This is a genomic window from Parahaliea aestuarii, assembly GCF_008064635.1.
Classification (GTDB): domain Bacteria; phylum Pseudomonadota; class Gammaproteobacteria; order Pseudomonadales; family Halieaceae; genus Parahaliea; species Parahaliea aestuarii.
The window spans coordinates 461,372-505,008 of the sequence record NZ_VRYZ01000004.1; the positions used below are offsets into that span (position 1 = coordinate 461,372).

A 43,637-nucleotide genomic window follows, 5' to 3' on the forward strand; every position below is an offset into this window, starting at 1 on the left:
ATCGCCCGCGTGGTGGATGGATCCGAGTTTGACGAGTTCAAGGCCCTCTACGGCGAGACGCTGGTCTGCGGCTTCGCCCGCATTCACGGCTACCCGGTGGGCATCGTCGCGAACAACGGCATTTTGTTCGGTGAATCCGCGGTCAAGGGCGCGCACTTCGTCGAACTGTGCGCCCAGCGCAAAACCCCGCTGGTGTTCCTGCAGAACATCACCGGCTTCATGGTCGGCAAGCAGTACGAGGCCGGCGGTATCGCCCGCCACGGCGCCAAGATGGTCCACGCCGTGGCCTGCGCCGACGTACCCAAGTTTACGGTAATCATTGGCGGTTCCTTCGGCGCGGGCAACTACGCCATGTGCGGCCGCGCCTACGACCCGCGCTTCCTGTTTATGTGGCCCAACGCGCGTATTTCCGTGATGGGCGGAGAACAGGCGGCCGGTGTGCTGGCCACGGTGAAGCAGGACCAACTGGCGCGGGAGGGTGTGGAGATGAGCGCGGAAGAGATCGCGGCCCTGAAGAAGCCGGTGCTGGAGCAGTACGAGCGCCAGGGGCACCCCTACTACGCGTCGGCGCGGTTGTGGGACGACGGGGTGATCGACCCGGCGGATACGCGCATGGTACTGGGGCTGGCGATCTCCGCATCGCTGAATGCGCCGGTGCCGGAATCGAAGTTTGGCGTGTTCAGGATGTGATGGTTGTGGACTTCAGTTGGGCATGGACTGTGCCGGTCAGGCACCGCGAAGCTGGAGGGCCTTTGTCGGACACGCTACAAGCACGTCCATGTGAGCTCGGCAATGGCCATCCATGGCCATTGACGGTCCGCCAAAGGCCCTCCAGCTCCCCGGCGCCGCTCAGTGCCAACGCGATATTTGGCAGTTCCTTTCAATCAGTCATTGGCAACTGTGATGCCATAGAGTTGTCGCGCAGGCAGTGCAGGGTCCAGAAAGCTGCGAGCGAAGTGCCGAAGCATGATGGCATCCGCTGGCCGGGAGGGTCCGCAGCGACCGTCAGCGGCCATGGACGGCCGCTGTCGAGCGCACATGGATGTGCTCGTAGCGTGTCGCGGAGGACCCTCGCGGACTGCGGATGCCAACTCCGCAGGTCATTCAGAGCTTACCCGGTAGGTTGAAAATGGATAAACAGACAGTCTCTACAACAGCCAACAACGAGGGCGTCGCCACCGTCACCCTCAATCGCCCCGACAAGCACAACGCCTTCGACGACACCATCATCGCCGAACTGCGCGAGGCTTTCGACAACCTCGCCGAACGCGACGACGTGCGCGTTGTGGTGCTCGCCTCCGAGGGCAAGAACTTTTCCGCCGGCGCCGACCTGGCCTGGATGAAGCGCATGGCCGGCTACGACTACGGCCACAACATGAAAGACGCCGAGGCCCTGGCCGGCATGCTCAAGGCCCTGTTCGACCTGCCCCAGCCCACCATTGCCCGGGTACAGGGCGCCGCTTTCGGCGGTGCCGTGGGACTGGTCAGTTGCTGCGATATGGCGGTGGGCAGCGAGCGGGCCAGTTTCTCCCTGTCCGAAGTAAAGATCGGCCTGGTGCCCGCCACCATCAGCCCCTACGTCATCCGCGCCATCGGCGAGCGGGCAGCGCGGCGCTACTTCGTGACCGGCGAGCGCTTCGGCGCCGCAGCGGCGCTGCAGGCAGGGCTGCTCAATGAGGTGGTGCCCGAAGCGGAACTCGACGGCGCCGTTGCGTCACTGGTCGAGAGCATACTCGGCAACGGGCCGCAGGCGGTGCGCGCGGCCAAGGATCTAATCAACAGCGTTGCCGGCAAGGAGATCGACGGCGACCTGATCGAGGATACCTGCGCGCGTATCGCCCATATCCGGGTATCAAAGGAAGGCCAGGAAGGGCTCGGTGCCTTTCTCGACAAACGGCGCCCCGACTGGCTCACAGGTGAGGAAGCATAGAACCATGTTCACAAAGCTACTGATTGCCAACCGCGGCGAAATCGCCTGCCGCGTGATCAAGACCGCCCGCCGCCTGGGTATCGCGACCGTCGCTGTGTACTCCGACGCGGATCGCAATGCCCTCCACGTGGAACTGGCTGACGAGGCGATGCACATCGGCCCGGCGCCGGCGCGGGAGTCCTACCTGCGCGCGGAACAGGTGATTCAGGCGGCCATCGAAACCGGCGCGGACGCCATCCACCCGGGCTACGGCTTCCTGTCGGAGAACGCCGACTTTGCCCGCGCCTGCCAGGCCGCGGGGATTGTTTTTGTCGGCCCGCCAGCAAGCGCCATTGACGCCATGGGCTCCAAGTCTGCCGCCAAGCAGATCATGGAGCAGGCCGGCGTACCGCTGGTGCCCGGCTACCACGGCGATGACCAAAGTCCGGACGTCCTGAAAAAGGCCGCCGACGACATGGAGTACCCCGTCCTGCTGAAAGCCACCGCCGGCGGCGGCGGCAAGGGCATGCGCCAGGTGTGGAGCGCGAAAGAGTTTGACGAGGCGCTGGCCGCGGCACAGCGGGAATCCGCTGCCGCCTTCGGCGATGATCGCATGCTGGTGGAAAAATACCTGACCAGGCCGCGCCACGTGGAGGTGCAGGTGTTCTGCGACAACCACGGCAATGGCGTTTATCTCGCAGAGCGCGACTGCTCGGTGCAGCGCCGCCACCAGAAAGTCATCGAGGAGGCTCCCGCCCCCGGCATGACAACCGGCCTGCGCCAGCAGATGGGTGATACCGCGGTGCAGGCAGCCAGGGCCATCAATTATTCCGGTGCGGGCACAGTGGAATTTTTGCTGGACGAGGACGGCAGCTTCTACTTCATGGAAATGAATACCCGCCTGCAGGTGGAACATCCGGTTACCGAAATGATCACCGGCCAGGATCTGGTGGAGTGGCAGTTGCGAGTCGCCAGCGGTGAACAGCTGCCCCTGGCCCAACAGGACATTCCGCTCAAAGGTCACGCCTTCGAAGCCCGCATCTACGCCGAAGACGCCGCCAACGACTTCCTCCCGGCCACCGGTACCCTGGCCTTCCTGCAACCACCGGAAGAGTCGGCCTTTGTGCGGGTGGACACCGGTGTGCGCCAGGGCGATGAGATCAGCGTCTACTACGACCCCATGATCGCCAAACTCATTGTCTGGGACGAATCCCGGGAGCGAGCCCTGCAACGGCTGGCGGGCGCACTTGCGGAATACCGCATAGGCGGCACCGTGACCAACGTGGATTTCCTCTACAACCTCGCCACCAGCCAGCCCTTCCGCGCGGCGGAACTCGATACCGGCTTCATCGAGCGCCACCGGGAGCTGATCTTCCACGAGCGGGAGCAGGATGTAGAGAGCGAACTGCCGCTGGCGGCCCTGGCCCTGCTGCTGTATCGCCAGCAGCAGGGGCGCCCCCGCTCCTGCCTTGACCCGTGGACGCCCTGGGCTTCCCACAACGCCTGGCGGCTGAATGAGGCCCATACCCAGCACCTCAGCATCGCCTGCCACGGCCGCGAATTCAGCGTCAGTAGCGATTGGCTGGGCGGGGCCTGGCGCATCAGTGCCAACGGCCGGGATACGTTGATAAAAGGCCATTTGGAAGGTGATGCACTCAGCTTCGAGGTGGAAGGCCACCGCCAACGCGCCACCCTCGCGGCCACCGACGACGGGTTTGTGCTGTACCTCGCCAGCGGCGCCATCAGTTTCAACGAAATCCTTCCCGATACCGGAGAAACCGACAGCAGCAGCGCCGGCGGCGGCCTCACCGCGCCGATGAACGGTACCGTAGTCAACCTTCTGGTCAAGGCCGGCAGCCGCGTCGAAGCCGGCCAGGCCCTGCTGGTGATGGAAGCGATGAAGATGGAGCACACTATCCGTGCGCCCGCCGCTGGTACTGTAGAGGGTTTCTACTTCCAGCCCGGGGAGCTGGTGGACGGCGGTGCCGAACTGGTGAATTTTGAGCCGGAGGACAGCCCGTGAATCTGCCAGACAAAGTGACCCTGGTGGAGGTCGGCCCCCGCGACGGCCTGCAGAACGAAGCCGCCACCATCGCCCTGCCGGACAAGCTGCGACTGATTCACGACCTGGCCGGCGCCGGCCACCGGGTGATCGAGGCGGGCAGCTTCGTCAATCCCAAGTGGATTCCGCAGATGGCGGACAGCGAAGCGGTTTTCGCCGGCCTGAGCCGCGCACCCGGCGTGCGCTACACCGCCCTGACCCCGAACCTGCAGGGCTTTGAACGCGCCCTGGCAGCAGGGGCCGATGAAGTCGCCGTCTTCGGTGCCGCCTCGGAAAGCTTCTCGCAGAAGAACATCAACTGCTCAGTGGCGGAGAGCCTCGAGCGCTTCACCCCTGTGATGCAGGCAGCGGCCCGGGAGAACATCCCGGTGCGAGGCTACGTCTCCTGCGTACTGGGCTGCCCCTACGAAGGAGAGATCGCCCCCGACAAGGTGCGCGAGGTCAGCACCGCCCTGCTGGATATGGGCTGCTACGAAGTCTCTCTCGGCGACACCATCGGCAGCGGCAGCGCCGGCAGCACCGCGCGCCTGCTGGAGCACCTGCTCTCCACCCTGCCGGTAAACCGGCTCGCTGTACACTTCCACGACACCTACGGCCAGGCCCTGGCGAATATCCTGGTAGCGCTGCAGCACGGCATCGCCACCATCGACGCCTCCGTCGCCGGCCTCGGCGGCTGCCCCTACGCCAAAGGAGCCAGCGGCAATGTGGCGACAGAGGATGTGGTTTACCTGCTGGATGGGTTGGGGATCGAAAGCGGCATCGACCTTGCCGCACTGGTTGCCGCTGGCGAGCGCATCTCCCGCGTGCTCGGGCGGGAGCCGGTTTCCCGTTGTGCGCGGGCGTTGCTCAGCAAAGGGTCCTAGGCGGTCAGAGATCTATACTTACACCAAAGCTGATACCATCCCGGCCGTCGAACTGACCGAATAGGCCCAGGTCATCACTATAAAATGCGTCCAGTCCGGCGCTGAAAATAATATGGCTGCGCCAGCGGTAATCGACGGACAGACGCAGCAGGCCATCGCTGTCGTTGAGGGACTGGAACCACTGGCCGCCGAGCGTCACCGTCTGGTTGAGATATACACGTTCGACCAGCAGCGACGTTGTAGACTGTGTTGCGCTGACGGTCATGCCCGGGTCGTGATCAAGAATGCGCGAGACGAATACCTGGGCGCTGATGAAGGTGTCACTGAAACCGTTATAGTCCAGCCCCAGCACACTCTCTACGGCGGCTGATGACAGAATGCCCTGATTGTCAGTGGTGGCATTCCGGGTGATGAAGTAGCGTTCGCTGTGGGCGGCCAGCTCCCCGCGCAGGGTCAGGTCACCGTAGACGGTGGATAACGTGCCGCCGAGCAGGTGCGAGCGCTCGTAGGCCGGCGCTATCACAAATACCTCACCGCTGGGAGTCTGGTAAGGGGCCGGCCGGTCCAGGTAGTGGTAGAAGTAGTTCAGGCTCAGGTCCCAGCCCCCGATAAAGCCGTTGATACGCGCGCCGGCATCACTGTCGCCGAAAAACTGGCGGGGCTTGTCCGCCGGGGATACGCGGACCGGACCAGGTGCGGCGGGATAGGGAACGAACAGCGGCGACGTCGGCGCAAAGCGGGCCTTGTCCTGCAGAGATGGCACCTGGTCGTAGGTAGTGTCGGGAATCCACAGGAACTGCGCCATCCACTGGCCGACCGGGACTTCCAGGTTGAGCATCCATGTGGGGATGCGGCGGTCTTCACTGTCCTCCAGAATAAATTCGCGCAGGTTCATCGGATTGACGACGTCCAGCACGCGGAAGCCGTCGGCCTGCCCCCAGACCACCTGTTGCTTGCCGGCCCTGACGAACACATCGTTGAGATAGCCGTCGACAAAGAGCTCACGCAGTTCGAACTCCGAGTAGTCATTAAAGAACAGGCGGCGCGACAGTTTGCTGCGAACGGCACTGTCATCGGGCTCGCCGGGTTCAATCAGGTCACGGGTTTCCGACGACACCGCTGCCCGGGCAAACCATTTCCACCCGGCTCCCGCCTCGGCGGCGAACTCACCATCCAGGCGGTTGGAAAACTTCACCAGATGGCTACCGCCATCGGCGGCACTTTCCTGCGCCAGATTTGCTTCGCCGGTGTAGGTAAAACGCGCTTCCATACCCTGGGGCGCGCTGCAAAGCAGTGCCGTGCCCAGCCCCAGCAGACGGATGACGAGCCGCGCACCGGGACGGTTCCACTTCACCGCAAACCCCTGCGCAGATAGGGCTGGGTGAAGACCTGGTCGTCAATTTCCACGCTGTAGTCGATATTGTCCTGCTGCAGACGGGTCCGATGCTGTGTTTTGTGATTGACCACCTGCAAATCGACACTGGTCCAGACGCCGTCAATCTCCTGTACCTCGTCAATGCTGATGGTTTTCAGGTGATTGCCTGCGATATCCCAGAATTCGACATGCCGCGCCATCCAGATGGCGGGGTCGATACAGTAGTGCACTTTGCTATAGCCCAGTTCCTCGGCAATCCGGTCGCTGACCGGTATCGCCTCCACCAGCAATCCGGGCCGCTCAAGGCAGGTCGTTTCTTCCAGCAAGGTGAAGCGGTAATCGGAAATCTCCACCTTGTTTTCCTTCTTGATTTCCTCGTAGCTCAGGTCGGTGCCGAGGAAACTGTCACCGCGGTTCGAAGACGAGATGCGCCTGATTTTTCGCAGTGCTGGCAGGTATAGCCATTGGTCATCATCTGCCGTGGGTGCGCTGTAGTCGAAGGTGAGAAAGCCGGTTCCACGGACATTGGTCGGCTCGGTGTAGAACATCACCGTGCGCTTGTCGGCGCCGAAGTACTTGCGGTAGGCGATGGTTTTCTCAACCCGCGTTACCCCGCGCCGGTCAGTGGTGGATATCGTGAAATCGCGGCGGACCTGCTCGCCGTCGGGGCGGGCGTTGACCTTTTGCATGATGTCATGGCCCGCGTCGTCCGCCGCGCTGGCGGCTATCGGAAGTAGAGCCAGGAACAGTAAGTACACAGGTTTCATTCGACACCTCCTGAGAGAAAGCGGGGTTTGATAAGCAATGCGAGGGCCGGCAACAGCAGTAGTGCGGAGAAAAACGCGCTGGCCACCGCCACGGCTACCAGGCTGCCGAACTTGATCAGCGGCGGCACATCCGAGGTGATGAGTACGCTAAAGCCCAGGGAAATAGCGAGGAAGTTGAACAACTGGGCGCGGCCGGTTGTGGGAAACAGTGGCCGCAGCCGCTCCTCCCAGCTGCCGCTGCGTTCCGCCAGCAGGGTACGAATGCTGTGAGTAGTGTGCACAGCGAAGTCGACCCCGAGGCCGATGGCGATCGAGGCAAACATGGAGGTGCCCACTCCCAGCCATACCCCGGCAAAGCCCATCACGGCATAAACCAGCAGGATGGAGAGCGCCACCGGCACCACCACGATGGCACCGGCAATACCCGAGCGGAACAGCAGGGCACTCATCACGATTACCGCGGCAATGCAGACCAGCACGCTCATCAGGTTGGTATTCACGATGGGGTTGATCCAGTGGTAGCTGACGTTGATATCGCCAGTCACCGTTGCCTTCAGGTCAGTGCCGGCATAGCTTTCGTCGAGCCATTGCTGAACCAGCGGAACAAGCACCTTGTTGTTACTGTACTTGTTCTCGTCGACACTGGCGCGTATCAGCGCAAAGCGGCGTTCACTGTCGATTTCATCCTCGAACTCGGTCGGGTCACCAGATGCCGAGTACAGCAGGAAGAGTTGGGCAACCAGTTGCGGGTCATCGGGAATGGTGTAGTAGGCCGCCTGATCCTCATTGACCGCTTTGTGCATCTGCTTGATGTAATCGACGATCGACACCGTGCCGCCGACATGGGGCAGGCCCTCCAGATAGCGCTGGGTCTGCTCAATCTTCCGTAGCGCCTGCGGCTGGTACAGGCCTTCCGGGTCGGGGGACTCAACCATAATGTCCAGGTGATAGGTGCCGTCGGTCAGGGCATTGATGGTCTTGTCAGCGTGATAGATGGGCTCTGAGGATTTGAAGTTGGCAATGCGCTCCTCGTTGGCCTCGACCAGAAAGGCGCCCCACCCCGCAACGCCGGCCAGCACAAGCCCGAGTGCGGCTACCGTGTAGGGCCGACGCAATACCCAGTCGCCCAACCTTGCCAGCAAACGACTACTGACGCTCAACGATGCTGCTTTACCGCTCTGGTGACTGAAGGCGCGGCTGGCTTTGGGTTTCAGCAGGCTCAGTAATGCCGGCAAGGTCGTCATCGAGTAGAGCCAGGCCAGGAACACGGCCAGTGCGCCAAACAGACCGAAGTAAAAGACCGGCGGCATGGTCGTGGTAGCTGACAGCGCGCTGAAGCCGGCGATGGTGGTAAAGGTCGTCAGCGTGACCGGCTGCCACATTTTGACCATCGCGCGGAGGGTAACCACCTGGGCCGGGGCCCCCGGATCTAGGGCGATTTCCTCGTAGTACTGACTGAAAATATGCACGGAATCAGCGACCGCAATGCCAATCATGCAAACGATCAGGCCGTTGGTGATGGTGTAGAAATTCACGCCGAAGGCCGCCATTGCGCCAATCGTGCTCCCCGCGGTGAGGATGACAATCAGGTTGGGAATCAACATGCCGCGCAGGGTGCGCAAGGCCACAAACAGCACCACGGTGATGATCACCGCCGCCAGTGGATTCAGGCGTTTGGCATCGTTATCGATGTAGGACTGTAAATAGCCAGCCACCGCGCCTTCACCGGCAACATGCAGTGAATCGCCGGCACCGAGGGGGGCGTCCTGCAGTGCGTCAACCACGGCTTCGTAGGTATCGGCCGCCCTGTCCTCGTCCAGCAGTTCCGCTACAACCAGCGTTGTTTTGCCTTCACGGCCGACGAGGTTGCCCTGGTACAGCGGGAAGTTATCAATGGCGTTTCGCATCCACTCGCTGCGTGCCGCTGTGGAGGGCGCTGTTGCAAAGAAGTCCTCCACCTCCATGCCGTACTCGGTACCGACAATGTTCGCTTCCGTGGCAAGAGAGGTGACCTGATCCGGGTCGATGTTGTCCACCTGCTGCAGGCGGCGGGTAATCCAGTCCACCAGCGCCAGCGATTGCGGATTGAAGATGCCGCCGGGCGCTTCGTTAACCACCGCCACGACGATCGGGTCATTGATATTGAACAGGGCCTCCACCCGGTCGCGATCCAGCAACGCGGGATCCTGCGGGTCAATGAAGGCGTCTGAGCGGGTATTTTTGCTCAGCTTGGGCGCCTGGCTGGCGATGGCCAGAAAACAGAGCAGGGACAGGATCAGAATGGGCCACCGCCACCGGATGACGGCGCCGAAGAATTGGCTCGCTGACATAGTATTCTCCCGACAAGTGTATATACACATTAATGATCAAAAAAAAAGCGGCTAGCCAAAAGCCGCTTCCAGAAACCAGTCTTTGAACTGCTGCCAGCGCGTGGCATCAACGCGGGCCTCAAAGCGCTGCTGCGCAGCTTTCCAGATGGGCAGCGCGCGCTCCAGCAGGGCCACGCCCTCCGCCGTAAGCTGCATGCTGCGCTCCCGGCGAAAACCCTCTGGCCCAACCGTGATCCAGCCGTTGCGCGCCATCAGGTCCAGCGTCCTCACCAGCGAAGTGCGCTCCATGGCAAGCCGCTCTGCCATCTGGCTGATCGAGTGTGGCTGAAAGCCCTGGATTACCGCCAGAACAGTGAACTGGGTGATTTTCAGGCCGAGCGGCTTGAGTGCCTCGTCGTAGTCCCGGGTCAACCTGCGCGCCAGCGCACGCGCCCGATAGCAGGCGCAGTTGTCGTAAACATCCTGGAGTTTGGTGTTGTCCATGGGTGGCACTCTAGCAATGTGTATATACACATGTAAAGCTCTATTCTCAACATCCTGAACTGGCACCAGAAAACGGAGGCCAACCCCAGCGGCACGAGCGCCACAGGGAACCGGCAAGTATCAAACCGGACCGTACGAAGACTCTCCAGCAATAAAGCCAATATTCGTTAAGTTTATGTCTTTCTCATCTCCAGGGATGAACAACAAAGTATCAAAGTGATCAGACTGGCCGACTACGGACTGGTTGGGATATCACTGTGAAGATAAGTCTGGACAACAAGGCGGCCCTGGTCACCGGGTCAACACGAGGTATAGGCTTTGCGGTAGCAAAGAATCTGGCATCTGCGGGAGCCAGTGTTTATATCAATGGAAGAAGCGGCGAAAGCGTCAGAAAAGCCATTGCGCAACTGGCGGCATCCACCCGGAAAAGCAGCTTCATTCCCTTGCCGGCGGACATTACTACCGATGCGGGATTAGCGAGCATCAAACAAACAGTACCGCACCTGGACATTATTGTTAGCAACGCAGCGGTTTTTGACTGGACAGATTTTTATGACACTACCAATGAACACTGGCTGGAGCATTACAAGGCCAATGTTCTTCCCGCAGTCAATCTCGCCAGGCACTACATGCCGGGGATGTTTGACAAAAACTGGGGGAGAGTTGTTCTTGTCGCATCTGAAGCCGGCTTCAATATACCAGCCGACATGATCCACTACGGCGTGGCCAAAGCAGCCGAAATCGCTTTGGCGAGAGGCCTGGCTGAACTTACCCGGGGAACGGGTGTTACTGTCAACAGCGTACTACCGGGGCCTACCGCTTCCAGCGGTTCAGATGAATTTCTCGCGCAATACGCTATAGACAATGACATCCCCGCTGCTGAAGCAGAAGTTCATCTGCTTCAACGCATCCGGCCAACATCGCTGCTAAACCGGCTAGCCAGCAATGAAGAAGTTGCCAATATGATCACCTATGCCTGTTCCGAGCAGGCCTCAGCGACCAATGGCGCAGCCCTCAGGGTTGAAGGGGGTATTCTCAGACACCCCGGGTGATCCGGCCCGTTCTGAGGCCGGATTATTCATCCGTTTGTATGAACGCCCCCCCTCTCCTCCGCCCTAACATCAGCAGACACGACTAAAGCATAAAAGATAAAGGGTCTGACTACCGTGCTTGAAACTGCAGATTACATCGCTATTCAGAACCTCGTTCATCTCTATCCAAAGCGGCTGGATTCCGGAGACCTTGTTGGTCTGGGACACCTTTTTGCCAATGCAACCGTGTACTTCGAGGGCGGCATGTCACCGGTGATATCTGATCCCGCAGAGATGACGAAGCGCTTCGGAGATTTCCTGCGTCTCTATGATGGCATTCCCAGAACCCGGCACGCTATCGTGAATCTGATCCTGGAGGAGGTTACCCCGGCCAAGGTCGAAGCCAGTAGCACCGTGATTGTATTCCAGCAAACAGATGCCCTCCCGCTACAGCCGATCATCACCGGAGACTACCGGGATATTCTCGAGAAAGTATCTGGTCAATGGCGCTTTGCAGAGCGGCATATCACCAATGACCTTTTTGGCAATCTCGGAGCGCACGGCCGCTACACAATAGGCCAGGGCGATAGCTGAAGCCACCTGCCAGGCCGCCTCTGGATAACAACGTATTCAATCAAGGGAATTCTCAACGTGAGAGAAAGCAAACTCAGACTTGGCATGTTTCTGGCGCCGTTTCACCCACTGGATGAGAGCCCGACACTGGCGATGGAGCGCGACCTGGAACTGGCTGAAGTCGCAGACAGCCTGGGATTTGAGGAATTCTGGTACGGGGAACATCATTCCGGCGGGTACGAAATTTCTCCGTCTCCGGAATTAATGATCGCAGCTGCGGCACAACGTACAAAACGTATTCGTCTCGGCACGGGGGTCGTATCCCTGCCCTACCACAACCCGCTGATGACAGCGAACCGCCTGGCCCAACTCGATCATCTAACCTTCGGACGGCTTATTGTAGGTGCTGGCCCGGGCCTCCTGGCCAGCGACGCCCATATGCAGCGTCAGGATGTCCGCGAAGCCAGGGACAAACTGGACGCCGGCCTTGCGGTAATCAATCGCCTGCTAAATGGGGAATGGGTGACTGAGCAGTACACCGGCTGGTACGACCTCGTAGATGCTCATTGCCAGGTGATGCCACTACAACGAAGCTTAGAGCTTTGTGTTGCCAGTACCTTTTCACCGAACGGTGGAACGCTGGCCGCCAAGTACAACGCGGGGATGTTATGCCTGGCTTCGACCGTTTACGGCGGGTTCGATGCCTTGTCTACCAACTGGAAGATAGCGTGTGAGGCCGCGGCCAGGGAGGGTCGTACTATGAACCCCTCTTCAATCCGCTGTGCGACTGATATCCACATCGCGGAAACGCGCGAAAAGGCCATTGAACAGGTTAGAGAAGGTTACGAGCGATATCGTCTTTACATCAAGAACCAGTCTGATCATCTAAAGGACTCGCCTGCGCACCGGACGATTGAAGACCTGATTGAGTCCAATGAAGTTGTCGTCGGCACCCCGGACGATGCCGTGGCGCAAATCCGCCGCCTGGAGGAAAAGGTTCCGGGCTTTGGCTGTCTTCTTGTCCTCGACAAGAACTGGGCCGAAACTTCCGACAAGACGCGCTCTATGGAAATGCTCGCACGCTACGTGCTTCCTGAGATTAACGGGGACAATGCAAATCGCCTGAAATCCTTTGACTGGGCAGGAAAGCATCGCGAAGGCTTTGTAGAGGTCGTGACTTCCGCTACCGAGCGGGCATTCAAGAAGCACACGGATTCACAGCGGCAAGAGAATCAATGATTCACCCGAGAGGAAAATGAGGGGCAAAAGTATGGCTACCGGTGACGCGAATAGCGATGAGGTTAGAGAAAGGAACAGCGGTAATTTCAGAACGATGCTGAAGTATCTTGGCAACCGCGACTACGACAGCTGCGCGAAGTATCTCGCAGACGATATCTATGCCGACTGGCCTTACCGCCCCATGCCAACCATCCCGGACCAGGTCTCTGGCAGAGAGAACCTGATCGCCTACTTCCGGGGAGAAAGCGATGGTTCACAAACCGAGGGGCTCGACGAATTTACCCCGCTGTCCTACGAAATTGAGAACATTCATCATCTCGTAGATCCGGATGTATTGATCGCAGAGTATTCATCCCACGCCCAGCATATTCCTTCAGGCAAGCCCTACAACAATAAATACGTGGGTATCATGAAGTTCAAGGGCGACAAGATCTTCTACTGGCGAGAGTACGTGAATCCCGCTGTCATCTACGAAATATACGATATGCTTAAAATTCCCGAATAATCATGCCTCAACCCACTTCTGTATAGCGGTTAGAACGCATCACTACTGCGAGGTCTCCTGTGCGCTCAGCAAATTTTATCAAGCCCGGACATATCGAAATGCGGCCCGATGCATCAGCACCTGCGCCAGCTGCAGGTGAAGTTATCGTCGCTGTAGAAAGTTGCGGTATCTGCGGGTCAGATTTGCACCTGTATCGCAACAACGCTCACAAGGACGCGCTTGTACGCGCTACCCCTGAAGGCTATGAGATTCCCGGTCATGAATTTTCCGGCCGGATCTACGCTATTGGTGATGGGGTCAACAACTGGCGTATTGGCGATCGCGTTGTCGGTGTAACTGGTCAAGGCGGAGGAATGGCCGACTATGTCGCGGTGCCGGACAATCCGTTCCAGTTGGTAGCCATGCCAGACGCGGTCAGCTTTCAGGAAGCGGCAACCACTGAGCCGCTCGCAGACGGTCTGCAAATGGTCCGCAAAGCCGGGGCTGCCAATGGGGAAAATGTCCTTGTATTTGGGGTTGGCATTATTGGCCTTGGCGTCATTCAGGCCTACCGCGCAACCGGAGCGGACATTGGTAAGCTCATAGCCGTCGATGTACATGAAGCCCGACTCGCCAAGGCACTTGAAGTGGGTGCAACTGATACCGTAAATGCACGCGATGGCGATATCGTTGAACAAATACAGGCTATTACCGGCGAAGAGGTCACTTGGCGTGGGACCTCGGCCAATATACATGTAGTAATCGACTGCGCCGGCTATATCAAGCACATGCCCGGGCCTCCACCACTGGAGACGGCGCTGAGATTGGTTGCCTGCGAAAACGGCAGAATAGTGTGCTTTGGCGCCTATGAAGACCGCATGCTGATCGACATGATGCCGCTGATCAATAAACAACCGGTCATCATGGGCTCGAACGGCTATGCAGCTGAGGATCTGGTAACCGCGCTCGAGTTGATGCGCAACGGGAAGGTCGATCGCAAGGGTCTGATTTCACACAGCTTCGCGCTAGATGACATCGCTGAAGCCTTTTCCACCCAGGATACTCCGGAAGCGATCAAGGTGATGATTGATGTACGGAAGCAGGTAGCCTGAACGCGACAATGGAATCTCCCAGATCGGTACCCAGATAGGCGTGACCGCCCGCTGAAATGACAACATACTGGCGGCCATCCTCCGCGCCTCGATAGGTCATCGGCGTTGCCTGCCCGCCAGCCGGCAGGCGATGCTTCCAGACCTCATCACCTGTCTCAGTATCAAATGCCCGAATAAAATTGTCGGTCGTCGCACCGATGAAGGTGAGGCCCCCTCCGGTGACCAGTGCACCTCCCTGATTCGGAACGCCCAGTTCCAGCCATAGCGGAAATGGCGCGACATCGCGCGTTGTGCCCAGGGGCCTGTCCCAGACGGTGTCCCCACTGGCGAGGTCGATAGCGCGCAAACCTCCCCATGGCGGCGCCGTACAGGGCGCACCGAGAGGAGACAGAAACAGACGCAGGTCAAAGGCATAGGATGAATCGGGAATCGGGTAAACCGGCCCCTTGCCGCTGGCGATCATTTGATCAGCCCGCCTCCGTGGTATCAGCGTAACAATACTCGCGACTCGCGTGTAATTGGCGAGCAGCAATCCTCGACCGGGGTCGATGGCAACGCTGCCCCAGTTGGACGCTCCGGTATGGGCAGGATAGAGGATCGTTCCCTGTTCACTCGGTGGTGTAAAAAGTCCTTCCGACCGATGACGGCGATACTCATCCAGGCACTTCCCCCGATCCCAGGGTGTAAACCCCCAGATATCATCCTCCGACAAGCTCGCGTTCAGCAGCGGATCAGGCTTGCTGGGCACCGGCTGGGTGTCGGAAAGCACCATTCCTGCAATACTGCTCGACGGGAAGGCTTTCTCCTCGACCGGAAACAGCGGCTCTCCCGTAATACGATTCAGGATGAAGATAAACCCCTGCTTGGTGGCCTGAGCAACCGCAGGAATTGGGCCGTCTTTGCCCGGATAATCAAAAAGGACGGGCTGGGCAGGAACGTCGTAATCCCAGATGTCGTGGTGAACGGTTTGGAAATGCCACCTTACTTCACCCGTTCGCGCATCCAGAGCAACCAGAGAGCTGGCGTGGTAATCAAGCCCATTACGTGCGCCGCTGTAGAAATCCGGTGCAGCATTGCCAGTGGGCACAAATACCAGGTTGTTCTCTGTATCGATTGAAAATACGCTCCAGGCATTGGGCGTACCTCGCTGCCATCGGGATGACCCCGGCTGCTTTTTCCATCCCGGAGGCACCGGATCCCAAGCCCAGCGTAGTTCTCCGGTCGCCACATCAAAGGCCCTGATAACACCCGGCGGAGAGTCAAGCGTCTGGTTGTCTTCAACCAGGGCGCCCACCACTGCGACATTATTGATGATTGCGGGCGGTGACATCACCTTGTAGTGGCCCGGTGTTACCGATCCCAGGCCTTCGCGCAGATCGACCTTGCCGTTTTGGCCGAACTTCTCACAGCGTTCTCCGGTCTTCGCATCCAGTGCAACCAGGTAGGCATCCACGGTCCCCATCAGTATCCGGGACTTGCAAGCCATCCCCTCAGGATCGGTTTGAGACCGGTGATAGCTAACTCCGCGGCAGGTCATCACATAATGTCCAGTCTCTACCGGCTGGTGCCGATAGACCCAACGTTCACGCCCGGTCTCTGCCTCCAGCGCAACGACATGATTACGTGGCGTACAGGCGTAAAGCAGGCCTTCGATCTCAAGGGGGGTAGCTTCAAAGGCCGGCAATTTCATCGATGCCAGTCCCGCACCGTCAACCAGATCACCGGTGTGGTACTCCCAGGCAATTTCCAATTCCGCGACATTTCCAGTAGAAATGTCCGACAATGGCGAGTAGCGTTGCCCGCCTTCATCGCCGCCGTAGTGTGGCCAGCTGCCTTCATCCACACCTGCGCCCAGGGCGTCAAAGGACAGGGACATCGCTGCGATTAACAGCGGCGCCACCGTTACGGCTAAAGTCTGCATCATTCGCTCCATTCTGTGCCCGGCGATGCCGCAAGCCCCGGCAGCCAGATATCGGCCGACAATTCTGAAGCACTTTACTATCTGCCCTTCATTCATGTGGATGAATCAGCTTTCAGTACACCCTGTAGTCTTGTTGGGAATAACAATGAGGATCACCCATGCTGAATCGCTGGCACATTCTTGGTATTGCCACCGTCTCCCAGAACCTGGCCATCGGTTTCACCTTTGGTAGTTACGGCCTGCTGATAGCAGAAATCGCTGAGACCTTCAGTAGTAGTCGTTCGCAGGTGGCGCTGGGTATTGCATTGATCAGTGTTGTCATGGGACTCATGGCCCCGGCATTGGGCTACCTGCTGGATCGCTGGTCCATTCGCAACACCATGATACTCGGCGCACTGGTGACCTCGTGTGGCTTTTGGCTGGCGGCACAGGCCACATCCCTCACCACCCTTCTGATCTGCTTTGGTATCGTCGTTGGCATAGGTATTACCGCGATGGGAGTATTGCCTGCCAGCAAACTGGCGGCAAACTGGTTTCCTGATAGCACCGGCAAGGCACTCGGCATTGTCAGCCTGCCCATCATGGTTGCTCTGGGACCGCCATTCTTTGTAGGCATCATCAACTCCGAAGGCTGGCGAGTGCTGTTCACCGACTTCAGTCTGGTGTATCTGCTGCTTATCCCATTCCTGGCGGTGATTAAAAATCAGCCCAGTCCTGGCCAGGGTGAGGCAGGGTCAATGCCTGGCAGTGCAGTGCCTTCCGCATGGAGTGAGTCAATGCGCGATGCCCGGCTTTGGATACTGGTTGTTGTCGCAGGCATCATTTTCTCCGGCGGCATCATGTTGGTGACGCACATTGTGCAACATGCTATCGATATAGGGATCGATGCTACCAGGGCGTCCTTACTGCTGTCCGTAAATGGCATTGCCGCCATGGCCGGAGCGCTGTTCTTTGGCTGGCTCGCCGATCGCATCGGAGCACACGGTGCTATTCTGGTCAATCTCACACTTCAGGCAATAGCCTGGAGTGCCCTGCTAATGCAGGCCCATTTCCCGGGCCTGGTCATTACCGTAGCGGTGCTTGGTCTTTGTGGCGGTGGTGGTCACCCGGCAATGGCGACTCTGGTAGGTAAGGTGTTTGGTGCGCAACGCTTTGGAACCCTGATGGGCCAGGTCACATTACTGGTAATACCCTTCAACTTCGGGTCAGCTCCACTGGCTGGTCTCTTGTATGACCGCAGCGGAAGTTACAGCCTGGCATTCCTTTGCTATGCAGGTCTGTGTACTTCAGCCATCGTATTGATTCTGGTGACCCGCTCCAAATTCCGAGTGTGACAGGAAAGCACAGCAGCGAAGTAACAGGAGTGATGCTGCTGCAGGTAATCAGTCATTCATGACTTCCCAGGCCCAGTCCCACTCTCCTGCCTTCGGAGCCTCGGTGAGGCCAAGTTGCTGCCGAATTTCAGTGATACTGGCGTCCCAGTAGTCTTCCCAGCGCTCATAGAAAAGCGGACGACGCAAAGCCCGAGCCATACGACGAGAAAGATCAATGCGTACTCCCCCAATGGGGAAACGTCAAACCCGGTGACCATATGTTGAATATCGTGGCTTTGGATGAAGCGCCTTAACCAGTACTGGTGATCATTCGAAAGCAGCTAGTCCAGCAACCAGTCAGGATCGACAAGATACTCAGACAGGGTGTTCAGAAAGCGGATAACATGACCGCCGTCGAGCGCCCGGTGGTCGAACGTCAGGGAAGGCCGGAGGACAGTGCGCACTTCGACCCGATAATTTCCATCATCGCCAATCTCTGCAACAGGCACCTGGCGGGTCGCGGGAAGCCCCAGCAACGCAACTTGCGGAGGATTCAGAATGGCCTCCGCCCGGAGCACCAGACCCAGGGCACCCGGATTGGATAGCGTAAATGTTCCACCTTCCAAATCCGCCTGTGCGAGTTTTCCATCCAGCGCTTTATTTGTAAGGGCTTTTATCTCGGCGTTCAGCTCAACAACGTCTAACTTTTCGGCACCGCGCACCACAGGTACTACCAGACCATCAGGAGTATCAATCGCAACACCCAGATTTACGGCCTGCCACAGAATGCGCTTTTTCTCACCATATGTGGCGTTCAACTCCGGGTGAGCCAACAGCGCTTTGCATACAGCTGCTGCGATACAGCTGAAGACAGAGATGCCTGACTCGCCTTTTTCTACCCTTTCGCGGCTCAGCTCGTTTCGAACAGCAATAACGTGCTCCATGCCGATTTCCATGTCTGCGGTCAGTTGCGGAACCTCGCTGACAACCGCGCTCAGGCGGCGGGCGATAGTCTGCCGCCGGAGGGAATTGGAAATGGCAGTATAGGGAACCGATTCATATCCCGGCGGAACTATTGCTGCAATCTCGCCGCCTTCGACTGCTGGCTTTGAGTCGATATGTGCCAGTATGTCTTCTTTGGTCACACGGCCATTCGGACCACTACCCCGAATGTCCTGCAGGTCAATGCCGTGCTCGGCCGCCAGCTTGCGCACCAACGGGGAGTGCCGGACTCCCGTCTGGACGGGACTCGCATCATCTGCAGCCTCCAAAGTCATATTCTCTGGTGAACCTGACCGCCCAGCTGTGTCGATTGTCTCGACGGATGGGGGTTCGGCCCGCAATTCCACCAGGGCATTTTCCAGCAGTTCCTGGCTGACCGCTTCGTCTGCAAACAGCCCAACAACATCACCAACCTTGAAGTCCTCATCCTCTTCTGCAAGTCGCTTGAGAAGGAAGCCATCAGAGTCGGCCTCGACTTCAGTGAGTGTCTTGTCAGTCTCAACCTCATAGAGGGTGTCACCGGATTTGAAGTACTCGTTCTCCGCGATTCGCCAGGTCACTACCCTCGCGTTCTCCACGGAGCCCATGTGGGGAATTCGAAGTTGCTTTACTTCGTTCATCTGCATATCTCGTTCATTCAGCCAAGGCACAACTGTCGCGCGGCGGCAACAATTTCAGCGGTTGAGGGAATACAAAGGGATTCAAGGTAGCCATGCTGAGGCAAGGGGACATCTTTGCCAGCCACTCTCAGCACCGGGGATTCCAGATCGAAAAAGGCTTGCTCCTGAATATGGGCAGCAATTTCTGCCCCCGGCCCAGCTGTCTTCATCGCTTCGTGAACCACCATCGCGCGATTGGTTCGCCGGACTGACTCCAGTACAAGGGGCCAGTCAATCGGCACCAGGCTACGCAGGTCAATCACTTCAAGATCGATACCCTCCAAGGCCAGTTGTTCTGCCGCCTGCAGCGATGGACTTACCATGGACCCATAGGTCAGTACGGTCGCACTAGTGCCTGCTCTGCGTACGCAGCCTTTCCCAATCGGCACAAAGTAGTCGTCATCTGCGGGAACATCGCCGCGCTGAAAGCTCAACGTGTTGACACTGTGGAAAAGCACCGGATTGGGCTCGCGCAGGGCCGCGCACATCAAGCCCTTGGCATCCGCAGCGGTAGAGGGCACAACCACCTTGAGACCGGGAAAGTGCATGCCGAGCACTTCTGTGCAACTGGAGTGCTCGGGCCCAGCACCGTTCATCGTACCAATAGGAAAGATCACCACCGCCGACATGGGTACGTTCAGCCCATGCATATAGCGCCACTTGGCCAGTTTGTGGAAGATTTCATCCCCGGCAATCAGGGCAAAATCACCAAAGCCCATGTTGATGACGGGCTTCATTCCGGCAATCGCCGCTCCAGCCGCCAGCCCGGCCTCGAATGCCTCGGAAATGTTGCTGTCAATTACTCGGTCTGTGCCGAACTCATCGGCCAGGCCCTTTTCTGCACCGAACCAGCCGCCGGTGGCCACTCCCTGACCAAGGACAAAGATACTGTCGTCCTTGCGCATGGCTGAAACCAGGGCCTGTCCCATCGCCGCGTTATAGGTCACTGAGTTTGTATCAGCCATAGTAAAGATCCTTGAAGATGGTATCGGGCTCTGGATCAGCTTCCGCCAATGCCGCCTCATAGGCAGACTGAACATCGGCAGTCGCCTGCTCGCGAAGATCAGCAGCCTGATCGTCGCCGAGGTGGGTCCCCAGCAAATCGAGCGGATCGCGGTAGGTATCGAGATAGTTACTGGCACGATAGTGCTGGGGGTCACCCGCATAGTGGCCGTGTTTGCGGAAGACCTTTGCCTCAATCAGCGTAGGCCCCTCACCGGCCCTGGCACGGGCGATGGCCTCAGTCGTCACCTGATACACAGCAAGCGCATCCTGGCCGTCGACGATCACGCCGGGGATATGGTATCCCGCGGCATAATCGGCAATGTTCTCTGTCGGGCTAACCTGCTTCAGTGGCGTACCTACCAGCCACTCGTTGTTCTCGCAAAAGTAAATTAGCGGCAACTTCCAGGCGGCGGCATGGACCATGGTTTCGTGAAAGGTACCTCTGGCAGCCGTACCATCGCCAAAGTTCGCCAGCGCCACCTGACCCGTTCCGCGCAACCTGGCGGCCAGTGCCGCCCCCGCTGCCAGCGGATACACGCTCCCCAGGGTGGCCCCCTCCCCCATTACTCCAATGGAGTAGTCCGACCAATGCGGGACACCGCCCCCTTTTCCACCGGTAGCGCCAGAAGGCTTGCCCAGTAAATCCCCCAGTATCGGTGCCGGCGCCATACCCTTGCCAATTGCCCAGGAACAGCCCCGGCCCTGATAGAAGAGATAGTCGTCCTGTTGCATGGCGGCCGTTGCGCCGATCCCGGCGGCCTCCTGACCCTCACCGGGATGCCACCAACCACTGAAGCGGTTATTGCGAACATGCTTTGCCATGCAAATCTCGATGGCGCGGGTAATCGCCATCCGCCGGTACATCAGGGCAACGGCTTCAGCCCCCGGTGTCGACCGGGATACGTCTTTATCGTTCATCTTTATCCATCCCGTGGAGAGTTCGAAGACAGGCTATGCCCGCCCACAGCATGGTGCCTCATTCGATAAAATGAATTCTGCTATCGGCTTAACGGGTCAAAGGTCCGTAACCAAGGCGAACCGGAAATTGGCCCAGAGTTCATCCAATCGAATGATCTGCATTTTCTTGCCCTGATTAAGATGCCCTTGCTAGTCAGACTATTGACCAACATAACGATTAATCAGGAGTCAATTTATGCCGCGTATCCCCTACCCAGCCACCGGCCTTGCTCTCGCCCTTTCTCCCCTTCTCGCCGGGGTGTCAGTCTCGGCTGCCAGTCAGGACAGTCGGGCATCCGCACTTGAAGAGGTGGTGGTGACTGCACGCCGAGTCGAAGAAAGCCTGCAGGACGTACCTGTGGCGGTAACTGCACTGACCAGGAACACACTCGAAGCTCTCCGCATCGACAGCTTCCTGACCGTCGGGCAAACGGTTCCAAACGTCTATATCCAGAAACAAGGGGGCAGTCCGACAGCACCGCAAATGAACATTCGAGGTGTTTCCAATGGTTCTCTCAATATGCAGGTCGATTCGGGCATCGGCCTGTATGTAGATGGCGTCTATATCGGACGATCGGGTGCCGCGGCATTCGACATGGCCGATCTGGAGCGTGTTGAAGTTATGCGCGGCCCTCAGGGCACGCTGTTTGGGCGTAACTCGACCGGCGGGGCCATCAACCTGATCACTTCAAAGCCGACAGGCGATGCTGATTTCGGGCTGGACTTCACCGTCGGGAATTTCAATCACCGTGAGTACCGGGCGCGCATTGATACAGCGGAATGGAACGGCTTCTCTGCGCGGCTGGTTGCAGGTCATGTCGAGTACGATGGTGATGTGGAGAACTTATCTGCAGAGCGCACTTTCCACTTCGATGAACCTTTCGGTAGCTACACCACCAATAGCCGCGGTGGCGATAGCGATACCGACAATGTCTACGTCGCAATTAACTACGCAGGTATAGAGCGCCTTACGGTTGACTATAAGTTCGACTACAGCAACTGGAAAGGCACGATGAACTATCGCCAGATGGGTAGCTTCGGTCCCTGTGTAGACTTCGATGCGACGCCGGGGCAATGTATTATCGGCAATGGTCTGGTAGATCCTGTACAGCCATTCAATCTTAGTTTCGACTATCAGGATGAGTTGGCGGTCCCCCTTGAATCCGGTGCAGAGCAGATCACTCGAGGCCACTCGCTCACCGCAGAGTTCGAGATCAGCGACAGCCTCGCCATCCGCTATATCGGCGGCTATCGCGAATACCAGCTGGACGCAGGTATGAACCAGGTTTGGGGCGCCAGTGAGTACGTCGATACAGCAGGTATTATCGGCGGTGTCCCGGGCGGGCTCTATGCCCCGCTCTTGGCCCTGCGCAAAGAAAATCAGGACCAGTTTTCCAACGAGATACAACTGATTGGCAGTGGCGATAGTCTGGAGTGGATAATCGGGGCTTTCCAGTTTGAAGAGGAAGGTGCGGTAAATACTCCGATTTTTCTCTCACAGACCTTTTCCGATGGTCAGTTTATTCCCATTGATGTTGCGGCATTCCACTATTTTGTTGGCCAGAATATCGAAACAAGCAATGAGTCGATCGCTGCCTACGCGCACCTGACATTGCACCTGGGTGACTTTGACCTCAGCGGTGGCGTCCGCTACACCGAAGACGACCGCGAAGAGTACATTATCGCCGCAGGCCTGTATGGCGCCGTCCTCCCTGGCAACCAGACCTTTGACTATAGCGACGATCATCTCGATTACGATGCATCGCTGACTTATAACTTTGGTGAAAGCTCTAACGTTTACGCCAAGTATGCGACAGGCTACGTCTCCGGCGGGTCGCTGGCCGGTAATGCTTTCGACCAGGATGAAATGGAACTGTACGAACTGGGTATTAAGTCTGATTTCCTTGATCATACCCTGCGCTTCAACGCCGCGGTCTTCCGCCAGGAACGGACCGACGTCCAGATCGAAGGCTTCACCAGCATTGGCTACTTCATGGGTATCGGTGAAGACATCACTGCCGACGGTATCGAACTGGAAGCTACCTGGATTCCTACCACGGGACTTTCACTGAATGCGTCCTGGGGCTATACCGATGTCGACAGTTCTGGCGATTTGCGTACCTTTCAACCCGAAAACACTGCTTACCTGGGCGCACAGTACGATTTCCCCGGCATGGCCAACGGTATAGAGACCTCCTTCAGGGTCGACTGGAGCTGGCGAGATGAAGTCCATCGCCTGGCCTGTATCGCCGGTCAGGATCAGGTGCCAGCTACCGATATCTGTGCGGGAACACCGGACTACGAGCTCGATGATGCGGCCACCATCGGTGCCGTTGACATGGTGAGCGCCAACCTTGTGTTTGCCAACATTCCGCTAGGGGATACAACCCGCCTGAGAGCAACGCTGTGGGGGCGCAATCTGCTGGATGAGAACGAGATCGAGTTCAACTTCACCCTGGGTGGCCCCACCATTACCAATACCTTTATTCGCCCGCGTACCTACGGCGTCGATCTATCCATAGATTTTTGACACCGCACTCGCGGAGGTCCCTCTAAAGGGCGGGCAACCGCCCTCTTTTTCACCCTGTCAGTCAACCGGATGCATAGCTGAACCGCTGGCTTTCACCCTACCTGCAAAAGAGTATACTGATCGGCATACCGGCTCCGGCTGGCGATGAACACTAGCCTCCACCGCACGAGGTGACATAATAATGAGACTGGGAAATTCCCTGAAAAAATACGATGAGTTACTGCAACTCGCGTATGAAGGTTCCAGCGAGCCCGAGCCCTGGAAGGCCTTCGTAGAGAGCTTCCGGGATGTGCTCGAAGCCCGGGATGCTTCAATTGTGATCCAGCAAGTGCCCAACGGGAACGCATTGCCCCGAGAAAACCGCTACCTGCTGGTGACATCAGACACCTCACCCTACCTGACACGTGACTACCTCGATTCCGTTATGGAAGCGAACATAGTCATGGCATTACCTCAGCCCCGGCCAACCGCTGTTCGGGAGATTCTGCCGGAAAAGCAGTTTTTAGATTCCAGGCTGTACCAGGATTTTCTCGAACCGGTAAACATCAAACACCTCATGGGTATGGACATCTATCGTTCAGATTCCCTCTGTATCAAGCTGGCTGTTGAGCGAAGCGGCAACCAGGAAGCGTTTTCCGAGGACGACAAGACCATCTTCAGCATGGTTGCCCCACACTTGCAACGCGCCCTGCGCTTCCGTTCGGAAGTCGATGGCGGCCTGCAATTGCAGACCTTTTACGAGCATATCCTGGATAAGATGGAGGTGGGCGTCATCCTGCTGGACGAGCACGGCAAGGTACTTTCCAGCAATCGCTCTGCTCGCGATGTGTTAAAGCAGGGTGACTGCCTGAAGGTCACCAATGGCCGGCTGGTGACCGTGGAACCCGCCGACTGCGGACGTTTGCGCGATGCATTCAATCTCGCGGTGTCTGCCAGCAAGTCCCAATGCCGTTCACAACCGGGGGTCTGCATCGGCTTGCGTAACAGCCAGGGCAGCTGCGTGACAGAAGCCGTGGTGAAGCCCTACCTGGGTGACGAGTTTGCAACCCGGGGTAACAACCCGGCTGTCGCTGTGTTCATTCATGTCAACCAGCAGAGGGTGTCCCCGGTCAACAGCGAAGTATTGACCGATGTTTACGGATTTACGCGTAAGGAGGCAGCAGTTGCCTCCCTGATCGGAGCCGGTCTCAGCCTCAACCAGGTAGCTGATGATCTTACCGTCAGCGTCAATACGGTCAAAACACACCTGCGCGGCATCTATGAAAAGACCGGGTTTCACCGCCAGTCCCAGATTGTCGCCCTCCTGAGTAACAGCTCGGTCAAGCTGCTTTAGCCAAGCGAATCTATTATCGTGCCTATCTCGTCGATCATGGGAAACAGGTGATCTGCCTGCCCCCATTTGTCGATCTCCACACCAACGACAACCCGATCAATTCCCAGATCCTGGTAGCGCAGCAAATCGTCACGTGAAGGCCGCACCATGCACTGCAGCGTGATCGGCGCATCGTCAAGGGTGCGTCCATACTCACCGAGAAGCTGACGGTAACCGGCAATACTTTCTGCAATATCGGGTAAGGCAATATCCACCGGCAGCCAGCCATCCGCCCATTGGGCGCTGTGGCGTACCCCCATCGCACCCATGGCACCAAAAAGTATCGGTGGCCCGCTCTTCTGGGCCGGCTTCGGGTAGCTCCAGACGGCGTCAAAGTGAATATGCTCGCCCTCAAATTCGGGCTCATCACTGGTCCACAATGTACGCAAGGCAGCAACGGTTTCCCGCATCACCCCGTAGCGCTTATCCCAGGGACAGCGATTGACGTTCTCGAATTCTTCCCGGTTCCAACCGACACCCGTGCCAATGAGTACCCTCCCCTCAGAGAGGGTATCCAATGTCGCAATAGACTTCGCCAAGGAAAATACATCCCGCTCCATCAGGAGTGCGATGCCGGTGGCCAAACGCAGTCTGGACGTCACCGCAGCTGCAGACATCAGTGACACATAGGGGTCACGCATATGTTTGTAGGGCTCGGGCATCTCGCCACCCGCGGGATACGGCGACCGCCGGTTCACCGGAATGTGGCTGTGTTCACCCATCCAGAGCGACTCAAAGCCGCGCTCCTCCAGTGCCGAAGCCAATTCAGCTGGCAGCGGGTCAAACTGGGTGTTCATCGAGCTGAAACCAATTTTCATAAATGCTGTTCCTTTTACTTTCCCGCAGGCGTCGCTTCAACCTGGACTTTGCTGATGACTTCATCAGCAAATCGCTTGATGCTGTCGATAGCAACCTGCAATGGCGGCGTCATTGAGTGTCCGTGTAGCACCCATGGCATGGTTGTTGCCACCGTCACGCCCATATCAGCCATCGCCTTGAAGCCTGCAGGCTCATAGGCATCGGTGCATCCAAACGCCATGATGCGATAGTCCGCCCGATCAGCCGTCCCCGCCTTCGCTCGATGTTCATCGAGGTTCTCGATCAGTCCCTGTAACTCGGACAATGAGTGAAGATCCGCAATCCAGCCATCATTGTGTGCGGCACGACGCAGGGCTGGCGCTGAGAATCCGCCGACATAAATCGGGATCTGGCGCCGTGGCGGTGGTACCTGACGCATGGCGTCGAGGGTGTAGTGCTCGCCCTCATAGCTGACCTGTTCCCCACTCCACAGCAAACGAAGAATGTCGATCATTTCATCAGCACGCTTTCCCCGCGCCGCAAAGGGTTGCCCCGCGGCGGCGAACTCTTCCGGCATCCAGCCCATACCAATGCCGAGCCCCACCCTCTCGTTGGAAAACAGGTCAGCTGTCGCCAGTATCTTGGCTACCTGAACGGGATTGCGTGTGGGTAAAACAAAGACATTGGTGTAGAACTGGATGACCCTGGTTTGCGCGGCCATCGCCGTGATCGCAACCCAGGGATCCGGGAAGGAATCGAACTCGCCAAATCGTGGTACGCCGTCCGGTGTATACGGATAAGGCACCGAGAATGAACCCGGATAGATCAGGTGATCAGCGAGCGAAACCGCAGAAAAGCCGTTTTCCTCAGCAGCTTGAGCCAGGGGCACATAGTTTTCCAGCGGGTGGAAGGCAATCGACAGGCCAAACTCCATGGTATTGATTCTCCGGAACAGTTCAGTAGGCCGACAGTCTCCCACTGCTCTGCCCCTGGTGCCTCATTTGCTCGAATGAAGATTGCCCTCAGTCGCCTCATCCATCGGAATGAAGCTGGACCCGACTGTCACGCCTTACAATTCTCTCAATCCACAATATCAGCAGGAGTCTGCAATGAATCCCCCAACCGGGCTTGAATACCTTTTGGAACTCGAATCGATAAAATCCCTCAAGCACCGCTATATCCGCTGCATGACTTTAAGCCTTTGGGACGAGCTGGAATCACTACTGACCGAGGATGCCTACAGCGCATACTCGGATGGAAAGTATGTTTTTGAAGGTCGAGCGGCATTGATGGACTTCCTGCGCAATCAGCATGGCGGGGAGGTCCCCACCTCGCTCGGCTACTGGCAGGTCGGGATGCCGGAAATCACTCTGGACTCACACTCTTCGGCGCGCGGACTATGGGGCATGTATCACTACTATCTGGACAAACAAAACGATCAACAACTGGAAATGTTCTGCTACTACGAGGATGAGTACCGCAAAGAAGATGGAACCTGGCGTATCAGCCGCACCGGCTATCAACGCGTTATGGAGCAGAGCCTGGAGCGCAATGGATCTTTCACACTGAACGTCGGTTAAACATTATACGGCCCGCGCTTGTGCGCGGGCCGAAAAAACGGGCAGGAAGGTGGCTCAACGCCAACCGGGCTAAGCGCGACCACCAGGAGGATGAAAGTTAAGCGGACCGACATGGGCGCGCAGCGACTGAATTTTTCCAAACGCATCAAACACCATAGTATCCATGGTTTCCACTCGGGTTTGGCCCTCATCAGTGTCGAAGGTAACAATCATCGCGCAGGCCGCTTCATTCCCAACCACTCGCACCGAGCCTTCGGGCTGCATGCGCATTGTGCCACCCGTTGCATCAATGCCCGCCTCATAAAACTGGCGGATAGATGCGTATCCAACCAAAGGCTGCGACCCTACCGGATCTTCAAGGCTGGCCCCATCGGCAAACAGGGCGACAATGCCGTCGACATCCCGGCTGGATAACAACTCTGCATAACGCAGCATGGTATCGCGCATCTGCTCGTGCGCTGGGCTTGCAAGGTCTGGCGAAGCTGGCCGCCTATACAGCTCTTCGGCTCTCTCCTTCAGTGCGATGGCCACATCGTCAAAAGCCCGCTTGACCCATACCCCGGTGAGATTCATAACATGCACAGCCGAATCCCCGAAGAAGGTATCTGTGCTGAAATAACGGCAGCGATTCTCCCCGGCGGCCTCCAGTACCTGGTCACGGCGAGCCTGATAGGGCCACCCTTGGGCTGCCTGCATTTCCCAGGACAGTAGTTTCTCCGGCTCAAAAGCACAGAGATATTCAACCACATGCTCCAGCCGACCGGGGGTGGTATAGCTAACGAGCGTCATCGCCACTGGATCGCCCATTTTCAATGTGGAGTCGATACGGACGCAATGAGGATTCCAGGCGTTATAGTTGTCTGTATCGGTGAGAACATGCCAGACCAGTGACGCCGGGGCATCGATCTCGACAGCTACTGAACGAACCTGATATCCGTTGTCCGCACACGGTGTCGATGAGCTCATAACTTTCCTTTTCTGAACTGACTGGTCTGCATCGCGACCACTACTTCTGTCACAGGTTCAACTGGCCCCCGTCGACTTCAAAGGCCACGCCGGTGATAAAGCGCGCCTCATCTGACGCCAGAAACAGAATCATCGCGGTAATATCGCTGACCTCGGCCTCACCGAAACCCGGCAATGAGCGCATACGGTCGATCAGGTCCATCTCCGCGTTGTCTGGGAAGGTGTAGTTGTCATAGATGGGGGTCTTTACCCCGCCCGGACAAATCGCATTGGAACGCACTCCCCTGCTGGCAAACTCGGCGGCAACGGCCTTTGAAAAGCCAATAACACCCGCTTTCGAAGCACAGTAGCAGGTGCCGTAAGGCTGCCCCTGCTTGCCTGATGCCGACGACATATTCACGACGTTGCCACGACTCTCCACAAGCGCAGGAATAGCAGCCTGAGTGATGTGAAACAGACTGTTCAAGTTGATGTCGATCATCCTGTGCCAGTCTTCTGGCGGCATATCCTCAAGGCGCCATCCGCCGGCGATGCCGGCAATGTTGCACAACACATCTAGTTTGCCAAAATGCTCAACGGCGCTTCTTACCATCCCGATGCAGGAGTCTCGGTCTATCGCATCGAACTCGAGACAGTGTGTGCGATCGCCGCCCAGCTCCTGCGCGACTGACTGAACACCTTCAAGGTTCCGGTCAGCCAACACGACACTGGCGCCCTCGCTATGAAAGCGTTCCGCGGTTGCCCGCCCGATACCTGACGCTGCACCGGTAACAAGTACTACCTGCCCGCCGAAATCGTACATTGAATACTCCTGTAAATCAGATGAGTGCCTTCAGGCATCTGTAATTGAATAGCCGCCGTCCACTACCAGCGTGTGGCCGTTGACAAAACTTGCCTCTGCACTGGCCAGGAACAACACTGCCGACCCAATCTCGGCAGGTTCGCCCCAGCGTCGCTGCGGAGTCCGCTGACATACGGCTTCGTGGATATCCGGATCTTCCGCAAACTGGTGCGTCATTTTGGTTGGGATGGACCCGGGCAGGACAGCGTTGCAGCGCAAGCCGGATGCGCCGTGCTGCGCCGCAAGCGTTTTTGTCAGTTGAACGACACCGGCCTTGGCTGCCCCGTAGCCCGGAAACCAGGGGCTGGCAAAGAGCGACATCTCCGAGGCGATATTCACAATACTTGCACCAGGTGGCAACTGCGAAGCCTGTAGCTGGGGCAACAAGCCCTGACACAACTGCCAAACCGCATTGAGGTTGACCTGAACCGATTCTTCGAAAGAGTAAGGCGTCTCGGTACCGCCGGTGCCACCTGCGTTGTTCACCAGCACATCCAGATCATCAATGGATGAGCAAAATGCTGTTATCTGTTCGCGGTCAGTCAAGACCAGCTGGCGATACTCAAATGGACTCAAATCCTGTTCGGGATAGCGTTCGGCATCCTCTCGTGTCCCGGTAATGGTGACCCTTGCGCCAGATTTGGCGAATAGCGTCGCAGTGGCCAGGCCGATACCGGCTGTGCCGCCCGTTACGAGCACATGTACGCCATTGAAATCGTAGGCGGCTTTTCCTGCCTGGGGAGGAGAGCTACTCATGCGTTGCATCCTGACTAGGTTTTTATCTGTGTAGAGAAGAATATCGCCGTGCACCGGACATAAGGTCATTCGATCGGATGAATCACAACACTCGCGGAGTTTTTCATTCATTCAGGTGATCAGGTATGCCCAGCCGACCCTATATGCTGGCCCACGTGAATGCCCACCCACCGACTCCAATAACGATTTCAGGGATTCTCCTATGAGCTCCGCACTACCCCATCTGATGGCGCCAGGCCGCATCGGTGCCCTCACACTGAGGAACCGCATCATCATGTCGCCCATGGGGTCCAATATGGCGGAACCCGATGGCTTCTGCGGGGAGCGTATTCAGCAGTACTACGAGCGGCGCGCCGCCGGCGGCGCCGCCATGGTGATTATGGGATCGGTCGGGATTTCCTGGCCGCTGGGTTCTCCCAACTGGCGACAAGTCGCTATTTCAGATGACAAATACAACGATGGATTGAAAGCGCTGGTAGCGGGGGTGCATCGTCACGGCGCACTGGCCGCCGTACAGCTTCACCACGGCGGACTGGAGTCCATCAACGACAGTCAGGCAGGCAGGCCATTGCTGTGCCCGAGTGAGCCGGAGCACGCTGAGGAATCCCTGACCCCCTATCTCTCGCCAGATGAGATTGCCACGCTCTCAGAACCGTACACAGCAGAGACCTGTAAGGTTCACTACAAGATCGCCGATACAGATGATATCGCCTGGGTCATTGAACAGTTTGTCGGTGCCGCTGAACGGGCTAAGCGTTGCGGCTTTGACGCTGTCGAAATCCATGCGGGTCACGGCTACCTGATATCCAGCTTTCTCAGCCCCTCAGTCAACAAACGCCACGACAACTATGGCGGCAGTATTGAAAATCGCTCCCGCCTCCTGGTCGAAGTTATCACTGCGATCAAATCCAGGGTGGGCAAGGAATTCCCGGTGTGGTTCCGTATGGATTCACATCAGTTTGCCACTGGCGGCATCACCAATGAAGATGCCTGCGTGACCGCGCGCCTGGCGGTCGCTGCCGGCGCGGACGCAGTACATTGCAGCGCCGATGGCGACCACAGTACCGGAACCTGCTATACCGAGGGCCATTCCACCCACGTACCGGCAGGGTTCTCCCGCTTCGCCGCTGCAGTGAAGTCCTGCGTCGACGTACCCGTCATCATGCCTGGCCGCGTAGAGCCAGAAGTTGGCGACCGTCTGATCAAAGAGCAGAAAATCGACTTTGTGACCATGGCCCGGAAGTTGCTGGCCGACCCGGATCTTCCCAACAAGATTCAACAGAACCGGCTCAAAGACATCCGCCCCTGCATCTACTGCTACACCTGTATCAGCCAGATATTCCTCCGCCGGCACGTTATCTGTGCGGTCAATGCAGAAACAGGCTTCGAGACCGAACGCAGCATTTCGCCCTCCGAAGTATCCCGCAATGTTGCCGTCATTGGCGGTGGCCCAGCGGGTATGGAAGCAGCACGTGTGGCCGCCCTGCGTGGCCACCGCGTCACCCTGCTTGAAAAATCCTCACGTTTGGGTGGCACCGTCTTTTTCTCGGGAGCTTCCTATCCCCCCAACAGCAAGTTGGTAGCCTATCTACGGGAACAGATGAAAACGCTTTCCGTCGACATCAGGCTGAATACAGAAGCGACGCCTGCCTTACTCGATCATCTGGCGCCAGACAAGGTTGTTGTTGCCAACGGTTGTAGCCGCAAGCTGCCGGATGTTCCCGGCATTGATCTTCCTCACGTCCTCGACGGTGACCAGATTCGCTCGCTCGTCACCGGTGAGGGCCTGGACGCCCTGGAATCGAAGGTTGACCGATTCACCCGTGTTCTGCTCTCGGGAGCGGCGCTGAGCCGGGTCACGTCCAATATGGCGCTGGTGCGTCAACTCAGCAAGATATGGATGCCTCTTGGGAAGCGGATCGTATTCATCGGCGGAGGACTGGTTGCTGTCGAACTCGCCGAATTCCTGGCAGCGCGTGGGCGCGAAGTTACTCTGCTCGAGGAAGGCAGTACCTTTGGCAGAGAGCTGATGCTGGTTCGGCGCTGGCGCAACATGGCCGATATCGAAAAGCTCGGCGTGCAGTGTATACCGCGTGCGACCGTCCGGCGTGTAAGCGCCGGTACCGTGACATACGTCAACGATGGCGGCCAGGAACGCACCATTGGCGCGGATCACGTGATCTTGACGACCGGAACCATCGAAAATCCCACGCTGGCCGATGCACTGGAGAATCACGGATTCGACGTGTTGACCGCTGGTGATTGCAATGGGGTGACCTACATAGAAGGCGCGATGCGCGAAGGCTACCTCGCGGGACAATCCGTTTAATAGAATGGAGACAGGCAATATGTTACTGAAAGATAAAGTTGTAATCGTGTCAGGCATCGGACCTGGCCTGGGTCAACACCTGGCGATTCACTGTGCCAATGAAGGCGCCGCCGTAGTGCTCGCGGCGAGAACACCCGACAAGCTGGACGCAGCCGAAGCGGCGATAAACGCATTGGGCCTGAATACTGAAGTATTGAAAGTGCCAACGGATATTTCCGATCCAGATGCCTGCACTGCATTGGTCAATGCCGCAACCGAGCGCTTCGGCGGTGTCGACGTGCTCCTGAATAGCGCCTATACCGGCGGCAAGATGGAGCCGGTAGAAGACGCCGATCTTACCGATTGGCGCAAAACAATGGATACCAATTTCTTCGGTTCGATGCAGCTCTCCCTGGCAGCCGTGCCCAGCATGAAGAAGCGTGGTGGTGGCGCTATTGTCATGGTCAATACCATGGTGGTACGAAAGGCGATGGCCTACAACGCCGGTTATGGGGCCTCAAAGGGCGCATTGAAGACGGCCACAGCCCACCTCGCGCTGGAGCTGGGCCAATACGGCATCCGCGTCAATTCCGCCTTTATGGGCTGGATGTGGGGGCCAAACGTGGAAGGCTATGTACGACAGGCTGCGGCTGAACAAGGGATCAGCGAGCAGCAGATCATTGACGGTATTGCCGAGCACATCGCGCTCAAGCGAATTCCGACCGATGCCAACTGCGGCAAGGCTGTGATTATGCTGGCTTCCGACTACGCCTCGGAAGTCACCGGCGCCTGCCTGGATGTCAACGGCGGTGACTTTATTCCCTGATTGTGCTGTAGCCCTGTAGAGCGCACAAGCGTGACACTTTATTCACCACCGACGGCGCGGGCCCTGTCGATACTGGATTTGCTGATGGCAAACCCCTATCGCCCCTTTGGACTGACGGAAATTACTCGCCGTCTCAACCTCAATAAGGCTACATGCCACGCCATTCTGATTACCATGACACAGTATGGCTTCCTGGTGCAGCACCCCAGGAACAAGTCTTATCGACTCGGCCCATCGATCGTCGCTGCGGCAAATTCGGCGTTGGCCCGCTTCCCCTTACTCGAGTACGCGCGACTGGAGTTCGAAAAGCTCTCGAATGAGCTCGAGTGTGGAATGGCAGTCACAGCCATTTCCAACCGGCAGCAAGTTCTGCTTGCACTCTATGGCAACACCTCCAGTATTTCGGAAGCGTTTCAACTCGGGCTACGTCTGCCCAATACCGCCCCGATCGCCGCCTGCTTTGCGGCATTTGCTCCCGCCCGCGAAATGGAAGCCTGGATCGAGCGGGCACATTCCGGGATTGGCGAATTCAGCGACAAACTGGATAAGGCGCTGCGCGTCTCCTTGATCCACATACGTTCAAGAGGGTTTGAAGTCACCTTGCGAACAGATGCAGAACAGAATCTGATCGAGCGCCTGTCAGTATCCCAGGAGCACTGGGGGCTGAATGAGTTGGACGAACACTGCCAACTGTACCAACAACAGCTCTGCCAGGAGCACTACATCCTCGACGAGTACCGACGGGACAAGCGCTATCTGGTCAATACCCTCTCCGTACCCATTTTCCTCTATGATGAATCGCCAGCGATGTGTCTTGTTGCTGGCTCACTGCGACAATCGCTTTCCGGTGCTGATATAACGCATATGAGTGACCGAATGCGAGTGACTGCCGAGAAGGTGCGGTCAATGGCTCTTGCAAAAGCCGAACGCCACCGCGCTCCTTGAGGGAGCATCCGATTTCGCACAGAGTGCATTAGTGCGAAAATCCGACTGCAGATGTAGTTCGATTAGACACCCTGCCTAACCGACATTTTCCGAATCGAATTCACGCCCCACACACTTCTCGCGCCCCAAACTTTTCCCGTCCATGAGGCGAACCCCAGTCCAGCCGCGGGCCAACGGAAATGATCCCGTGAGGATTCACCGTTGGGTGGCTGCGGAAGTAGTGATGCCGAATATGTGCCATATCCACGGTTTGCGCCACGCCCGGCAGCTGGTACAGGTCCTTGAGGAAGCCCAGCAGGTTCGGGTAGTCAGCAATACGTTTGCGGTCACATTTGAAATGCGTGACATACACCGGGTCAAAGCGAACCAGGGTCGTCCACAGACGGATGTCCGCCTCGGTCAGGGTATTACCCACCAGATAGCGCTGCCGACCCAGTCGTTCTTCCAGTTCGTCCAGTGCCGCAAACAGGCCGCTTACCGCTTCATCGTAGGCCTCCTGGCTGCTGGCAAAGCCGGCCTTGTACACGCCGTTGTTAACGCTGTCGTAGACACGCTCATTCACCGCATCTATCTCTGCGCGCAGGGACTCCGGGTAGTAGTCGCCCGGCGTGGCATCCAGCCCGTCAAATCCGGTATTGAGCATGCGGATGATGTCCGCCGACTCGTTGCTGACAATGGTTTCTCGCTGGGTGTCCCACAGCACCGGAACAGTAACCCTGCCGCTGTAGTGGGAGTCCGCCCTCAGGTAAAGCTCGTAGAGCTTGTCGAAACCGTACAGCGAGTCGCCCGTCGCGGCCTCAAAGTCATCGCGCAGCTCCCAACCGTTTTCCAGCATCAACGGGTGCACCACGGAAACGCCGATATGCGCCTGCAGCCCCTTCAGGGCGCGCATGACAAGCGCCCGGTGGGCCCACGGGCAGGCGTAGGATACGTACAGATGATAGCGCCCGCTGGCAGCGGCAAAGCCACCCTCCCCGCTCGGGCCGGCACTGCCGTCCGCGGTGACCCAGTTGCGGAACTGGCTCTCCGAACGCTTGAAGCGGCCACCGGTGCTACTGGTGTCATACCACTTGTCCTGCCAATTGCCATCTACCAACAGTCCCATCATTGACCTCCTTGCTGTAGTTCCGTTTAGCTCGCCCGCAGTAATGCTTCGGCTTCGCGCATCGCTTTTTCTTTCACTTCACTCATATTCAGGCCCTCGGCGTAGACAAAGTCCAGGCTGGTAATACCGATGAAGGCGAAGAACATCCTGATGTACGGAGTCACGGTGTCGTTCCCGGTGCCGGCATAGAGCCCGCCGCGGGCCGCCAGTACGGTGACGGGCTTGTCTTCGACCAGGCCCTCGGGGCCATTTTCCGTGTAGCGGAAGGTAATACCCGCCCGCGCGACGTGATCGATCCAGCTCTTGAGCTGGCTGGGAATGCCGAAGTTGTACATCGGTAGGCCCAGCACGATCCGATCGGCTGTTTTCAGCTCGTCAATCAGGGCCATGGAGAAGTCGTCAATCTGCTGTTGCCCGGCACTGCGCTCTTCGGCCGCGGTAAAGAAGGCGCCAACCCGTTCGCTGTCCAGGTGGGGGATGGGCTCCGCCGCGAGATCGCGAACCACCACAGTGGCCTCCGGGTACTGAGACTTGAGCTGCTCCAACCGGGTGTTCACCAGGGATGAAGAGTTGCCGTTGTCGCCGAAAACGCTGCTTTTTATAACCAGGATGTTCATATGTCCAACTCCATTGGGTGTGCTTTGGACGGTGTTTCCGTCCGTGTTGACGATGGAGCTATTGTGCTTTCAGTAAATGCGATATAAAACGGGCATAAATTGCGCATTTAAATCAGGTTTTTAGATATGTTGGCCAAAGTCAGTCTGGATCAGTGGCAGGCCCTGATAGCCGTAGTCGACGCCGGCGGCTACGCCAATGCCGCGGAGACATTGAAAAAAAGCCAGTCCGCCATCAGCTACGCGGTGCAGAAAATCGAGACCGAACTCGGGGTGCGGGCCTTCACTATGGCCGGGCGCAAGGCGCAGCTAACTGAAACGGGCCAGATGCTCTATCGCCAGGCAAAAGTGCTGGTGGAGGAAGCGGCGCGCATCGAGAGCACAGCCATCCAGCTCAGCCAGGGCTGGGAACCGCTGGTACGCGTGGCCGCCGATGCCCTGTTCCCCCAGCACCACATGCTGACGGCCCTCGACGCCTTTGCCCGGCACAGCCCCCTGACCCGGGTCGAGTACGCAGAAACCGTGCTTTCCGGTACCGACGAAGCCCTGTTGCGCAAGGAAGCGGATGTGGTGATCAACGGGCGGGTGCCCCCGGGATTTATCGGCGAGCCCTTGATGCGGGTGCGCTTTCTGGCAGTGGTGGCGGCCGCGCATCCGCTGGCCAGCGCGGCCAGCCTGAATCACGAGGACCTGCGCCAACACCGCCAGATTGTGATCAGGGACTCCGGCAGCCGGCGCCTCGATGCCGGCTGGCTCGGCGCAGAACAGCGCTGGACGGTATCCCATAGCTCCACGCGCATCGCCGCCATCCGCCGTGGGCTGGGCTTTGCCTGGCTGCCGGAAGCGGAAATTGGCGACGGGCTGGAAACCGGTGAACTGAAGGTGCTGCCCCTCACGGAAGGTGTGGAGCGCTTTGTAGACCTGAACCTGATTTACACGGACGGGCAGTACGCCGGCCAGGCGGCGCGCTTTCTGGGGGAGCGGATTCGCGATGCGGTGGCCACCTAGCCGCCTTCGGTTCCACCCGCCCCTTTTTTTCCCTGGACTATACTGCGCACATGAAAGCTGGTCTGCGGAATCTTCTCTGCTCGGTGCTGTGTGGGCTCTGTCTGCTACCTGTACAGGCCGGCGCGGAAATCTGGCAGGTTGACGTGGAGGGGGCCATCGGCCCGGCGACCGCCGACCATATGATCCGCGCCCTGGCGTCGGCCGAAGACGCCGGAGCATCACTGGTCGTACTGCGCATTGATACCCCCGGGGGCCTGGACAGCGCAATGCGCGATATGGTCAAGGCCGTACTCGCCTCACCCCTGCCGGTGGCCGGCTACGTGGGGCCGGCAGGCGCGCGCGCCGCCAGTGCCGGAACCTACCTACTGTACGCCACTCATGTTGCCGCCATGACCCCGGGGACCAACCTGGGCGCGGCGACCCCGGTGCAAATGGGGCGCCCTTCTGTCCCCAGTATGCCGGACGGAGATAGTGACGAACCCGGCGGCAACCGGGACAACGAGCCCGCCACCGCTATGGAACGCAAGATGGTGAATGACGCGGTAGCCTATATTCGGGGCCTGGCAGAGCTGCGTGGTCGCAACGCCGACTGGGCCGAAACCGCGGTGCGCGAGGGTGCCAGTCTCAGCGCCAATGCCGCCCTGGAGGCAGGCGTTATTGACTTGCTCGCCCCCTCCCTTGATGCACTGCTTGCATCACTCGACGGCCGCGAGGTGACGGTCGGGGAACGCCAGCTGACCCTGCAAACAAAAGACCAGAGTATCCATCACCAACCGCTGGACTGGCGCAGTGAGTTTCTGGCGGTGATTACCAATCCCAACATTGCCTACCTGCTCATGCTGGCGGGAATCTATGGCCTGCTGATCGAATTCTACAATCCCGGGATAGGGCTCCCAGGCGTGGTCGGCGCAGTCAGTTTGTTGCTGGCGATGTACGCGTTTCAGGTTTTGCCCGTCAGTTACGCCGGGCTGGGCCTGATCCTGCTGGGAATCGCGTTGATGACAGCCGAGGCCTTTGCCCCGAGCTTCGGGGTTCTGGGACTCGGTGGCATCGTCGCTTTCACCGTGGGCTCTATTATGCTGATGGACACTGAGCTACCGGCCTACCAGATTGCCCTGCCGACCATTCTCGCGGTCACTGCTTTCTCCGCTGGACTGCTGATATTCACGCTGGGGATGCTCTTGCGAGGGCGCCGTACAGCGCCGGTATCGGGGGTGGATCACCTGTTGGGACAGTCCGCGGAAGTTGAACGCAGCGAGGCCGATGGAATTTATGTACGCCTGGACGGCGAACTCTGGCGGGCGCGCTGCGACGCTCCGCTCGCCGTGAGCGACCGTACCGTAGTTACCGCTGTTGACGGCCTGACGGTCGATGTCCGCCGGGAAAAAGGAGACTGATACTATGATTTCAATGGAGTATTTCGGTGCAGTGCTGCTGTTTCTGGTGTTCGCACTCCTGCTGTCGACCTTCCGTGTATTGCGGGAGTACGAGCGCGGGGTGATCTTCACGCTCGGCCGGTTTTACAAGGTCAAGGGGCCGGGCCTGATTATCGTGATCCCCATCCTGCAGCAAATGGTGCGTGTTGACCTGCGCACCCTGGTAATGGACGTTCCGACCCAGGATGTGATTTCCCGCGACAACGTCTCGGTGCAAGTGAACGCGGTGCTTTACTTTCGCGTGATCGATCCCGAGCGAGCCATTATCCAGGTAGAGAATTATCTGGAAGCCACCAGCCAGCTATCCCAAACTACCCTGCGCTCGGTGCTCGGCCAGCACGACCTGGACGATATGCTCGCGGAACGGGATCAGCTCAATAACGATATTCAGCACATCCTCGACAAACAGACCGAGGCCTGGGGTATCAAGGTCGCCAATGTCGAGATCAAACATGTGGACCTCAACGAGTCCATGGTACGTGCCATCGCCAAGCAGGCGGAGGCAGAGCGCGAACGGAGGGCCAAGGTGATTCACGCGATGGGAGAGGCGGAAGCCGCGGAGAAGCTCGCCGAAGCGGCCAAGGTGCTCGCCACCGAGGACTCTGCCATCCAGCTGCGCTACCTGCAGACACTGGTGGAGATCGCCGGCGACAAGAGTTCGACCATCGTCTTCCCCCTGCCCATCGACCTGATGGACAAGCTGCGCTCCTGAGGCGGCAGCCACCCGGGCAGCGATCCCGAGAGTGTACGGGCACAGAGTGTCGTGGAGCCGTACCGCGTTTACAGTGGTTGTTGACTCAGTCGTCACCACGAAAGACGGGCGACGACACGAGCCTCATCAGCCTGCAGCGAAAACGACCAGCCATTGCGCTCACACAACCGTTGAACGATACCCAGACCCAGACCATACCCGATGGGCGACGACGCCTCGGCCGGCGTGTACCGCTCATCAGTGCCATTGCACGCCTGATTGGTAACGAATAGCTCGCGCTCATTGATACGAATGGTGATTGGGCCCTGCCCGTCGAGCGTGTGCTCGAATGCGTTTCGCACCAGGTTATTGACCGCGATAGAAAATGCCTGGGGGTGTCCGCAGACTTTGGGGTTAGGTAGATCATCAATTTCAACATCGATTAAATCGATGACAACATCGACGCACTTGCCGTTCAACAGGTAGCGCTGCTGATCTATCGCCCTGCTTACCAGCGGCATCACTAAAAACTGCTCGTCATACAACCCGTCGTCGGTTTCGCGAGCGAGGCACAGGAACATTTCAATCGTGGTTTTCATGTCGAGCGTTGCACGCCGAACTCGATCTACCGCTTTCACATCGGCCGCTGAAAGGTCACTTTGTTCCAGCAGCTCAATCGCTCCCGTTATCACCGTAATCGGCGTGCGCAACTCATGACTGGCTGAACTGGTGAAGTATCGCTCCCTCTCAACAAATGCGCTGATACGTTCAAGCGTCTTTTCAATGGTCCAGGCGAGCGCGCCAACCTCATCATCGCCGTACCGGCTGGACTGTATGGATTTATGATCCTCTGCGGATAGATGTTCTACGTCGATGTCCGCAACCACTTTGGCGAGTTGCGCGACAGGGGCGACAGCTCTACGCATCACAATAACGCCCAGACCGAAACCAAGAACACCGAGCGTACCCACGACACCAGTGATCACGAGGAGCCACCACCAATCCTCTGCCGACGCAGCTTCAATCCCGGCAACGTCGAAAACCACATATGCGTGTCGCTGCTCATCTCCGGCTGGTACTACCGCGACATGTAACTCTTCGGCCTTGAACTCATATATTCCCTCATCGGGGTTTGTCTGCGCCCATTCCCTGAGTGACTCCGGCAAGCTATCAATCTCTTCGTATCCACGAAGGTTCATCATCAGAGAGGGATAGTTTTCCGCGGCGCGCTGCAGCTGGTGCACCAGCACACGATCTTCGCTCAACCTGATCGCAGCGAAGAAAGCGAACCCCCATGCCACGCTGAGCACAGCGACACAGATCGCAAATGCGATGGCGACACGCGTGCGCAAACTGCGCCGGTACACTACGGAGGATCCTCCGTAATCCGATACCCGATGCGATGCACCGTATGAATCAGAGGGCTATCAAATGGCCTGTCGATAGCCTGCCGCAGCTTGTACAAGTGCGAGCGAAGCGCGTCTCCATCGGGAGGCTCGTCAGCCCACAATAACGTTTCGAGGTCCTCGCGAGCCACAACAGACGGCGCCTCCTCCATCAATCGTTGAAGTAGCTTCATACCAGCGGGGCTGAGATCGACGCGTCGCCCGGCACGATGTACTTGCAGCGTTGACCTGTTCAGAGTCAGATCACCAACGATCAGCAGGTTGGCGGCTTTTCGGTGACTACGTTTGTACAGTGCCTGCAGTCGCGCATGCAGCTCTTGCAACGCGAATGGCTTGACCAGGTAGTCATCCGCTCCCGCCTTGAACCCCTCAAGCTTATCATCAAGCGTGTCTCTCGCCGTTAGCATAAGCACAGGTGTTTGTACGTCACTATCAGCTCGCAGCTTGTGGCAGAAGCTCAGGCCATCCATCCCCGGCAGCATCAGGTCCAGAACGATTACGTCGTAGGTATTCGATAACGCCAGCTGCATCGCGTTGATACCGTCATAGGCAAAATCGAGAATATAGCTTTGCTTTTCCAGATAGGCAGCAATGTTCCCGCAGATGTCGCGGTTGTCTTCGACAATCAACGCTCGAATCGGCGCCACATCCAGCGCGTTTGCCATCTTCCGCTCCACCCTACCAGGCGTAATCCAGTCGCAGGCCAATGAGCGGCTCGGCTTCACTTTCGTCCTCCACGTCAACGCCCCGGCGGTAGTCGAACTCGGTGTCATCGCTCGACGACGCTGCCGTTACGTTGATGACATCGAGAAAGGCGGTTACGTCTACAGGTCCAAAGGCACGCCGATAGTCAACGCGAAGGTTCAGAAAACCGTAACCGTCTCTGCGGCCAACATTGCGCTCCGTGATCTCCTTCGAGTAGCGCAGGGGTTGCCCGGCTCCCAGGACGTCGGCGTGAATAATAAAGTCGTCTTCTGGCCTGCCGGAAAGATACTTGTAGCGCCCGGCAACTTTCCAGCGATCGCTGATTTCCCAGGTCAAACCGAGGGTAGCGACATGCTCGCGATTGAAATCGGCAGCCACTTCACCGCGACCATCCTTGCGGTCGATCACCACGTCGTTATAAGAGTAAGTTGCCGTCGTGTAGATACCTTCCCGAATCGTACCGTTGACCACGAAATCAACACCGTAGGATGTACCGTCACCAATGTTTGCAGACGTTCCGCTGACGCGATCAAGGTCAACCACCAGGTTATCGAGGTCTTGATAGTAGGCCTCAGTCAACAACGACCAGTTGTTGTTCAGGAAATATTCAAAACCGACACTGGTATGGGTAATTTCTTCGGTCTCCAGGTTGTTCGATGCATTGGCCGCAAGGTCCAGATACCGTGGCGACTGGTGAAAAAGCCCCGCCGTCGCAAAGTACCTGACCGTATTACCAGGCCGCCAATTGATGCTGAACCTTGGCGACGCGAAACTCTGGTCTGCAAAGCCGTCCCGGTCAAACCGCACGCCGGTGCGAACATCCCAATCGCCGAGCTCAAAAACCTGGTCTATGTAACCTGCGTAGCTCGTTTCTTTCTGATTGAGTGAAGAGTCGGTGCTGTCGGGTGTCAGCACAATATAAAGTTGATCGGGATCTGGTCTGAAGTCATCTTCGTCGTAAACAAACCGGTTCCAATCGCCGTCCAGGATCGTGTTGTAGTCCAGCTCAATTTGCGTTGCCTGGATGCCTGCACTGAATAATCCCAGCTGATTCACCATCTCGAAGTCGCTTCGCCAGCCGAACTCTGTCTCATCTTCACCAACGGTAATAATGTCTTCCCGCACTGGATAACTGGAGGGAGGCGAACCTTCAGGTACGAGATCGGGAAAAGATTCACCTTCTGAGCTGGTCTTGTCGCTGGCGCGGTAGTAAACCCTGTTGATCCAGACTGCTTTTTCTCCTATCAGTGATCGCAGAGTCAGGCCGTACAGGTCGCTGTCCTGTTCGGAATCCAGAAGTGCCACATCTTCGAAATCGGGCGACTCAGCAACGTTCTTTACGCCACGAGTATAGTCTTCGTGGGAGTCAATCAGTAGAACTTCAAAGGTATGTTTCCTGTTTATGGGTATGACCGACTTTACGATGATGTCCCTCAGTACTGGCTCGCCAATGTCCAGTTCATCGATGGTTTCGAAGAACGAGCCGAAATCCAGCCGCCTGGCAGACACCAGTAAAGTAGCGTCTTCAGTTATGCCAATAGGGCCGTCGTAGCCAACTTCATAGCCAGCAAGATCGAAGCGCAGGCTTGCCGAAGGGCTTGGGTTGCCGTCGGCGACTTCCAGTTTCAGAAGTGATGCAGCCCGGCCGCCATAGGCCGGCCCCCACCCGCCGGGCGAGAACTCTGCGCCACTGACAACGTTCGGTGCAAAAATCGAGAAGCGGCCGCCGCCACCGACATCTTCGTCCTCACCCAGTGTCGCATCAAAGTGCACCGCTTTATCAAAGGGGAAGTCATCAACGAACAGCAAATTGTCTCTCGGGCCGCGGCCGCGTACGCTAAAGTTCGCGAATTCATTGGTGGACGCCAGTCCAGGTAGACCATCCAGCGAAAGGAGCGGATCTGCGCCACCGCCTACCGCGCTCCGTAACGCCTCCCTATCGCGATAACTACTGTTGACGGAAGTCAATACATCGGCTTGTTGCCCATAAACCAGCACTTCCTCCACCGCTTGCTCTCTCAGCTGGAATTCAGTCTTGATATCTTTGCGCGTCACCACACGCAGGCTTGGCTCATACAGGGGAGCAAACCCGCTTTTTCCAACTTGTACTGAGTAGAGACCGGGATCGAGCTGTTCAATAACAATGCGGCCCTGTGAGTCGGTTTCAACAGATCGCTGTGACCCGGTTTCCCGCTCCTTGAGCACAATTTGCGCGGCGGGGATTGGTCGATCGGTAATCTGATCCTTGACGACAAAAGTCAATGCACCGGGTTCCTCCGCTGCGTGGGTAGCAAGTGGGAAGCCGATCAGGAGCGCCGACAGCGTCGAACCACACACCTGCATGAATTGCCTGGTCATATTTTTACCCTCCGGAGCACAGCCAAAATTATTCGACAACACGCAAGGAGGCTAACAAAGCCAATGTGACTAAAAAGTCGCCGTAATGAAAAGACTGCATTAGCGCAGGAATACCCGCAGCCGGTTCAAGGCGAAGGCAGTACCGGCACCGGCGTGGAAACGCAGGGACTGTCGGGGCTGGGCTCTTCATCATAAACGGGGGACACCGGCATTCATTAAACTGATTTTGCGAAGATCGTTTAATGGAGAGAACACCGATGTCCCACGCAGGAACCATTATAGGCATACCTGGGCTGGAGGTAGTACG

37 protein-coding genes (1 of these 37 cut by a window edge) are annotated in these 43,637 nt (G+C 57.8%); 19 read left to right on the forward strand and 18 right to left on the reverse strand.

Translation table 11 applies throughout. The features are described 5' to 3' along the window. The 4 genes from FVW59_RS11555 to FVW59_RS11570 form a co-directional block, all read left to right on the forward strand. Positions 1 to 690, forward strand: the 3' portion of a protein-coding gene (locus FVW59_RS11555; protein WP_148064476.1) for a carboxyl transferase domain-containing protein. It extends 918 nt beyond the left edge of the window; only the last 690 of its 1,608 coding nucleotides appear in the window; its start codon lies off the left edge, out of view; it ends in the stop codon at positions 688 to 690. 439 nt (positions 691 to 1,129) lie between these two features. Next, entirely contained in the window at positions 1,130 to 1,930 is an 801-nt protein-coding gene (locus tag FVW59_RS11560; protein ID WP_148064477.1) for an enoyl-CoA hydratase/isomerase family protein, read from the forward strand. Positions 1,931 to 1,934: 4 nt separating this feature from the next. Beyond that, positions 1,935 to 3,932 (forward strand): acetyl-CoA carboxylase biotin carboxylase subunit, encoded by a 1,998-nt coding sequence (locus tag FVW59_RS11565; protein WP_148064478.1) that lies wholly within the window; start codon positions 1,935 to 1,937, stop codon positions 3,930 to 3,932. After that, positions 3,929 to 4,834: a hydroxymethylglutaryl-CoA lyase gene (locus FVW59_RS11570; protein WP_148064479.1), complete on the forward strand. Its 906-nt coding sequence runs from the start codon at positions 3,929 to 3,931 to the stop codon at positions 4,832 to 4,834. The genes FVW59_RS11565 and FVW59_RS11570 overlap by 4 nt, the downstream gene beginning before the upstream one ends. 4 nt (positions 4,835 to 4,838) lie before the next feature. Here FVW59_RS11570 and FVW59_RS11575 read toward each other — a convergent pair whose 3' ends face one another. Genes FVW59_RS11575 through FVW59_RS11585 form a run of 4 tightly spaced genes read right to left on the reverse strand, consistent with a single transcriptional unit; the run spans position 4,839 to position 9,789 of the window. Further along, entirely contained in the window at positions 4,839 to 6,188 is a 1,350-nt protein-coding gene (locus FVW59_RS11575; RefSeq protein ID WP_148064480.1) for a DUF1302 family protein, read from the reverse strand. Next, a complete protein-coding gene (locus FVW59_RS19700; protein WP_222711481.1) occupies positions 6,185 to 6,976 on the reverse strand; it encodes an outer membrane lipoprotein-sorting protein in 792 nt (263 codons plus the stop codon). The genes FVW59_RS11575 and FVW59_RS19700 overlap by 4 nt, the downstream gene beginning before the upstream one ends. Next, on the reverse strand, positions 6,973 to 9,306 hold the full coding sequence (locus FVW59_RS11580; RefSeq protein ID WP_222711482.1) for an efflux RND transporter permease subunit: 2,334 nt from the start codon (positions 9,304 to 9,306) through the stop codon (positions 6,973 to 6,975). The genes FVW59_RS19700 and FVW59_RS11580 overlap by 4 nt, the downstream gene beginning before the upstream one ends. Positions 9,307 to 9,357: 51 nt before the next feature. After that, the gene (locus FVW59_RS11585) at positions 9,358 to 9,789 is read right to left on the reverse strand and encodes a MarR family winged helix-turn-helix transcriptional regulator (protein WP_148064481.1); all 432 of its coding nucleotides are present in this window, start codon (positions 9,787 to 9,789) and stop codon (positions 9,358 to 9,360) included. Positions 9,790 to 10,046: 257 nt separating this feature from the next. Between FVW59_RS11585 and FVW59_RS11590 the strand changes: the two genes are divergently transcribed. From FVW59_RS11590 to FVW59_RS11610, 5 genes are all read left to right on the forward strand, one after another. After that, a complete protein-coding gene (locus tag FVW59_RS11590; protein WP_148064482.1) occupies positions 10,047 to 10,841 on the forward strand; it encodes an SDR family NAD(P)-dependent oxidoreductase in 795 nt (264 codons plus the stop codon). 114 nt (positions 10,842 to 10,955) lie between these two features. Beyond that, positions 10,956 to 11,414 carry a nuclear transport factor 2 family protein gene (locus tag FVW59_RS11595; protein WP_222711483.1) on the forward strand — a complete coding sequence of 153 codons (459 nt, stop codon included), beginning with the start codon at positions 10,956 to 10,958 and terminating at the stop codon, positions 11,412 to 11,414. A gap of 57 nt (positions 11,415 to 11,471) precedes the next feature. Further along, complete coding sequence (locus FVW59_RS11600; protein WP_148064484.1) at positions 11,472 to 12,632, forward strand: LLM class flavin-dependent oxidoreductase; 1,161 nt, start codon at positions 11,472 to 11,474, stop codon at positions 12,630 to 12,632. A 31-nt stretch (positions 12,633 to 12,663) separates the two neighbouring features. After that, complete coding sequence (locus FVW59_RS11605) at positions 12,664 to 13,137, forward strand: nuclear transport factor 2 family protein (RefSeq protein ID WP_187275861.1); 474 nt, start codon at positions 12,664 to 12,666, stop codon at positions 13,135 to 13,137. A gap of 98 nt (positions 13,138 to 13,235) precedes the next feature. Beyond that, positions 13,236 to 14,228 (forward strand): zinc-dependent alcohol dehydrogenase, encoded by a 993-nt coding sequence (locus tag FVW59_RS11610; RefSeq protein WP_222711484.1) that lies wholly within the window; start codon positions 13,236 to 13,238, stop codon positions 14,226 to 14,228. Here FVW59_RS11610 and FVW59_RS11615 read toward each other — a convergent pair. Next, entirely contained in the window at positions 14,191 to 16,152 is a 1,962-nt protein-coding gene (locus FVW59_RS11615; RefSeq protein ID WP_222711485.1) for a pyrroloquinoline quinone-dependent dehydrogenase, read from the reverse strand. The genes FVW59_RS11610 and FVW59_RS11615 overlap by 38 nt on opposite strands. A 155-nt stretch (positions 16,153 to 16,307) precedes the next feature. On the opposite strand from FVW59_RS11615, the gene FVW59_RS11620 reads away from it, so the two are divergent. Beyond that, positions 16,308 to 17,483 carry an MFS transporter gene (locus FVW59_RS11620; protein ID WP_148064487.1) on the forward strand — a complete coding sequence of 392 codons (1,176 nt, stop codon included), beginning with the start codon at positions 16,308 to 16,310 and terminating at the stop codon, positions 17,481 to 17,483. 320 nt (positions 17,484 to 17,803) lie between these two features. Here the strand turns inward: FVW59_RS11620 and FVW59_RS11625 are convergent, their stop codons facing one another. From FVW59_RS11625 to FVW59_RS11635, 3 genes are read right to left on the reverse strand one after another with little or no spacing between them, the layout of a single operon-like run. Beyond that, complete coding sequence (locus FVW59_RS11625) at positions 17,804 to 19,090, reverse strand: dihydrolipoamide acetyltransferase family protein (protein ID WP_148064488.1); 1,287 nt, start codon at positions 19,088 to 19,090, stop codon at positions 17,804 to 17,806. 11 nt (positions 19,091 to 19,101) lie between these two features. Next, a complete protein-coding gene (locus tag FVW59_RS11630) occupies positions 19,102 to 20,088 on the reverse strand; it encodes an alpha-ketoacid dehydrogenase subunit beta (RefSeq protein WP_148064489.1) in 987 nt (328 codons plus the stop codon). Continuing rightward, positions 20,081 to 21,046: a thiamine pyrophosphate-dependent dehydrogenase E1 component subunit alpha gene (locus FVW59_RS11635; RefSeq protein WP_148064490.1), complete on the reverse strand. Its 966-nt coding sequence runs from the start codon at positions 21,044 to 21,046 to the stop codon at positions 20,081 to 20,083. The genes FVW59_RS11630 and FVW59_RS11635 overlap by 8 nt, the downstream gene beginning before the upstream one ends. 235 nt (positions 21,047 to 21,281) lie before the next feature. Between FVW59_RS11635 and FVW59_RS11640 the strand changes: the two genes are divergently transcribed. Together FVW59_RS11640 and FVW59_RS11645 are read left to right on the forward strand one after the other, a co-directional pair. Then, positions 21,282 to 23,615, forward strand: coding sequence for a TonB-dependent receptor (locus FVW59_RS11640; RefSeq protein WP_148064491.1), 2,334 nt, complete (start codon positions 21,282 to 21,284; stop codon positions 23,613 to 23,615). A 181-nt stretch (positions 23,616 to 23,796) separates the two neighbouring features. Further along, positions 23,797 to 24,948, forward strand: a complete 1,152-nt coding sequence (locus FVW59_RS11645; RefSeq protein WP_148064492.1) for a helix-turn-helix transcriptional regulator — start codon at positions 23,797 to 23,799, stop codon at positions 24,946 to 24,948. On the opposite strand, the gene FVW59_RS11650 is transcribed toward FVW59_RS11645, so the two are convergent. After that, entirely contained in the window at positions 24,945 to 25,805 is an 861-nt protein-coding gene (locus FVW59_RS11650; protein ID WP_148064493.1) for an LLM class F420-dependent oxidoreductase, read from the reverse strand. The two genes, FVW59_RS11645 and FVW59_RS11650, sit on opposite strands and share 4 nt — an antisense overlap. A gap of 14 nt (positions 25,806 to 25,819) precedes the next feature. Beyond that, positions 25,820 to 26,719, reverse strand: coding sequence for a TIGR03619 family F420-dependent LLM class oxidoreductase (locus FVW59_RS11655; RefSeq protein ID WP_148064494.1), 900 nt, complete (start codon positions 26,717 to 26,719; stop codon positions 25,820 to 25,822). 175 nt (positions 26,720 to 26,894) lie between these two features. Between FVW59_RS11655 and FVW59_RS11660 the strand changes: the two genes are divergently transcribed. Continuing rightward, positions 26,895 to 27,365 (forward strand): nuclear transport factor 2 family protein, encoded by a 471-nt coding sequence (locus tag FVW59_RS11660; RefSeq protein ID WP_187275862.1) that lies wholly within the window; start codon positions 26,895 to 26,897, stop codon positions 27,363 to 27,365. Between the two features lie 69 nt (positions 27,366 to 27,434). On the opposite strand, the gene FVW59_RS11665 is transcribed toward FVW59_RS11660, so the two are convergent. From FVW59_RS11665 to FVW59_RS11675, 3 genes are read right to left on the reverse strand one after another with little or no spacing between them, the layout of a single operon-like run. Further along, on the reverse strand, positions 27,435 to 28,331 hold the full coding sequence (locus FVW59_RS11665) for a nuclear transport factor 2 family protein (RefSeq protein ID WP_148064496.1): 897 nt from the start codon (positions 28,329 to 28,331) through the stop codon (positions 27,435 to 27,437). Between the two features lie 49 nt (positions 28,332 to 28,380). After that, complete coding sequence (locus tag FVW59_RS11670; protein ID WP_148064497.1) at positions 28,381 to 29,133, reverse strand: SDR family NAD(P)-dependent oxidoreductase; 753 nt, start codon at positions 29,131 to 29,133, stop codon at positions 28,381 to 28,383. 30 nt (positions 29,134 to 29,163) lie between these two features. Further along, positions 29,164 to 30,039: an SDR family NAD(P)-dependent oxidoreductase gene (locus tag FVW59_RS11675; protein WP_148064498.1), complete on the reverse strand. Its 876-nt coding sequence runs from the start codon at positions 30,037 to 30,039 to the stop codon at positions 29,164 to 29,166. A gap of 91 nt (positions 30,040 to 30,130) precedes the next feature. Here FVW59_RS11675 and FVW59_RS11680 point away from each other — a divergent pair, with 91 nt between their 5' ends. The 3 genes from FVW59_RS11680 to FVW59_RS11690 are packed head-to-tail and all read left to right on the forward strand — an operon-like array spanning position 30,131 to position 34,007. After that, a complete protein-coding gene (locus FVW59_RS11680) occupies positions 30,131 to 32,257 on the forward strand; it encodes an FAD-dependent oxidoreductase (RefSeq protein WP_148064499.1) in 2,127 nt (708 codons plus the stop codon). 19 nt (positions 32,258 to 32,276) lie between these two features. Beyond that, positions 32,277 to 33,062 (forward strand): SDR family oxidoreductase, encoded by a 786-nt coding sequence (locus tag FVW59_RS11685; RefSeq protein ID WP_148064500.1) that lies wholly within the window; start codon positions 32,277 to 32,279, stop codon positions 33,060 to 33,062. Between the two features lie 30 nt (positions 33,063 to 33,092). Further along, the gene (locus FVW59_RS11690) at positions 33,093 to 34,007 is read left to right on the forward strand and encodes a helix-turn-helix domain-containing protein (RefSeq protein WP_281290175.1); all 915 of its coding nucleotides are present in this window, start codon (positions 33,093 to 33,095) and stop codon (positions 34,005 to 34,007) included. Between the two features lie 100 nt (positions 34,008 to 34,107). Here the strand turns inward: FVW59_RS11690 and FVW59_RS11695 are convergent, their stop codons facing one another. After that, a complete protein-coding gene (locus FVW59_RS11695; protein ID WP_148064502.1) occupies positions 34,108 to 35,112 on the reverse strand; it encodes a glutathione S-transferase family protein in 1,005 nt (334 codons plus the stop codon). 26 nt (positions 35,113 to 35,138) lie between these two features. Continuing rightward, the gene (locus FVW59_RS11700; protein WP_148064503.1) at positions 35,139 to 35,729 is read right to left on the reverse strand and encodes an FMN-dependent NADH-azoreductase; all 591 of its coding nucleotides are present in this window, start codon (positions 35,727 to 35,729) and stop codon (positions 35,139 to 35,141) included. Between the two features lie 126 nt (positions 35,730 to 35,855). On the opposite strand from FVW59_RS11700, the gene FVW59_RS11705 reads away from it, so the two are divergent. From FVW59_RS11705 to FVW59_RS11715, 3 genes are read left to right on the forward strand one after another with little or no spacing between them, the layout of a single operon-like run. Then, positions 35,856 to 36,734, forward strand: coding sequence for a LysR family transcriptional regulator (locus tag FVW59_RS11705; RefSeq protein ID WP_148064504.1), 879 nt, complete (start codon positions 35,856 to 35,858; stop codon positions 36,732 to 36,734). 50 nt (positions 36,735 to 36,784) lie between these two features. Beyond that, on the forward strand, positions 36,785 to 38,131 hold the full coding sequence (locus FVW59_RS11710) for an NfeD family protein (protein WP_148064505.1): 1,347 nt from the start codon (positions 36,785 to 36,787) through the stop codon (positions 38,129 to 38,131). Between the two features lie 4 nt (positions 38,132 to 38,135). After that, entirely contained in the window at positions 38,136 to 38,882 is a 747-nt protein-coding gene (locus FVW59_RS11715; RefSeq protein WP_148064506.1) for a slipin family protein, read from the forward strand. A 92-nt stretch (positions 38,883 to 38,974) separates the two neighbouring features. Here the strand turns inward: FVW59_RS11715 and FVW59_RS11720 are convergent, their stop codons facing one another. The 3 genes from FVW59_RS11720 to FVW59_RS11730 are packed head-to-tail and all read right to left on the reverse strand — an operon-like array spanning position 38,975 to position 43,330. Further along, entirely contained in the window at positions 38,975 to 40,228 is a 1,254-nt protein-coding gene (locus tag FVW59_RS11720) for a sensor histidine kinase (protein ID WP_222711486.1), read from the reverse strand. After that, entirely contained in the window at positions 40,228 to 40,932 is a 705-nt protein-coding gene (locus FVW59_RS11725) for a response regulator transcription factor (RefSeq protein WP_148064507.1), read from the reverse strand. Before FVW59_RS11725 ends, FVW59_RS11720 begins: the two co-directional genes overlap by 1 nt. Before the next feature lie 13 nt (positions 40,933 to 40,945). After that, on the reverse strand, positions 40,946 to 43,330 hold the full coding sequence (locus FVW59_RS11730) for a TonB-dependent receptor (protein WP_148064508.1): 2,385 nt from the start codon (positions 43,328 to 43,330) through the stop codon (positions 40,946 to 40,948). Positions 43,331 to 43,637 lie beyond the last annotated feature (307 nt).

Bases quoted from the DNA above. Each gene is read 5' to 3' on its own strand.
- FVW59_RS11560 (WP_148064477.1), top strand. From the start codon at position 1,130: ATGGATAAACAGACAGTCTCTACAACAGCCAACAACGAGGGCGTCGCC.
- FVW59_RS11565 (WP_148064478.1), top strand. From the start codon at position 1,935: ATGTTCACAAAGCTACTGATTGCCAACCGCGGCGAAATCGCCTGCCGC.
- FVW59_RS19700 (WP_222711481.1), bottom strand. From the start codon at position 6,976: ATGAAACCTGTGTACTTACTGTTCCTGGCTCTACTTCCGATAGCCGCC.
- FVW59_RS11580 (WP_222711482.1), bottom strand. From the start codon at position 9,306: ATGTCAGCGAGCCAATTCTTCGGCGCCGTCATCCGGTGGCGGTGGCCC.
- FVW59_RS11585 (WP_148064481.1), bottom strand. From the start codon at position 9,789: ATGGACAACACCAAACTCCAGGATGTTTACGACAACTGCGCCTGCTAT.
- FVW59_RS11605 (WP_187275861.1), top strand. From the start codon at position 12,664: ATGGCTACCGGTGACGCGAATAGCGATGAGGTTAGAGAAAGGAACAGC.
- FVW59_RS11610 (WP_222711484.1), top strand. From the start codon at position 13,236: ATGCGGCCCGATGCATCAGCACCTGCGCCAGCTGCAGGTGAAGTTATC.
- FVW59_RS11615 (WP_222711485.1), bottom strand. From the start codon at position 16,152: ATGATGCAGACTTTAGCCGTAACGGTGGCGCCGCTGTTAATCGCAGCG.
- FVW59_RS11620 (WP_148064487.1), top strand. From the start codon at position 16,308: ATGCTGAATCGCTGGCACATTCTTGGTATTGCCACCGTCTCCCAGAAC.
- FVW59_RS11625 (WP_148064488.1), bottom strand. From the start codon at position 19,090: ATGCAGATGAACGAAGTAAAGCAACTTCGAATTCCCCACATGGGCTCC.
- FVW59_RS11630 (WP_148064489.1), bottom strand. From the start codon at position 20,088: ATGGCTGATACAAACTCAGTGACCTATAACGCGGCGATGGGACAGGCC.
- FVW59_RS11635 (WP_148064490.1), bottom strand. From the start codon at position 21,046: ATGAACGATAAAGACGTATCCCGGTCGACACCGGGGGCTGAAGCCGTT.
- FVW59_RS11640 (WP_148064491.1), top strand. From the start codon at position 21,282: ATGCCGCGTATCCCCTACCCAGCCACCGGCCTTGCTCTCGCCCTTTCT.
- FVW59_RS11645 (WP_148064492.1), top strand. From the start codon at position 23,797: ATGAGACTGGGAAATTCCCTGAAAAAATACGATGAGTTACTGCAACTC.
- FVW59_RS11650 (WP_148064493.1), bottom strand. From the start codon at position 25,805: ATGAAAATTGGTTTCAGCTCGATGAACACCCAGTTTGACCCGCTGCCA.
- FVW59_RS11655 (WP_148064494.1), bottom strand. From the start codon at position 26,719: ATGGAGTTTGGCCTGTCGATTGCCTTCCACCCGCTGGAAAACTATGTG.
- FVW59_RS11660 (WP_187275862.1), top strand. From the start codon at position 26,895: ATGAATCCCCCAACCGGGCTTGAATACCTTTTGGAACTCGAATCGATA.
- FVW59_RS11665 (WP_148064496.1), bottom strand. From the start codon at position 28,331: ATGAGCTCATCGACACCGTGTGCGGACAACGGATATCAGGTTCGTTCA.
- FVW59_RS11670 (WP_148064497.1), bottom strand. From the start codon at position 29,133: ATGTACGATTTCGGCGGGCAGGTAGTACTTGTTACCGGTGCAGCGTCA.
- FVW59_RS11675 (WP_148064498.1), bottom strand. From the start codon at position 30,039: ATGAATGAAAAACTCCGCGAGTGTTGTGATTCATCCGATCGAATGACC.
- FVW59_RS11680 (WP_148064499.1), top strand. From the start codon at position 30,131: ATGAGCTCCGCACTACCCCATCTGATGGCGCCAGGCCGCATCGGTGCC.
- FVW59_RS11685 (WP_148064500.1), top strand. From the start codon at position 32,277: ATGTTACTGAAAGATAAAGTTGTAATCGTGTCAGGCATCGGACCTGGC.
- FVW59_RS11695 (WP_148064502.1), bottom strand. From the start codon at position 35,112: ATGGGACTGTTGGTAGATGGCAATTGGCAGGACAAGTGGTATGACACC.
- FVW59_RS11700 (WP_148064503.1), bottom strand. From the start codon at position 35,729: ATGAACATCCTGGTTATAAAAAGCAGCGTTTTCGGCGACAACGGCAAC.
- FVW59_RS11705 (WP_148064504.1), top strand. From the start codon at position 35,856: ATGTTGGCCAAAGTCAGTCTGGATCAGTGGCAGGCCCTGATAGCCGTA.
- FVW59_RS11710 (WP_148064505.1), top strand. From the start codon at position 36,785: ATGAAAGCTGGTCTGCGGAATCTTCTCTGCTCGGTGCTGTGTGGGCTC.
- FVW59_RS11715 (WP_148064506.1), top strand. From the start codon at position 38,136: ATGATTTCAATGGAGTATTTCGGTGCAGTGCTGCTGTTTCTGGTGTTC.
- FVW59_RS11725 (WP_148064507.1), bottom strand. From the start codon at position 40,932: ATGGCAAACGCGCTGGATGTGGCGCCGATTCGAGCGTTGATTGTCGAA.
- FVW59_RS11730 (WP_148064508.1), bottom strand. From the start codon at position 43,330: ATGACCAGGCAATTCATGCAGGTGTGTGGTTCGACGCTGTCGGCGCTC.